Below are 57,671 nucleotides of genomic sequence, written 5' to 3'. Positions count from 1 at the left end.
AAATATTTTCTTTTGAGCAAGTATAAGTTGTGCTTCTTCGTCAGAAATTTGTTCTAGCTTTTGTAAAAGGTGGGCTATTTTCATCTCATTCATGAGTTTTTGATTAGGTGCTGGTAAATTCCGACGGTCAACTTTGCCATTAGGAGTCAAAGGAAAGGTATCTAAGATTATGAAATTGTTAGGTATTTTATAAGCTGGCAATTTCTGTTTTAAGAAATTTCGTAATGGGCTGGTGCTGGGTGCAATATCAGATGTTACAACATAAGCTACTAAATATTTCTTTCCTAATTCTTCTCTCGCTAAAACCACCGCATTTTTAACTTCTGGGTGTTGTTTTAATACTGTTTCAATCTCTTCTAATTCAATGCGATATCCATTGATTTTGACTTGATAATCGCGGCGACCAATAAATTCGATATTGCCGTCAGGAAGAAAACGCCCTAAATCTCCTGTCTTATACAACCTCTTACCTTCTGTCTTCTCATAGGGGTTAGGAATGAATTTTTGGGCGGTTAATTCAGGACGGTTTAAATATCCACTGACTACACCTTCTCCACCAATATATATTTCTCCGACAACTCCGACTGGTACAGGTTGTAAGTAAATATCTAGCAAATATATTTGGTTATTAGAAATGGGACGACCGATGGGAATAGTATGGCTTGATTCATAGTCTTGACAATTGCAGACACTACTCCAGACGGTTGCTTCGGTCGGCCCGTATTCATTGAAAAGTGATGCTTGGGGTAATAGTTGACGGTGATGTTTGACTAAGGCGGGTGAAACTTGTTCTCCCGCGACAATCACGGTACGCAGAGAAATTAATTCAGCAGGTTGGATATGGTTTAACAACAATGCGTACAAAGAAGGAACACTCAACCAATGGGAAATTTGATGTTGCGCGATCGCCTGTCCTAAATGCCAAATATCTCTTTGTCTACCTTCCCTAATTAATATTAAAGTTCCTCCTTGACACAAAGTCCAGAAAATCACCGCCACTGAACTATCAAAGGCAAATGAAGGAATTAATAAAAAACTGCGAACGGGTTGTGAGTAGTAAGCAATTCTGGCACTGGTAGAATGCACTAAATTTTTATGAGTAACTGGTACTCCCTTCGGTTTACCGGTAGAGCCAGAAGTATAAATAATATAGGCTAAATGGTTTGGTTCGGTGCAGTTAATGAGCTTATCTTGGCTACTTCTTGTTATTAATTCCCAGTCTGCATCCAGGCAAATAACCCTCATTTGACCTAAGCTATTAACTAATGACTTTTGACTAACGACTAATGACACCCCAGCATTTTGTAGTATCAAATTGATATGCTCTTGTGGATAGGCAGGATCTAGTGGTACGTATGCGCCACCAGCTTTGAGAATACCTAATATCCCTACGATCATTTCTATAGAACGTTCTAAATAAAGTCCTACAGGTACATCACAACTTACCCCTAAATTTTGCAAGTAATGAGCAAGTTTATCAGAACGTTCGTTGAGTTCTTGATAAGTTAACTGCTGATTCCCAAACACTAACGCTGTCGCATTCGGTGTCTGCAATGCCTGATTTACAAACCATTGATGAATGAGCAAGCTTTCGGGATATTCCCTACTTGTATGATTCCACTCTATCAATAACTTATGCTGTTCATTAACAGGAAGCAAACATTGAGACTCATAGCGATCGCTTGGTTGTTGAGACATGGCTGTTAGTGTCTCAAAATAGTAACCGCCAATGGCTTCTAGTTGAACTTGATTAATCTTGGTGAGGTCGCATTCTAAATCAAGTTGAATATTATCCGAAAATGGTTCTCGATTAAACTCGACTCTTAAAGCAAAATGGGTTTCACCAAAACCTTGCGCCCCGACAATTTCTAAACCTGTTAATGATTGGAGATTCTGAAATATATGAAAGTGCGTGTAATTAAAAACAGTTTCAAATAGCTGTCCTCCACGATTAAGCTTTTTCAATTCTGCGTAGGGATAGCGTCTATAAGGTAATAATTCACTTTCTGCTTGAAAAGTTTGTTGTATTAAGTCTATCCAAGTTCCTTTATGCAGTTGTAAACGTAATGGCACAGTGTTCAAATGAATACCTAGCGTCTGTTCTCCGTCTTCAGTCTCTAATCTACCGTTAGACTCCAAACCCGTTAATACATCCGTCTCACCACTTAATAAACTCATGACTCTGATATGTGCAGCTAATAAAACGTGCTTAACAGGAACCTGCGCTATCTTCGCCAGCTGTTTGAGTTTATCGGACAATTCAGAGGAGATAGGAACATTTAAAACACCAATTTCAGGATTTGTACTGCTAAGGCTGTTATGATCCCAACGCGGTAATTGCATTGTGATGCAATCTTGTAGCTTTTGCGTCCAATAGTTACGGCATTCTTCTGACTCTAGCGTTGAACGTTCTAGTGCAACAAAATCTCGGTATGTAATTGTCGGTGACAAATCAAGAGGATATGTCTGGTTATGAAGTAAAGCCCAATAACGATGTAGTAATTCAGTTAGTAATGAAGCAGTACTCCATCCATCTAAAATGCAGTCGTGGAAACTCAAGACGAGATAAAAAGACTCGTCAGTGAGGCGATGAACGAAGAAGCGAATCATTGGTGGACAAGTCCAATCAAAATTTCGCTGTTTCTCAGTTTCTATCCAAGTGTCAATTGCTTGTTTTTGCTGAGTTGGCGATAGAAAGCGTAAATCTTCTACCTGTAGCGGTACACTTACTTGCTCATGGACTAGTTGCAATGGTTCGCTAAAGTTGATTAAATCAAACGAAGTCCGTAAAATTGGGTGACGATTTACTAATTGCTGAATTGCTTGTTGTAAACATTCGACATCAAAACGAACTCGCAACTGGTAGAAGAATATATCATGATACATTGGCGAATCAGGGCTGTATTGAGAATGAAAAATAACTCCCGCCTGGATTCTCGCTAAAGGATAGGCATCTTCTATATCTAATGGTAATTTTTGGCGATCGCTTGCAGCAATCAAACTGAATCTTTCTGTTTTCTGCTTCCATAAATAACTCGGTTCTGCAATGTTGACTTCTTGCGCCAATTCATAAATCGTTTGATGTTGAAAAAGTTGTTGTAGCGAAAAATTCAAGCCTCTTTCCTGAGATTTAGCTAACACCTGAATACTGCGAATAGAATCTCCTCCTAACTCAAAAAAGTTATCGTGGATACCTACTCGTTCAATCCTCAATACCTGTGTCCAGATTTGAGCTAATGCTTTTTCTGCTGAGTTAGTCGGAGTAACGTAAGCTGTATCTAGTTCGGGTCTGATGCGATCAGGGTTCGGTAAGGCTCGTTTGTCTACTTTCCCATTCGGCGTTAAAGGTAGACTATCTAACATGACGAAAGCCGCAGGTATCATGTATTCAGGTAGCTGATTTTTTAGCCAACGGCGTAATTCAGTAATCGTTGGTGCAGGCTGTTGAGAAGGGACGCAATAAGCAATTAATTGGCGATCGCTAAGGTGTTCGGATCTAGGTTTACCTTTGAGGAATTGGCGCAGTTCGGTGACAGTAGCGGTATCTTCCGGCTGAATGTTCTCAACAAACTCAGTTTCTCGCATCAAAACCACAGCTTCCTCAATAGCTGGATGTTGGTGCAATATCGCCTCAATTTCTCCCAATTCAATCCGAAAGCCGCGAATTTTTACTTGTTCGTCAATCCGTCCTAAATACTCAAGTTCGCCATTCGGTAAATAACGTCCTAAGTCTCCGGTTTGATAAAGCCTGAGAGAGTAATTTCCCAAGGCATAATTGCTAAACCTTGCAGCAGTCAGTTCGGGACGATTCAAATAACCCCGTGTCACACCAGCACCACCAACGTACATTTCTCCAGGTACTCCAACGGGTACGAGTTGCTGATGTCGATCTAATATATACACTTGTAAGTCGGGAATTGGACGACCAATTATACTGTTTGTGCGATCGAGATCGACTTTGGTAAGGGGATGATAGGTAACGTGTACGGTGGTTTCTGTAATGCCGTACATATTAATTAATTGCGGTAAGCGATTCTCCTCCAAAGACGCTTCGTGATCGCCATGACGATCAAACCAAGGCTTTAAAGTTTTGATTTCTAAAGCTTCCCCACCAAAAATTACTAGACGCAAGGCAAGTTTTTGTGTGGTTTGACAACCTTGTTGTTCTATCCGCATCAACTGACGAAAAGCCGAAGGAGTTTGATTAAGAACTGTTACCTGCTCTTGACAAAGTAAATTATAAAAGGCTTCAGGAGAGCGACTAATCCAGTAGGGAACGATTACCATCCGTCCGCCGTAAAGCAGCGCCCCCCACATTTCCCACACAGAAAAGTCAAAAGCATAAGAATGAAACAGCGTCCACACATCGTCACTGCTGAATTTAAACCACTCGTCAGTTGAGCTAAACAACCGCACAACATGGGAGTGATTCACCAAAACCCCTTTCGGCTGACCAGTGGAGCCGGAAGTATAAATTACATAAGCTAAGTTATCGGCTGTAACTGTGCTGATGGGGTTGTGTTCTTTTTCTTGTTTAACTTGATCTAGGCAGACGATGGAGCCTGTAAAAGTAGGAAGCTTATCGAGAAGCTGCTTCTGCGTTACCAGTATCTTTAGGTTTGCGTCTTCTAAAATGAATGCCAAACGCTCTTGGGGATAACTCGGATCTAAGGGTACATAAGCACCCCCAGCTTTGAGAATACCAAGTATACCGACAATCATTTCTAAGGAACGCTCGACACACAAACCGACTTTAATTTCTGGCTCTACACCCAAGCTTTGGAGATAGTGCGCGAGTTGATTTGCCCGTGCGTTGAGTTGTTGATAAGTCAGCTGTTCATCAGCAAAGGTAATTGCTACAGCATCAGGTGTTAGTTCTACTTGGGTTGCAAACAATTCATGCAGACATCGCTCGATTCTGAATTGAGATTGGCTAAATTTGGATAGTATTTGATGCTGTTCTGCATCTGTCAAAAGTGGTAAATTAGCGATGGGTTGCAGTGGGTTAGCGATCGCACTTTCCAGTAAGGTCTGAAAATGACCTGCCATGCGGGTAATAGTATTACTATCAAACAGGTCAGAGTTATATTGCCAAGAAGCTGTTAGAACCCCATCAATTTCAGCCATCATTAGGGTTAACTCAAACTGCGCTATTTGCTGTTCGAGTCTCCAAGTTTCTAACTGTAAATCTCCTAGATCCATACATATTCCAGATTCATCTAGTGCTAAGGCTGCCAATCCTGCTTGCTGTGCGATTTGGGCTTTTTGTAAGACAAACATTACCTGAAATAAAGGCGATCGCCCCAAATCACGAACAGGTACTAGCTGTTCTACTATCAGGGAAAAGGGATAATCTTGATGAGCAAAAGCATCTAAAACTGTTTGCTGGACTCGTTGTAAAAATGTTTCAAAGCTAGGATTGTCGGCGAAACTGGCTCTCACAACTACGGGATTAACTAAGTAACCCACAACTCCCCCCCAAGCAGCTCGATTTCTACCACTGGTAGGAGAACCGACGAGTATATCTTCTTGTCCTGTGTAGCGGTAAAGCAGCGATTGAAAAGCTGCAAGCAATGTCATGTAGAGGGTGACTTGGCGATCGCAGCTGAAGTCTTTGAGTTTCTGTGTGAGTTCTACACTGAATTTACAGGTATAAGATGCCCCTCGGTAACTTTGCATAGATGGGCGCGGACGGTCGGTGGGTAGATTTAATATAGGTAATTCCCCTGCTAATTGCTTTTGCCAGTAAGCCCAAAGTCGCTTACCTTCTGGACTTGCCAGCATTTGTGCTTCAGCATTTACGTAGTCAGCATACTGTTTGCTCAAGGGAGGAAGGGTTAGAGGTATACCGTTTTTTTGTGCCTCATACAACCTGCCTAACTCATCCACTAATATAGTCAAACTCCAGAGGTCTGCCACAATATGATGAACTACTAGCAAAAGAATATATTCTTGAGGTGAGCGAATAAATAAACCTACCCTCATTAACGGCCCTTGTTGTAAATCAAAGGGAGAATGGGCTAGTTGAATCAGGCGATCGCTCAAATATAGCTCATCCCATGCTAATGCATCTTCCTGTTGCCAATCAACTTGTAACTGTTGATGGACTCGCTGTACAGTTTGCCCTTGATTGGTAATAAAAGTAGTACGTAGGCAAGGATGGCGATCAACTAAAATTTGAAATGCCTGATGTAACGCCCCAATATTTAACTCACACCGAATACGCACAGCCCTAGCAATGTTGTAGACAGGAGTTAGGAGTGCTAATTGCTGTAAAAAGTACAACGCCTGTTGTCCGTGAGACAGGGGATAATTGGTGATAGGATTAAGGGATGGTAGATTATTAACCGAGTTTGATGATAACTGGGCGATTATCTTGATTCCTAGTTGTTCAATAGTGGCATCTCCCAAAAAACAAGCCATTGGCAAAACCACACCTAAATTAGTTTCAATGGTGTGCTGAAGTTCAATCGCCATTAACGAATCAACACCTAGACTAGCTAAAGGTTGTCTTGGATTTACTTGCTTCTGGGATACTTTCATAACCTTGGCGACTTGTTCCTGAAGATAAGATTCTAGTTGTGATTGGCGCTGTGATGGCTCCAATACCAAAATGTCTTCACGACTCAAGCCGACTTTACTATCTGTTTGATAGTCATTTTCTAGGATGCTACTAGCAAAAGGCTCCAAGGTTTTTGTCAAAAACCCAGTTCGACAAGCATGGCGTTGAATCTTACCGCTAGAAGTTTTGGGAATACTACCTGGTTTGAGAAGTAACACCGCATAAACTTGCACTTCATGTTCTTCGACCACTACCTGACGGATAGCTCCCATTACTTCCTCAGTCTCTAAATTTCGTAGATAACTGCGCTGTACTTCTTGGGCGATAACTAGCTTCTCTTCGCCGCTCACATCAATAGAAAACGCTGCTCCATTGTCTGCTTGCAGTGCTGGATGGCTCTGGGCTACTGTCCATTCAATGTCTTGCGGATAATGATTACGCCCTCGGATCACGATTAAATCCTTCAGGCGACCTGTGATAAATAGTTCTCCATCCTGTAAACATCCGAGATCCCCTGTCCGTAGAAATGGGCCTTCGTCACTATCTTTGAGGTAGGCTTGAAATGTGGATTGTGTTTGTTCTGGCCGATGCCAGTACCCACCTGCTACACTAGCTCCTGCAATCCAAATTTCACCCACTTCATTCCCTAGGCAACGAATTAATGTTTCAGGATTAACAATCACAATCCTTAAATCAGGTAAGGGACGACCACAACCTACCAGCATCCGTACATCAGTTTCGTCTTTACTGGCTGCTACTATCTGGTTCTGTGCCAATGCTGCTGATTGTACTGGTTTTAGTAATGGTGCAGACGCTTTGGAACCACCAGAGACAATCAGAGTCGTTTCTGCCATCCCATAACAAGGATAAAAAGCCTCGCGGCGAAATCCGCACTCAGCAAAGGTGATAGCAAACTGCTCCAATGTTTCTTTCCGAATCGGTTCGGCTCCATTAAAAGCTATTTCCCAACTACTCAAATCTAGGCTGCTTCGTTGTTCGGGGGTAATTTTGCGAACACACAAATCATAGGCAAAATTCGGGCCGCCACTGGTTGTGGCTTTATATCGGGAAATCGCTTGTAGCCAGCGCCAGGGTTTTTGCAGAAATGCTACGGGAGACATGAGAATACACGGTATCCCCAAATACAAGGGCTGTAACATATTCCCAACCAACCCCATATCATGAAATAGGGGCAGCCAACCGACAAAAACCGTTTCTGTGGTATGCTCCATTGCTAGTTGGATCAGCTTTTGATTATGCAAAAGATTGCCATGACTGACCTTTACTCCCTTTGGTGCTGCTGTAGAACCTGAAGTATATTGCAGCAACGCTAAGGTATCACTGGTAAGAGTAGCTTCTTGTTGCCATTTATCTTCTCCCTGACTGCTAATCAGATCAGTTGCTAGCCATTGCATAGTTGCCAGTTCTGGAAACTGGATAAACTGACGCTTGATATCAGCCAAAAGGTTTGTAGTTGTTAAGACAATAGTTGCCTGTGCAGCTGCAATGATAGCTTGTAATCGGGGCATGGAACGGTTTGAGCGTGGCGGATAAGCAGGAACCGCTATTACTCCGGCATAAAGACATCCAAAAAATGCAGTGATAAATTCTAAACCTGGTGGGTAGAGCAATAATGCCCTGTCTCCTCTAGTTGCACAGCTTTGAAGTAAGGTAGCAATAAGTCGAGCTTGCCAATCTAATTCTCCATAGGTTAAATAAGAACCCTCCACTTCCCCATCCACAAGAAAAGTATATGCTCGCTGTTGGGGTTGCTTACTGGTTCTCCACTGAAGCAGTTCAACCAAAGTGAAAAATTCAACTGGTAACTCGAAAAAGTTTTTGCCCATGTGGAAACCTTCTTATTATGCGGTCAAGGTCATCAATTACTTCGGATTCACAGTTGTACTTTTAATCCACTAGAAAAGACATTTTTAATCATTCAAAAAGTTTATCTAATAGTTTGTATGATTAAACTTTTAAACCTTGTTGCATGTAATTATCATAATATTTATTTCCACTAGAAAATGTAAGTCATTGCTTGGGCTATATAACATTAGCTATTCTTGGAAAATTTTCGTATTCAATCATATAGAATGAGAAGTTATGACAACAGCAGGACTTACGCAAAAATTTCCCAAATCCTTAATTTATGGAACCGCCAAGAGGCCAAGAACGCCAAGAATTCGTAGAGTGTGCGTAAGTCCTAAACAGCATACATTGAGATTTTGCTTTACGGTTTGCAATAAATATCAATTATTTAGTTAACCTGAATAAACTTTTAAAGCAAAATCAAGAAGATTTTACAAGAGGGATTTGGTATTTTTTACCAAATAATCTTTGATCCTGCCTTATTTCAAGACAAGAAATAGTAAAAAAATTAGGTAAAAGCCAAACAATGGTATAATTGACTATCTTGATGACAAATAATTACTTGCCTTGCAATGATTTTTGGAGGATAAACTTCTCAAAATGAAATCGAAAATACTTCTCAGCAATAATCAATATCATTACATACTTTATTTTTTTAAGTTAACAATAATAATTTATTGTTATTGCTTGCTTAATTTTTATACCTATATCTTATATGTATTTATGTAAATCAGACGATTAATAAACATCAGCCTGAGTTAATTATTCTTATTCTTAAATTTCGTAAATATTTAATATATTTTTTCAATAAAATCAAAAATTTAAAAATTATTTTACTTTGAAGTATAGGCAAGTTTGACGGACAGTCTTTTGACATGGATCGCTGCTTCACGCATGATCCAAAGATTATAGATAAATGCACTTTTGCTCATTAGCTTATTATTTGAAGAACCGAGAAAATTAAATGAGCCTACGTCCTACTCTTATTGAACCCTGACATATGTAAATCGAGGAACTTGACTTTTTTTACCACCTTGGTATTGTAATAATGATTATCGTTATACTTCTTCGGCAGTACTTCAACAAATTTTTTTGGTGTAATAAACCTTAAGTAGTTTGACAAGCAAACTTTAGCTGGGTTTTTAAACTCAGCAAAGTTAGATTGGTTTACTGCTTTTCCATACTGCATCAGCAGAAATTGGAGTTATTTGTGTGGAAAACGCAAGTAATACCTTTTTGTTGTTGTAGTGTGTAATGTGGTGTGGAGGAAAATTTTGAAACAAAGAAAGTTGGTTTATTTAGGAATTTTAGGAGCTATTTGTCTGCTAGGAACTCAGCCTGTAAAAGCACAGGGAGAGGAAAAGTTGACTAAAGAGGGTATTTCCAGCACAAAGATTCTGCAACTCAGTGATATTCAGATCCCCTACACCAGTGTTAAAGACTGGCTAGCACAGGATCAACAACAGAGTGAAGTCATACAAGTAACAGGGGTGCGCCTTTCTTCAACAACTAATGGTTTAGAAATCATTTTAGAAACTCCTGCTTCTGACAAGCTGCAAACTACAACCAAAAGTGAGGGGAATAACTTTATCGCAGATATTTCTAACACTCAACTGCGGCTAGCAACAGGCGACTCCTTTCGCCAAGAAAAACCAGCTACCGGAATTACAGAAGTAACGATAACGAACCTAGATGCGAATACTATCCGAGTAACAGTCATAGGTGAAGCAAGCATACCAAAAGTTGAACTGTTTGACAGCAATGAAGGTTTGGTTTTCGGTATTATACCAGCTACATCCTCTACACTTCAACAGCAGCCACCACAAACACCAGACACGGTTAAGCCTGAGAGTGAAAATCCGCCAACACAGCAAGATAAGCCTAGTAGTGAAACACCACCAGAACAACCATCTGCTCAGGACGAACAACCCATTGAACTGGTGGTAACAGGTGAACAGGAAGGTGAATACAGTGTACAAAATGCTCCCAGTTCTACAAAGATTGATGCATCTTTACGCGACATTCCCCAATCCATTCAAGTTGTTCCCCAGCAGGTATTAGAGGATAGACAAGTCACACGTTTAGACGAATTCACAGATAACGTGAGCGGTATTCAAAGGGTATTCGGCTTTGGAACTGCATCAGGCTATAACATTCGCGGTTTGTTTTCTGGGTATGGAAGCCTACGCAACGGCTTTATAGAAGGAACCCAGCGTGATATAGCTAATATTGAACGGGTAGAGGTTCTAAAAGGCCCATCATCAGTACTTTACGGCGGTGGTAATTATACCTTAAGTGGAATAGTCAACACTGTGACAAAAAAGCCTCTTGATAGTCCTTTTTATCAGGCTAACTTCACTGCTGGAAGTTTCGATTTTTATCGCTCAAGTATTGACGCTACTGGGCCATTGTTAAGCGATCGCTCTGCTTTGTACCGTCTGAATGTTGCCTATGACAATGCAAATAGCTATCGTGATTTTGTAAATAGCGAAAACTTTTTCCTTGCACCCGCTTTGACTTTGCAGCTTAGCCCGCGAACAACACTGACTACCGAATATGAATATCTCGACTACAGTTATATTTTTGATAAAGGATTACCTTTAGATCCGGTATCTTTACAACTTCCAGTTAACAGGTTTATTGGCGAGCCCGGTCTCGATCCAACTACTGGCAGTATTCACTCGCTTACTAGTGTTTTTGAACACAAATTTAGCGATAACTGGCAATTTAGACAAGGGTTGAATGTAACTATTAATAATACGGAGGTTGGTAACGCCAGAATCTACTCTACATCATTACAAGAAGATGGTCGTACACTTGATCGTACATCTTCTGTAGGACCGCAGAAGAGTGAAAATTATACTTCACAAAGCGAACTATCTGGTAAATTTAACACAGGATCTTGGCGTCACAATTTTCTGGTAGGAGTGGAGTTAGCCAGATCTAAATATGGCTATGATGTTTTTGAAGCTCCTTTAGCTCCTATTAATATTTTTAACCCAGTTTATGGTGCTAGACCAGGAGAATTCACACTGAGTTTTGCTGGTGAACAAGGAGCAGATAATATAGGTATTTACTTACAGGATTTGGTGGAACTTGCGCCTAATCTAAAAATTATGGCTGGTGGTCGTTTTGATGTGGTTGATTCTTTCTTTAAAGACCGTCCAACTAATACAGTAGTTAATGAGCAAACCGACAGCCGATTCTCACCGCGCGTTGGTATAGTTTACCAACCGAGCAACTCCACATCCCTTTATTTCAATTGGACTAACTCTTTCGTTCCCCAAATATTTAGTAGAAGCCGGACGAATGAACAATTTAAACCAGTAATTGGCGAACAGTTTGAGTTTGGGTTGAAGCAAAATTTATTCGATGAACGTCTGTCAGCAACTTTGGCATTTTATCAGATTACCCGACAAAATGTGCTGACAGCAGATCCTGTTGATCCTAACTTCAGCGTCCAGACAGGAGAACAAAGAAGCCGTGGTATTGAACTAGACATTGCTGGAGAAATATTACCAGGTTGGAAAATTATTGCTACCTACGCTTATATAGACACTGTTATAACCAAAGATAACAACCCGGATATTATTGGCGACCATACAGCAGGTGTACCTGAACATAGTGCTAGTTTATGGACTACTTATGAATTTCAAAAGGGTAATTTGCAAGGTTTAGGTTTTGGTTTGGGATTAGTATATGCAGCAGAACGGGAGGTATCTTTACCCAATACATTCACAGTTCCCTCATACCTGAGAACTGATGCATCTATTTTTTATCGTCGGAGTAATTACAGATTTGGTCTTAACTTCAAGAATCTATTTGACGTAAAGTATTACGAAGTTGATGGTTATAGTCTTCTTCCCGCAGCACCTTTAACAGTGCTGGGGACAGTATCCGTGGAATTTTGATCTATGAACATAACAATTGTTGCATGGGGTTCTCATGGTGATGTTCGTCCTTACATCGCTTTGAGTTTGGGATTACAACGAACCAATCATACTGTGTGGTTAGCTACTCAACCCTGGTATAAGGAATTTGTTTGCAGCTATGGTATTAACTTCGTTCCTTTAGACTGTAATGCTTGGACAGCAAGAAAAAGTTCATCTTTTATAGGTATAAACCATATCCCTTTCAGCACTATCTACGGTCATAGTAGCCTGTTGGAGCCAATTGAGGACAGCTTTTTACCAGCATTCTGGCGTGTTTGTCAAGGTTCCGACGCGTGCAAGTATTGGATGAAGACCTCTGGGATTACGAATTACCAGACGAGGTGTTCACTATCAAAGAATCAATACCCCATGAATGGCTATTTCCACAAATGATAGCTGTTGTTCATCATGGTGGTGGTGGAACAACTATAAATAGCATTCGTGCTGGTGTGCCAGTAATTAGCATTCCCTACGGTCACGATCACTTTTTCTGGAGTCATCGGGTAGCAGACTTAGGTTTAGGATTGCGACCAATTCGGCAAAAGCAACTGTCAGATGGAGTGCTAGCAGATGCAATTCAAGCCGTTATTAATGATAAAGCTATGCAGGCTCGTGTAGCAGCTATGGGCAAAAAGATTCAAGCAGAAAATGGTGTGATACGAGCGATTGAAATTTTGGATCGCTATTTATCATCTAATATCACTTCTTTATAATAAGGCAACATATAACTACTTCAGAAGGCAAAAACTCAGGATATATAACTCCAATTATTTGGAGTATTAGTATTAAACAGGACTTACGCAAAAATTGCCAAAAATCTTAATTTATCGTAGACGCGAAGCGGCTTCCCGAAGGGTACCGCCAAGACGCCAAGAACGCCGAGAATGCGTAGAGTGTGCGTAAGTCCTATTAAATTCAAAATCATTGAAACTGAACTGAAAATAGTAGCAATTTAATTTTAATTATGGTAAAAATTGTATTTTGTATTTGGCATTTGCAGGGCGAATTTAATGGTAGCTTGAAACTAGCAAAAAACTTAAAATCTCTTGGTCACCAAGTGTGTTATTTAGGGATACCAGATTCTGAAAATAATTCAGTTATACACGGCTTTACATTTATACCAATTCTAGAAAAATGGTTTCCTAAGGGATTTCTTCGGCAGATAGAAATTAATCACATAAAGTTTACAGGAATAAGATTGTTAATAGAGCAATTAAAATACCTAAAATACTTTAAAACTTTTATTCACTCCTTTTTTAAAGGAGAAAATCAGGAAATATACACAATACTAAAAGAAGTTAATCCTGATTTACTAATTATAAGCACATGTGCGCCACTCTACTCTAGCTTATTGGGGTTAATAGCTCATCAATGTAAAATTCCAAGTATTTATTTGACAGATATGTTTATATTCTTACCACCACCAAATACAATTAAACAAGAAAAAACAGATATATATTTATCTCAAGATTTTAATTTTCAAGAAGTTAATTTTACTATTAAATATCATATCAAAGATTTTATAGAAAAAATAAAAAAACAAATTACTTATTTTATGGGTATCGATTTAAATGTTAAAAATATTATCAGAAAATTGGCTATTAACACTAAAGTACCTCTAGAATTATTGGATTTTTCTCAAAGTCTTCCATTTCAATTACCACATCTATTTTTGTGCCCAGAAGATTTAGATTTACCTAATTCCTCAAGAGAAAGATGCTATTATGCTGAAGCTTCAATAGATTTGCAAAGAAAAGAAGTTCCTTTTTCATGGTATAAGCTGGATCGGGACAAATCACTGATTTATTGTACTTTGGGAACCACTGCGGGAACTATTCAAGCTTTAGGTATAGAAAAAATAAAATATTTTTTTCAGGCTGTAATTGATGCTATGTCACTGACCAAGGAATACCAATTAGTATTATCAGTAGGTACTTATATTAGTGTTGAAAATTTTTATTTCGTTCCTGCTAACGTAATAATTGTTAACAATGCACCACAATTAGAACTTATTAAAAGAGCATCTTTAGCAATAATAGCAGGAGGAATACATACTGTTAAGGAATGTATATTTTATGAAGTGCCAATGATAATATTTCCTGTATGGGCTGACCAACCAGCAAATGCAGAAAGAGTTGAATATCATGGTCTAGGTGTGGTTGCTGATATTAAAAATGTATCTGCAAAGCTCATAAATGATTTAGTTGAAACAGTAGCAAATGATTTATTGTTGAAACAACGATTAGAAGCATGGGGCAATAAATTTAGGGAAATAGAAGGCTCTGGTAAGGCAATGAAATATATAACGAAAATATTAGAAGATGCTAAATTACTTAACTAACTATAAAAAAATTAGGTTGAACCAAAGATTTTGGTACTGGTTATGTGGAGTTGGCAGTCAAAACCTTTGATATTTTGGGTGCAAGTCTGTGTGCTTTGTTAGATCCTAAGACGAGTCAGAAATGATAGATGATACGGATCTAGAGACTAAATTCATACTCTTAATCGGCAACGCCAAAATTTGAGAGGGCATTTATTTATATGACTAGCTCAGGTGTATCCGTAATTATCCCTGCTTATAATGCAGCGAAAACAATTGCAGAAACTCTCGAATCCGTTTGTGAACAAACTTTTTCAAACTGGGAAGTCATTGTTATTAATGATGGCTCTAGCGACGAAACAGCTGCTATAGTCGCAAGTTTCGCAAAACAGGACTCTCGGATGCGTGTAGTGAGTCAACCACATATGGGAGTGAGCGCTGCTCGAAATACTGGTATTGATTTAGCACAATTCGACTGGTTACTATTTCTTGATGCTGACGATTGGATTTTGCCCCTACACCTAGAACAGTTGACAACCATCCTTAGCTCAGACCCCAAACAAGATGCTGTTCGCTGCTGCTGGATGCGAGTAACTTCTGAACGCAAACAATATGGTCCAGTAGTTTCAAGTTCATTCAAAGATGATCTGTTTCCTGCATTGGCTCAAAGTGGTCCAATGGCTATCCATACCTGTATTGTCCGGCGATCGCTTGTGCAAGCAGTCGGGAGTTTTAACCCGATGCTCCGTACCTGTGAAGATTGGGATTTGTGGCAACGAATTGCGCGGACTGGTACTCACTTTAGTGAAACTAGTGAAGTACTGGCACATTATCGCATCCGAACTGACTCCAGTTCGACTAATGCACTGCAATTGCTGATTGATGGTTTTCAGGTGATTACTCAAGGACATGGGCCCGATCCGAGAGTACAAAACCCCCATCCCGATTATGTCAATGGGCAACCAATAGATCGCCTTTCTAGTGCTAAACTCAACTGGCTCTGCTATTGTGCTGGACTAGCTCTAGGTTCTGGTGAAGACGCCCGTCCGCTACTTGATTGGATTCAAGATATTCGCAATCCGGAACTTTTGTCTGTAGGCAATGTTAGATCAATACTTTATGCTTTACCATTGCCCACATGCCCACCACTATCTGAGTATCACAAATTCTGGCAAAATCTAGAAGCACCGATCAACGACTTCTTAACAGCTCTGGAAAATCACTTAAGCGCGACTGGGCTGGTTCATCGTGCGCGTCCCCATATGGAACGCATCATCTTAGAGGATGCAGTAAAAGTACGACCTGTAACTGTTGGTAATACCCACGCTATTCGAGTAGAGGTGACAGAGCCGATTCAGGACTTGTTGACTCCTTCTTCAACCGAACGCCTACATTGCACAATTGAACTAGAGGGAGAATGGCTAGGAATCTTGGAATTACCAGTTTTTGATGGCATAGTTTTTGGTCGTGTTCTGGGCGATGCGATCGCAGCCAAGTTTGCTTGGCCAATTCTCGGTCGCTTTTTTGAGCACGTGATTTACCCCGACTTCAACATTAAAAAGGAGCTTGAAGGCTTGGCAATCCAGCGAGATAATCTGTGCCTTGCAGATGGATTACCCGAAGGAGAGCAATTTTGGACACAAGCTCATGAAAAAGTCGGCTGGACAGTATTTTTACAGGAAATTTGGGGATATTCAGACTGGTCTCAAAATGTTTTCTATCAGCAAAATACAGTACAAAAAGAAACTACAAAACGCCTAGTCGTAAATGACTGTCTAGTAGTTGAAGTTAGCGATGAGTTGTTTGATGTAGAGGTTTCTGGTAACTCTCTAAATATTGTTGTCACAGTAGGTGGGGCGGTAATTGGAGGCTTCATAATGCCTGTTCAATCGGGTATTGTCAGCGCTCAAAAATTGCGCTCTACAATACTTTTGGAGAGCGGGTTTGAACTATGTCGAGCCGCTGTTCGGGAAGGCTTGCTTGGCAGATCCCTTACAGAGAAAATACCGCTCCGAGACCGCTTAGTCGAAGTTACAGCCAAACGAAGAAATCAAGACAACTCTGAGATAGAAGCATTTGTACCTGGTCTGGTTTCAGGCACAGCTAAAGCTCTAAACCCAATTTTATCCTTAAGAAAAAAGGCAGTGGTAATTGGTTGTCGGACTATGGAGCCAATAGGTAGTAGTGCTTCTCGCTGGGCAATGCTTCCGACAAAAGCTATTGATGAGTTAACTGATGCTGCTCTAGTTTCCAATGAAACATTAGTTCAAATATCTCCCCAACTCAAACAAAAATTAGAATGGGTGCTTTATACACCAGATCTGATTCTACATTCGTCCATAACTCAGTGGCGGTCTGCAATGGTAACAACCACTTTGGATTCATTTAAAGTGAAGTGTACTAAAAATCATGACCGGGGAGTATTCGAGACAATCTATGCTATAAATCCAGACCCTTGGAATTACGAAAGCCCATATGAACAGACAAAGTATGAGCAAACTCTTTCTCTTTTGCCACCTGTTCAGATTGAACGAGCTCTTGAGCTTGCTTGTGCAGAAGGTCTGTTTACAAAGCAACTAGCTCCTTTAGTCGATAACTTAATTGCCGCAGATATTTCCCAGATTGCTTTAAATCGTGCTGCTGAACGCTGTACCGGACTGGAAAATATTAGTTTCATGCATCTCGATTTTATTAAAGACCCTCTTCCTGGTTGTTTTGATCTGATTGTCTGTAGTGAGGTTCTTTACTTTGTGGGTGACAAGAAAGACTTGCAAATAGTCGCTCATAGATTTGTCGATGCGCTTAAGCCTGGTGGTTACTTTCTCACCGCCCATGCCAATCTTGTTGTCGATGAGCCTGATCGCACTGGTTTTAACTGGGATCATCACTTTGGTGCAAAAGTGATTGGTGAAACATTCAATTCAATTCCAGCTCTTTACCTCGTTAAAGAAATCCACACTCCTTTGTACCGAGTTCAGCTCTTCCAAAGAGAGTTGCACAATGGTTCAGCTCAAGAAAGACCACTTTCAGAAATAATTGAGTTGCCACAGCCTGTACTGCCCATACCTAGTGTTGTGGAAGAAGTGCTATGGCAAGGTGGGCTACCCCAACGCACTACCCCCAAAGTGTCTGCTATCACTCATACTCTAGAGTTACCAATTTTGATGTACCATCGGGTAGCCCCCAGCAGTTCATCAAAAATACCTAGTTTAAGGGTAACTCTTGAAGCTTTTGAAGAGCAGTTGCGTTTTCTACAGGATGCTGAATTCTATAGCATTAGCCTAGAAGAATGGCGCGTAGCTATGGTAGCAGAAAAACCGCTTCCAGGAAGGGCAGTACTCATCACTTTTGATGATGGCTACTTAGATTTCTTTACCTATGCTTGGCCTCTATTGAAACGCTATGGCTTTTCAGCTATAGTTTTTTTGGTCGCGGATTTAGTTGGAAAGACTAATGTTTGGGACAGCGCTTATGGCGAGGATATACCCTTACTAAACTGGGAACAAATTAAGCAACTCCAAAAAGAGGGAGTTGAGTTTGGCTCTCATTCAGTTAGCCATCGCCATCTCACTTCCTTATCATCTGTAGAGATTGTACGCGAAGGTGTGCGATCGCAAACAATTTTGCAACGAGAGTTGGGAGTACCTATTAAAGCTTTTGCATATCCATATGGTGATGTCGCTTCGGTAATTGAACATTTAATTGGAGCTTGTGGCTACGTTTTTGGTTTGTCCTGTCAATCAGGTCGTAGCAGTTTTCAGGACTCTCTACTAGCACTACCTCGCATTGAAGTTGAAGGTTCAGATAGCTTAGATAATTTTGTGAAAAAGCTCAGTCCTTTGAAAGGTTAGCAATATGAATTCAGCTAGCTATTGGTAACAAGAATAAGCAGCTCCATATAGCTGCTATAAACAAACAGAATCAGGCACAAGATTAAGTTAACAATGTATAAGTTTGAACTTTAGGAGGTTTATCCTTGATCGTTGATGCGCTAGAAATCACAGAGAACACAGTTGTAGATTATGATATCTGTATTGTGGGAGCTGGAGCAGCGGGGATTACATTAGCAAAAGAATTTTTAGACAAATCATCATATCGCGTCTGCCTTCTCGAAAGTGGAGGACTAGAACCTGATGAAGATACACAATCTTTGTCTAAAGGTGAGGATGTTGGATTTCCCTATTTGAAGCATATGGCTTATTGCCGCTCTTTTGGTGGCAATACTAATCTTTGGTCTTCATGGTGCCGACCACTTGACGAGATTGACTTTGAATATCGTTCCTGGGTTCCTCACAGCGGCTGGCCCTTTAAAAAGCAGGAGCTAATTCCATACTATCATCGCGCTCAAAAAGTTTGTCAGCTCGGTCATTTTGATAATTACGTTCCTGCAAATTTAATCAAAGATATAGGAGATGCTAAATTACAGTTACTTCCATTTAATGAAAATCTATTAGTTACAACAGTTTGGCAAATTACTACACCACCACTATCATTTGGGAAAGCTTACCGAGAGGAAATTAAGTGTGCGAAGAATATATATGCTTATCTTCATGCAAACGTAGTAGATATTGAAACAAATGATACTGGTCAATCTGTTACCAGAGTTAGAGTTTTATGCATGAATGGAAAAAAGTTTTGGGTCAGTTCGCTGTTTTTTATTTTAGCAATGGGAGGAATTGAGAATCCACGCCTCTTATTAGCATCTAACAAAATCCAAAGTGCTGGTTTAGGCAATCAACATGATATTGTCGGGCGGTTTTTCATGGAGCATCCGCATCTTCATGGTTCTGGTAGCATCACCATCTCAAGACAAAATCATTATCCACTTTTGTACGCACAGGAAAGCGGAAAGTCTTATGGAGTGACAGTAGGCTTAGGTATTTCTCAAGAATTACAAAAGAAAGAAAAGTTACTTAACTACACTGCTACACTTTTGCCTTCTCCTCAACCTTTAACTTTCCCGGTTTTAACTATGTTAGAGCAAGCTCCCGATCCAAACAATCGCATTACTCTTAGTCGCGAGAAGGATAAGCTAGGCGTAAATAGAGCGAGACTAAATTTGCAACTAAGCTTAATTCATAAACGTACAATTCTCTGTTCGCAACAAGTTATCGACAAAGAGCTTCGTCGTGCTGGAATTGGTCAGATGAAAATTGATCTCTGCGAAGATGATCAATCTTGGCCTCCTCAAATATTGGGAAATGGGGGACCTTTAACAGGGGGGGATCATCAAATGGGGACTACACGTATGCATATAGATCCCAAACAGGGTGTTGTTGATGAAAACTGTCGAGTACATGGGATTAGTAACTTGTACGTAGCTGGATCTTCAGTATTTTCCACTGGCGGTTCAGCTAATCCCACACTGACTATTGTTGCTTTGGCAATTAGGCTAGCCGATCACATCAAACATATTGTTAAACCCCGCCCTTAAGGGCGAGGTCTCATTGATTGATTGATGTGTCTTTCAGCCTACCCAATAGCGCTCCAGTTTTAACTTAATGTTAAGTATTATCAAATAGACATTTTTATATCCTTACGGTAAAATCACAGTGATTTTGAATCTATCCAAGATTAAAACCTTTAGCATAAAACTGCGGTATTCATTATGGGGACTGCTACTAGTACAAGTATTAACTGCTTGTAGTCAAGTTTCCTCAAGTCCACCTGTGACAACAAAAGATGAGATTGTGCTGGCTCTTTCATGGGAAGATTTTGATGACAAGGGGTTCGACCCAACTATGGGCTGGAATTATTACGGACCTCCATTGTTTCAAAGTACACTACTGCGCCGTAACGAAAATCTAGAACTGGTAAATGACCTTGCTCAAAACTACACTATTAGTAGCGATCGCAAAATCTGGAGATTCAAAATCCGTGAAGATGTCCGCTTTTCGGATGGTCAACCCCTCACCGCCGAAGATATCGCCTACACATTCAACCATACTAAAGAGAGTGGCGGATTGGTAGATTTGTCATTATTAGACAAAGCGGTTGTCAAGGGAAATTACGAAGTTGAATTACACCTCAAGCAGCCTCGGATTACTTTTATCAATCAAATAGCAAACTTGGGAATTGTACCAAAACACGCCCATAACAAAAACTACTTCCGTAATCCCATTGGTTCTGGCCCCTATCGCTTAGTGCAATGGAATCCTGGCGAACAGATTATTGCTGAAGCCAACCCTTACTACTACGGAACGTCACCTAATATTAAACGGTTGGTGATTCTTTTAACTCTTGAAGATGCAACCTTGGCTGCGGCGAAGGCGGGTAGAGTTGATGTAGCGCGTATTCCCCCATCACTTGCAATTCAGCAGATTTCCGGGATGAAGTTGTACGCTCACAAAAGCGATGGTCATGCCGGATTGATGCTTCCTTATATCCCCAACACAGGCAAGAAAACTTCTCAAGGATACTCCATTGGCAATGACGTAACCGCAGATCCAGCAATTCGTCAAGCAGTTAACTATGCTATTAATCGACAGGTGTTAGTTGATGCTATTCTCGAAGGCTATGGTTCTCCTGCCTATACTCCAGTCAGTGGTATGCCTTGGGAAGAAGCCAAAGCTGCAATCCCCGATGCTGATGCTAACAAAGCTAAACAGATTCTCACCGCAGCAGGCTGGCAGGACAATAACGGCGATGGCATTTTAGAAAAAAAAGGATTAAAAGCCGAATTTAGCATTCTCTACCCTGCTAATGATAGCGTCCGCCAAGGACTAGCATTAGCTGTAGCACAAATGCTCAAACCAATCGGTATTCAAGTCAATGCGGAAGGCAGAAGTTGGAAAGAAATTGGACACCGATTGCACAGTGATGTAATTCTCTATGGATTAAACACCTATGATCCCTTAATAGTGTACAACCTCTACCACAGTTCGGCAGCGCGAGGTAACTGGCAAAATCCTGGTTACTATGCTAACCCTACCGTTGACCAAAATCTTGACAAAGGTATGACAGCAGCCTCAGAGACCGAAGCAAGATTATTTTGGCAAAAGGTACAGTGGGACGGTCAAACAGGAATCACTACCAAAGGCGATGCTGCGTCCGCTTGGCTGGTTAGTCCCGACCAAACTTACTTTGTGAATAGCTGTTTAGACCTTGGCAAACAAGACAGTACAAACAAAAACTATACAGGTTCAATACTTACCAACGTTACCTCTTGGAAGTGGAACTGCGATTGACCTATGAAGCATATCTGGCGATTCTTACTGCAAAAACTCCTACACTTGCTGCTGCTACTAGTAGCAATGTCAATAATTAGTTTTGTCTTAGTAAGCTTGTCTCCTGTTGATCCGGTAAGTGCTTATATTGGGGCCGATGTGATGCGTGTTGGTGCAGAACAACGGGAATTAATTGCCCAACGTTGGGGATTAGATCAACCCATGACTACACGTTTTGTTCTTTGGCTAGGACAATTACTCCAAGGTAATTTGGGAACTTCCATGACCTACAACCAAATGGTGTCCCAAGTGATAGCCGAACGTTTTGAGGCATCATTGGCACTGATGGGGTTGGCGTGGTTATTTTCTGGTGCATTCGGTTTATTGTTGGGTATTGTAGCAGGAGCCAAGGAAGGGTCTTTAGTAGATCGGGCAATTCGGCTGTATGCCTATACTTTGGCATCGGCTCCCGCTTTTTGGATAGCCCTACTATTGTTAATTATGTTCTCAGTCTCACTGCAAGTCACCCCGATATGCTGTGGAAGCCCGCCCGGTGTTTTAGCTGGTGATGTGACATTATGGCAAAAGCTGCACCATTTGCTATTGCCTGCCCTTACCCTGAGTGTGATTGGCATTGCTAGTATTGCTCTCCACACCCGCGAAAAGCTGATTGAAATTCTGCATAGCAACTATGCTTTATTTGCCTATGCCCAAGGTGAAACAACAACTGGGGTAGTTCTACATCACGGTTTGCGTAACGTTGCTTTACCGGCGATTACCTTGCAATTTGCCAGTTTGGGCGAACTGTTTGGTGGTTCTGTACTAATTGAAAAAGTATTTAACTATCCTGGTTTGGGTGATGCTACTGTACAGGCGGCATTGCGAAGCGATGTCCCTTTGTTACTTGGTATTGTTATCTTTAGCGCCATCTTTGTTTTTATAGGTAACACTTTAGCCGACCTCAGTTACCAGATTATCGATCCCCGTATTCGTTTTGGAAAATCTGCATGACAAAGCCTGCGATCGCCATCCCCACTCTACCAAATCACCCGCCAACTAAGCCCAAAGGCTTGGTATATTTGGGTAATCGCCGTCGCCGCACCCTGGCGATTGCCCTTTTATGTTTTGTAATTTTTAGCACTCTGTTACTAGGATCGCAGTTAGTTGGTACAGAAGGGTTAGAAATTGCCTTACAAAATCGCAACCAACCACCCTCACTGGTTCATCCTTTCGGTACTGATTGGTTAGGCAGAGATATGTTTGCTCGCACCCTCCACGGCTTAAGTTTAAGCTTGTGGGTGGGTTTGTTGACAGCTATCTGTAGTGCGGCGATCGGGTTAATCTTGGGAACTGTATCAGCAACGATGAATAGTAAAGTTGACGCAGCGATCGTATGGCTGATTGATGTGTTCTTAAGTTTACCTCATATTGTGCTAATTATCCTGATTGCCTTTGCAGTTGGTGGTGGGGTTCCAGGCTTGTTGATCTCCGTCAGTGTCACCCACTGGATGGGTTTGGCTCGACTTTTACGAGCTGAGGTACTGCAAATTAAAAACTCAGACTATGTACAGCTTTCCTATAAACTAGGACATTCTTCCCTGTGGATTGCTCGTCATCATTTGTTGCCTCATTTGATACCTCAGTTCATGGTGGGACTAGTATTACTATTTCCCCATGTAATTTTACACGAAGCCGGTCTAACCTTCTTGGGGCTGGGTTTACCGCCAGAAATGCCAGCAATTGGCGTGATTTTAAGTGAAGCTATGCGCTATCTGTCGGCTGGTTACTGGTGGCTAGGAGTTTTACCAGGAGTGGCTTTACTAATGGCTGTGAAGCTGTTTGATATTTTGGGTGCTAGTTTGCGCTCGCTACTTGACCCGAAAACAAGCCAAGAATAACACTACAAGGAGCGTTCAGAATGCTTTGTGTACAAAATCTGAGTGTCACCTTTACAATGTATGACCAGGGTTTAAGTCAAAAACAGACTACTGCGATCGCTGATTTGGATTTGCATATTAACGCTGGTGAAGTTGTGGCTGTTGTTGGTTCTAGTGGCTCTGGTAAAAGCCTTTTGGCACACGCAATTCTCGGTATTCTACCCAAAAATGCCTATGTAACAGGTAAGATAACTTACAACAATGAGTATCTTACTGATAAGCGTCAAGTCGAATTACGGGGAAAAGAAATAGTACTAATTCCGCAATCAGTTAGTTATCTCGATCCCTTAATGAGTGTAGGTAAGCAACTCAGTCGGATTGCACGTCTGAGGGGATTATCAACAAATGCATCTCAAAAGATAGTTGACAAAGTTTTAGCGCGTTACAAACTTGCGCCTTCAGTCAAACAGCTATTTCCGTTTCAACTTTCAGGTGGGATGGCTAGGCGAATTTTAGTAGCAATGGCTGTGATTGGGCAAGCTAATTTAGTCATTGCTGATGAACCAACTCCAGGGTTGCATCCAGAGGTGGTAGTGGAAACTCTCAATCACCTGCGCGAACTTGCTGACGAGGGTAAGGGTGTATTGTTAATTACCCACGAACTAGAAGCCGCATTACAAGTAGCAGATAAAGTCGCTGTTTTTTATGCAGGTACAACTGTGGAGATAGCTGCTAAAACTGATTTTACTCCTGGAGGTAAAGCATTACGTCATCCTTATACTCAAGCACTCTGGCGTTCTTTGCCGCAGAATGAATTTATTCCTGTATCGGGTACACAACCAAATCCTGATTCCCTTCCCCTTGGTTGCTTGTTTGCCGAACGATGTCCAATAGCTACTACAGATTGTTTAACTCATCGTCCACCCTTACGAGAAGTCTGCAATGGTTTAGTGAGGTGTATTCATGCTTAGAGGCGAAAATTTATCTTTCCGCTACAGGCAAAACCAACCTTGGATACTGCGGGATTTTAGCATAGAAATAAATCCTGGCGAAATCGTGGGTTTGAGTGGAACTAGCGGTTTGGGAAAAACAACCCTGGGTAAAATCCTCGCTGGGTATCTCCTAACGATGGAAGGCTCTGTCATTATAGATAATCAGCCTTTACCAATGCGGGGTTATTGTCCGGTGCAAATGATGTTCCAGAATCCTGAGTTGGCTATGAATCCTCGTTGGCGGATTAGCAAAATTTTAAAAGAAGGGCAAATGCCTTCTGGGGAATTACTCCAAGCTTTAAATATCAATCAAAACTGGCTGAATCGCTGGCCTCATGAGTTAAGCGGAGGCGAACTCCAGCGCATAGCTGTTGCTCGCTCGTTAGGAAGGCTTACTCGTTACTTAATCGCTGACGAGATGACGGCAATGCTAGATGCTAATACTCAAGCTTTGATTTGGAAAGGTGTTATCGATTACGTTCGTCAAGCTGAAATAGGTATTTTGGTTATTAGTCATGACTTTTGGCTGCTCAAGCGTTTATGCGATCGCATGATTAACTTGCATCAGCAAACAAATGGCATTTAGAATCGTATTTATACTTAAAAGCACTTAAGCTCGCCCAAATTCGTGACCCCGCGTTCCCTTTGACCAGATAATTAACTCGCCGTTGTTTCCCCCAGCTGCCAGTTGATGTCCTTGAGGATGCCACAGAAATTTTTGGACTAAAACAAGCACGCTCCAAAGAAGCAGAAATTGCCATAGAAGCAGCAGAAGCATGGATGCGTGATGATGATATGAATGCTTTTCCAGAAAACTTGAGAACACGGCGTTGCATCATTGCGGGATGATATATAATCGAGGATAAATTTTTCTATTAGCGATCGCCAAAAGGGAAAATGGAAATGAATACAGCTACACCCAATGCACTCCAAGAGAAAAACCAAGGAGCTAGTAATGCTAATGCATGAATAGTAGTGAAAAATATCACTGCTACCCAATCGAGACGCAAAGGCTGAGGATTCTCTGGCAGAGTTTGCAACGAATTAGATTTCACTAAATATTTCCTCAACAACCACAAAACAGTTATCTGTTAACTGTTATAAATTTCCTACTGTTCGCTGATGAATGTTCAAATAGCTTTAGAAAAACCACTGATGGTGTGACCGCGCAGATAGCGGTCAAATACAGCAGCGATATTACGGATGAGTAATCGTCCAATAGGTGTGACCTCGATATGATTGGGAGAAAGTCTAATCAAGCCATCTGCTTCTAATAGGCGCAGTTGCAGACGTTCGTTGGAAAAATACTCTGCAAAATCATAATCAAAGTTCAGATGATATTTTTCTTCTATTTCATCTGGTGAGAGTTGGAATTGACACATTAATTCCATGATCACTGTACGGCGAATAATGTCATCGCGATGAAGTTTGACTCCTTTTTCAATTGGCAGTTCATCACTGTCGATCGCTCGATAATAACTTTTCAAATGTTTGTGATTCTGCACATATACATCATGCAGCATACTAATGGAGGTCATACCAAACCCAAATAAATCTGATTCTGGTTTGGTGGTATATCCTTGAAAGTTGCGGTGCAGTTGCCCGTTACGTTGAGCGATCGCCAATTCATCATTTGGTTTGGCAAAATGATCCATGCCAATAAAAACATAGTCATTTGTACTTAATTCTTCAATCGTCATCCGCAAAATATCGAGTTTTTCAGAAGCAAGAGGTAATGCTTCCTGGGGAATTCGCCGTTGAACTGGTTTTAACCACGGCACATAAGCAAAGTTGAAAACGGCTATGCGATCAGGATCAAGTTGGATAGTTTTGCGGACAGTACTTCTGAAAGTCTCTAGAGTTTGATACGGCAACCCATAAATCAGATCAACATTAACACTGCTAAACCCAGCATCCCGCACCCAGTCCATTACTTGAAACAGCATTGCTTCTGGCTGAATGCGGTTGACAGCCTCCTGTACCTGGGAATTGAAATCTTGAATGCCAAAACTAATTCGGTTGAACCCCAAATCCTTCAAGAAAAACAGGTAGTCTCTATCAAGCGATCGCGGATTCACTTCAATGGAGATTTCTGCATTCTCATCGAACTGGAAATGATTACTAAGAGTGTTCCATAGAGTCTCAACTTGAGCGAGGGATAAATAGTTGGGAGTACCTCCACCCCAGTGTAATTGCTGAACGATGCGATCGCTATCAATTAAGGCTGCCACTTGCTGAATATTACGACACAAGTAGTCTAGATAACGTTCTGCTACTGCTTTTTGTTGTGTGATCACGGTATTGCAGCCACAGAAATAACAGGCGCTTTCACAAAAAGGAATATGACAATAAAGTGATAATGGCGTTTTTTTATAATTGCCAATGGCGATCGCGGCTCTAAAATCTACTTGTTCAAAATCTTCTGTTAACTCTGTAGCTGGTGGATAACTAGTATAACGTGGTACAGGCTGATCGTATTTTCGGAGCAAATCAGCATCGAATTTAACAGTTGTTGGCAAAAGGTTCATGTGTTAACTTATACTACTGTTTTTTGAAATTTTGAATTGTGAAAGGAGAAAGACAAGGTAGAAAAATAGCTTATTTATCTTCCTTGTCCTGCTTGTTGCCCTCGTCTTTCTTCTCATTTGAAGATCATGGCATTAGTGTTACAGGGCTAAATGTTGTATTCTGGTGCTATCTCAGGAGTACGCTCTGTGCTACCAATTTTGTCTTGGCGAGTAATCAAATCAAAGATATGCTCGCCTACTACTGCTTTGACATCTGCCTCTAATTCATGTACGACATCTCTATTTAGGCCAAAGGCATAGTTAGCTTCATCGACAATCTTGCACACCGTTTCTTCATCTATAGGCAGAGAATCTAAGGCTTGACGGTATTTTTCCTTAAATACTCGCTTGGCTTCAGGGGTAGAAAATTGTTCAAATTCATGCATGGCAGTGCCTTGGTCGGCTGGTAAATTCATTGCGGAACGGGCAATCTTTCTCAATGCTTGTCCACCAGATAAATCTCCCATGTAGCGGGTATAGGCATGAGCAATCAGCAACTCTGGTTGGGCGTTGGCAACTTCATGAATACGGGCAACATATACCTGACCTGCCGAAGAAGGCATAATTTGCTCTCGCCAGTTTTCACCAAAATAGAAGGCTAAATCTTTCTCCAAATTTGCCTGACGATTTAGTTCAGGGAAATAGATTAGACTAATGATGCAGTGATTTTGATGACGTTGTAGTTCTGCTTCCAAAGCACTATAAACGAAGTACAGATCTGCCAACAACTTGCGGAAAAAACTTTTTTCTACTATTCCCTTCAGAAAGCATTTCATAAATGCGGTGTTTTCCGCCATTGTGTGCGAATGTTTAGTACCTTCTCGCAAGCGAATATCTAAATGGCTACTCATGATAAATACCTGATTACTAAAAATGACTAAAAATTGCGAAAAATCTGGTTATTTTTGCTCAAAAGAGCCATTTGCCCAATCTTGAGGCTGAAGAAAAATTTTGGTTAATTGGGCTTCAGGGCTTCCTGGTTCTGGTTCGTAGCAGTATTCCCAACGTGCTAGAGGTGGTAGAGACATCAAAATTGATTCTGTCCGTCCCTGGGTTTGCAAACCGAAAACCGTTCCCCGGTCGTACACTAGGTTAAACTCGACGTAACGACCCCGACGGTAGAGTTGAAATTGGCGTTGGCGATCGCTATACTTTATTTGTTGTCGTCGTTCGGCAATAGGTAAATAAGCGGGTAGAAACGCTTGACCGCAGTCCTGCACAAAGGCAAAGATATCTTCCCAGTTACGAGATACCGTTCCTACTTGTTGGCTGTAGAGTGCTGCTGGACTATCCGTTTGCGTACCGACGTAAAGCTTACTGCTAGCATCTTGATAATCAAAGAATATACCACCAATACCTCGTTGTTCTTGACGATGTTTTAGGTAAAAGTATTGATCACACCAGCGTTTGAAGACTGGATAGTATTCCGGATGGTAGGTGTCGCAGACCCGCTTTAAGGTTCTGTGAAAATGCATAGCATCACCTGCAAAGGGATAGTACGGCGTTAAGTCAGCTCCTCCACCAAACCACCAAATTGGACCCGCCTCAAAGTAGCGGTAATTGAGATGTACAGTTGGTACATAAGGATTACGAGGATGAAGTACCATCGAAGTTCCAGTGGCAAAAAACTCATGTCCGGCGGCTTCTGGGCGTTGAGCGAGAATCGAGGGAGGGAGTGTATCTCCCCAAACTTCTGAAAAGTTGACACCACCTTGTTCAAACACTCGTCCCTCGCGGATCACACGAGTACGTCCTTCTCCACCTTCTGCTCGCTCCCAACGGTCTTCCCGAAAGCGTGCTGTTCCATCAAGTTGTTCCAGTGCAGTACAAATTTCATCCTGTAAATTCTGCATAAATTGTTTGACGCGCTGGCGTGAATCCCCAGGAATTGTATTGCTAACAGGTGTAAGTAACTGTGTTTGATTCTCTGAATAACAGCCCATGCCGGATACCTCTTAACCTCTTAGTAAGAGTGAATATATTTAATAACTTTATGGTTATTAAGTTTATAAATCTAAAATAATTTTCAAAACTTAATAAACATCTGATTTTGGCTTTTCCTTATTCTCTTTGTATTGCAACAGTTGTAGGTAATCATTGTGAACTTTGCTGAAGAAATATGGAAATTTTTATGATGGGTCTAGCCAAAGAACTACAACTATAATAACTTAATAACTATACAAAAAAATAGTTGGTTAATAGCGCAAACATGGTTAATACCCTACCTCAGTCCGCCCCAAAGCAACCAAAAGCCGGAATTAAACAGCCAAGCCAAGAAACTATACTTACTCCCCGGTTTTACACCACAGACTTTGAAACCGCTGCCAATCTGGATTTGTCTGCTCAGGAAACCGAGTTAAAGGCGATACTCGAAGAAATGCGGGCAGATTACAACCGTCATCATTTTGTACGGGATGAGACATTTGAACAGTCTTGGGAACATATTGACCCAGATTCACGCTGCGCCTTTATTGAGTATCTAGAACGTTCGTGCATTTCAGAATTTTCTGGATTTTTACTGTTCAAAGAACTCTCTCGTAAACTCAAAAATCGCAGTCCGCTTCTGGCTGAAATATTTCAGTTGATGGCTCGTGATGAAGCCCGTCACGCTGGATTTCTCAACAAGGCAATGGGTGACTTTAAATTATCGCTTGACCTTGCCAGTGTTACTAAAACTCGCACTTATACCTTTTTCCCGATTGAGTGGGTGATCTATACTGTCTACCTATCAGAAAAAATCGGCTACTGGCGGTACATTATTATCTATCGCCATCTAGAAAAGCATCCAGAAAACCAATTTTACCCAATTTTTCGCTTCTTTGAAAGTTGGTGTCAAGACGAAAATCGTCATGGAGATATATTCAAAGCATTATTACGTTCTCAACCCCAACTCTGGAAAACTTGGAAAGCCAGATTATGGAGTCGCTTCTTCCTGTTATCGGTATTTGCTACTCACACCTTGACGGTTCACGAACGGGCTAATTTTTATCACTCACTGGGACTCAATCCCACAGAATTTGATCGCCAAGTTGTATACGAAACTAACGAAACTGCTGGCCGTGCTTTTCCTGTGAAGCTCAATACCGAACATCCGAAGTTTTTCCCACGTCTGCATCGCTGCTCAGATTACAACATGAAATTGGTGGAAATTGACCGCAGTTCTCAGCCCAAAGTTATCAAGTTTATCCGTAAATTACCTTGGATTGCAGCAATTGTGTGGAATTTGTTGCTGCTTTACCTCATCAAACCTATTGATGCTGAAGCATTGCGGGGAACCGTGCGTTAAATTGGGTAGGCGATCGCTCAAAAAAATTATATTCAAGTGCGATCGCCCATCTTCAATCGTGAACTGTACCATCGGGCATAATTGCGCCTTCTAGATCAACATCAGTCAGAATTGCTCCTGTTAAGTCTGCTCCTTGCAAATTCGTCTTTCGCAAAATCGCACTGGTGAGATTGGCATAACTTAAGTCTGCTCCTTGCAAACTTGCTTCGGTTAAATCCGTTGCTAAATCTCCCCATTGTATTGTCCGACCAAGATTGGCGCGACACAATTTTGCCCCATCTAAGTTGGCGTGATGCAGCGATGCTGCTCTCAGGTCAGCGTAGCTCAAGTCTGCTCCACTTAAAACTGCATATCCCAAGTCTGTACGCTGGTTGGAACTAGGACGGAAGTCTGCTTGAATTAGCAGAGAACCAGAGAGCTTCACACCATTCAAATTAGCACCACATAAACTAGCTTTGATTAAATTGGCTTCATCCAAGCGAGTCTGAATTAGTTTTGCACCCGTCAAATCAGCTTCACGCAGAATAGCACGATATAAATCTGCCTGACTCAAATCTATTCCCCAAAGGATGGCTTCACTCAGGTTTGCTTCCCGCAGACAGGCTTGGCTGAAGTTGGTTTTACCCAATCGTGTCTGACGTAAATCTGCATAGCTTAAATCTGCGCCTTTGAGGTTGGCATTAGTTAATTCTGCTTCTTGCAGATTGACTCGCTGAAAGCTTCTTTCTCCAGCAGCATAAAGTTTAAGAATTTCATCTACACTCATAATCATTAATCTTTACGAACCTTTATTTACAACTGAAGCATGTTGTCTTCCGGAGGCTGGGTAAACTCTGCCATCAGTTCAGCGACAAACATGATGCGTTCAGTGTACCTAACATTTGCTCCAGAAAAAATTAGACCATGTTCTACGTCCCCACGCGCAGCTTTTGCAAGTGCTTGAAGAAGGCAATAAGTTTTTCCGGTGTCTCGACACAGACACTCTTGTAAACAATTAGCAATACATCGCCGTTCCAAGGTTGTTGATGAGTCAGTAATTGCCTGCTCTGCAAAGGAATTACGTAAAGCACGACTAGGTTTGCCAACAGGACTCGGTACAGTGACAATATCTTCTGGACAGGCTTGGAGATGGTAGTTTTTATAACATTGATCAGCATCACATTCTTTTGTGGTAATAAAGCGAGTACCAATTTGTACACCATCCGCTCCCATTGCTAATATGCGAGCAATATCAGTGCGATCGCCAATCCCTCCTGTGACAATCAACGGTATCATCACACCCATCTGTTGTTGCAAATACTCCCGTAGTTGGGAAATTACAGACTCAATCGAAAATCCTGGAAAATAGACCTGTTCGCACTGGGTAAAATGTCCTCCTACAAGCTGGCAATTTTCGATTATAAAAGCATCGGGTAGGCGGTTATATTGACTTTGCCAAGTTTGGCAGATTAACTGGGCTGCCTCTACGTTAGATACAATTGGCACCAGTGCAACATCAGGATAGTCTGCGGTATATTCTGGTAAAGTCAGAGGCAATCCTGCCCCCGCAATGATTAGATTGGCTCCTTGGGCAGCTGCTGTTTGAGCCAATATGGGATAATCTTTGGTGGCAACAAGAATATTAACTCCAATGACTCCATCCGGGCTGATAGTGCGTGCTTTGCTCAATTCGTCTATCAAAGCGAGTCGATTGGCTGTAAAAAAGCTCTGCGGTTTACGTTGGTTAAAATAAGGAGAATCTAAACCCAGTCCTAGTGATGCAATCACACCTACTCCACCGGCATTGGCAACTGCTCCAGCTAGCTTTGCACCTGATACCCGTACTGCCATTGCACCTTGAACAATGGGATGGCGGGCAATATGTTTGCCAATCCTTAGGGAATGGAAGATAGATGTCATTAAAAATGATTTCCTTGATTAACTAAATAACTGTTGAGTAATTTTAGCATCATAGTGTTACTTCTGATTTGAGATAATTCCTGATACTCTCTTGACAGCTTTATAACTAATTGGTTATAAATTAACTAAGATAAGTTATACCAATTGGCAAAATAATTACGACAGTCTGGATAGCTCAAAAGCTTATCCAGTAGATATTTCACAATCAAAAAAGGTATTACTTGTCGATTTAGATGCCAAAATTCCACTCGCACTCATAAAATAATGACAACGCTTCTAAAACAGCGCCATAGCGATAGTTTATGGGAAAGATTCTGTAATTGGATTACCAATACCGAAAATCGACTGTATATTGGTTGGTTTGGAGTATTACTGATTCCTACAGCATTGACTGCGGCGATCGCCTTTACCCTTGCGTTTATTGCTGCACCTCCCGTAGATATCGATGGCATCCGCGAAGCTGTATCTGGCTCGCTTCTCTATGGCAATAACATTATTACTGCAACTGTAGTTCCAACATCCAATGCGATTGGCTTGCATTTTTATCCAATTTGGGAAGCCGCTTCTCTGGATGAATGGCTCTACAATGGTGGCCCTTACCAACTGATTATTTTTCACTTTCTCATTGCTATCTATGCCTACATGGGTAGGCAATGGGAACTGAGTTATCGCTTAGGAATGCGTCCTTGGATTTCTGTTGCTTTTTCTGCTCCGGTTGCGGCTGCAACAGCTGTGTTGTTAATCTATCCGATTGGACAAGGCAGTTTCTCAGATGGAATGATGCTTGGTATCTCCGGGACTTTCAACTTCATGATTGTGTTTTCACCAGAACACAATGTCCTCATGCATCCGTTTCATATGCTTGGTGTAGCTGGAGTCTTTGGAGGGGCGTTGTTTTCTGCCATGCACGGCTCTCTGGTAACTTCTACACTAGTACGTGTAACCACAGAAGTAGAATCAGCCAATATTGGGTACAAGTTTGGTCAAGAAGAAGAAACATACAATATCGTAGCGGCACACGGTTACTTTGGACGGTTAATCTTCCAATATGCCAGCTTTAATAATTCCCGTGCTTTGCATTTCTTCCTTGCTGCTTGGCCTGTGATTGGTATTTGGTTTGCGGCTCTTGGTATTAGCACCATGTCGTTTAACTTGAATGGATTCAACTTCAACAACTCTGTTTTAGATAGCCAGGGACACACAATTAACACCTGGGCTGATCTCCTCAATCGAGCAAACCTGGGTATTGAAGTCATGCATGAGCGCAATGCTCACAATTTTCCTCTAGATTTGGCATCTGGTGAGCCTCAAGCGATCGCACTTACTGCTCCTGCGATCACCAGTTAATCCTCGCTTAGCAACCGCCTGATTTAGCACCCTCATTTTGGGGGTGCTTTTCTTGTTGAGGAAATTTAAAAAATTGCTGTTTTACCACGTAAAGCTTTTAGACTTTCAGCCTGCTGTTGCACGCGTTCACTAATGCGATCGCACGCTAACTCACAAAGCTCAAAAATCATTGGATCGACAATTTCGTAATAAGCACTGGTGCCTTTGGGCTGACGAGATAAAACCCCTGCCTGAGTTAATACTTTCAGATGTTTAGATAGATTTGCCTGCCCTAAACCAGTAGCCTCGGCAATTTCCATTACATTCATTGCCCCTGACTTGAGACAACTCAAAATCTGTAACCGACTTGCTTCTGATAAAACCTTGAAATAATCAGCAACCGCCACGAGAACAGCTGGATCGACCTTGGGTGGTTTAGTTTTTGGCATAGGATAGATTTAATAGCCAGCGCAACAGTTGCTTAATAACTAATTAGTATTATAACTAATTGTTACTAAAATTAAATAGTGGCGTAGTTAGTTATGAGTGCTGAAACTATGTGAGCTTCAAGATCATTTTCTCTATGAGTACCCAAAACTCAATGGTGAGTGTTTTCAACAGTTCTTAGACTGGCTATCTGTACAATTAGGCTCGGATTATGCCATTTTACAGATTGATCAAGCACCTGCTCATACAAGTTCCGCGATTAGCTGGCCGGAGAATATTATTCCATTGTTTCAACCACCATCTGCTCCTGAACTCAATCCGATTGAAAGGCTTTGGCAGCTCCTCAAAAAACCACTTCATCATCAACTTTTCTCTTCTTTACAAGCTTTACGCGTTAGCGAAGCTCCTCCCTTAGGAGGCTCGCATTCAAGAATTATTCGATCAACTTACACTTGAGCAGGTAATATCTATCTCGTCTTATAACTTTATCCTAGAAGCTCTTTTCTATGCAGCTTCATATTAAATTGGTATAAGGCACTACTAAACAATGAAATCGCAGTGGGGCAAATCCCAGACAAGCACGTATTCGCAGTATGGAAGTATTTAGGAGCTAGTAACCAACGCCAGTATGAACACTGCTGGATGAATCGTAGAGATGCAGCAGTGGCAGAGCAGCGAGGGCGAGAATGGGAATTTGACCCTGAACCAGAGCCAGAGTTAGCTGATTGGTAAGAAGACTGGCCGCCAGCCCACAGCCATAAGCGAGGGCATTAACCGGGGCAGGTATCCGACCAAAGATCATCACCCCGGTTGCCTTACGGCATTTTCATCATACAGCTTTTACAAAAAAGCGATCGCTAACTTTCCTCTAAGAATTGATCAGACTATGACACCAGATCAAATTAACCTTTGGCTTGAGATTCAACACCGCCAGATGACAGCACTAGAGCGGATTGCTGCGGCTTTGGATAGATTAGCCCCAAACACCGCGCCAAATTACCAGCGTAGCTTGGAAGAGTTTAAAACATTTGATTGGGAAAGTATCGGCGTAATCGTGGAGAAATCAGATCAATATGGAGCAGCTGTAGTTAATTGGAACGGATATCAATTTGTTCGCAGGTCGCCTTCTAATAAATTTGGTGAGGCTATCTGGTTCTCTCGCTGTGTTGGTAAAGGTGATGATGGAGAAAATAAGTATGAACGGCTTGTTACCTTCAAACCTTTATCTAAAAAGGAAGTCGAGCCAATACCGGCTCATGTAAGTAAGTTTTTGAGCAGATAAGCGATCGCACTCTTTACAGTGGGGGTAACTTCACCACCACTGCTGCAATGTGACAAAAAGACTAGAACAGCTAACTACTAACCACTAGCTTTTTTTAAGTAGCAAAAGGTGCGCGCGGGCGAACCGCAGGCACTACAGTATGAGTAGCCGCCGTGTTGCCACAGCAGTTTCTTTTTCTGTAGTTGTCTGTGGTTCGGGCAAGGGCTTAGGGCAGCGCGCGCCTTTTGCTGCCCCCCTACAAAAGTGAATCGCTGGTTATACCCTTGTGATTCCCGCGTATACTTTTGTTTGCGATGCGATCGCATCTACACCACAAGCGATCGCTGTTTTTTAGCTATTGCCACCCACGAGTGGACTGACTGCTGGATAAGTGCGATCGCCCCCACATTCCCCTTACTCCTGAACCGCCACCACCAATTCTTCCAGCAGTGCATTGTTCATCCGCAGCGCCTCATCACCCGTGGTTTCAGTATCATTAGATACTTTTTTATACTGTACTTAGACGTGCGAACACTGCTAATATTTCAGACCAAGCAGAAGTAGCAGCCGCAGGATCGTAGCGATAACCATCATCGCGCATAAAAGTATGTTCTGCTTCATACATCAGAATTTTGTGAGGTACATTAGCGTTTTCAAGAGCTTTAATTAGGGTTTGACGATCCAACTCTGGTATGTGGGGGTCGAGTGTACCGAAGACCATGAGCATCTCGCCTTTGATTTGGCTTACCCGCCCGATTGTATCAGCTACTTCCTTACCCAGCTTGCCACTGGGAATACCTGTAGGGTAACAGCAGGCAGAAACCTTAACCTCACTTTGAAAAGCTGCCCTAAAAGACAGGTGTCCACCTATACAAAAGCCGAGAGTGCCTATTTTATCTGGACAAACCCAACTCTCTTTTTGAAGAAAATCAATTACAGCACGGCAATCAGCATCATAATCAGCGATCGCAGTTCGACTAGCATTATCATTACCCCGCATTCTACCAATATCATCTGGTTCGATAACAAAGCCTACTGGCTCTGTGCGATGAAAGATTTCTGGGGCTGCAACTACATAGCCATGTCCTGCTAGGTAGTTAACTAAACGAATCATTGGTTCCCCTAGCTGATAAATATCACTGTAGAACAAAATACCAGGGTAAAGTCCTGCTGGTTTTGGGGTCGCCACATAAACGCGCATTAAGCTGTCATCAACTCGCAGTTCAACGTTGCGTTTGGTAATTTGCACTGTTTTGTCTCCATAAAACAAGCAAGTCTCATTAGCCTCTACATTTCCAAATTTACCAATCAGAGAATTTTTAAATTTATATTTTCGACACAGTGAAACACCCCTAAAATTTCCCTCACTGGTGCTTTTCGCTCTTGCGATCGCCCAAGCCTACATTTACCGAATAAAGGCAGAGGGCAGAGGGCAGAAGGCAGAAGGCAGAAGGGAAGAATTTATTATCCCTCTGCTAAAAGGGTCAAAAGCCCCTAAATTTATTTATGAAAAATATAAAAAGATGTATTTTGAGACGCGCAGCACGAGAAATACAGCGTCCTTATTAAATCCCCTAAATTTATTTATGGGGATTCCTTCTGCCCTCTGCCTCCAGCATAGCTGCCTTCTTAATCGCTTTGCTGCAACTAGGGTCAGTGTCCCCCCTTCAAACCCCACAATCAGTTCGTCTAATTGGTGAATTCCAGTTGGATAAATTGGGCTAATTTGTTCTAGGTCACTATACGCAGCAGCTGTGATTGTGCTGTTATGTTCAGTGTTGGTGGAAAACTGCTGTTGTGACAGTCGAAAAACTTTCTGTTCTGACTGGTCAAGTATAATTGGCAACTCAGTTTCTGTTTCATAGCCCAGCTGCACAATTTCTAACCCGGCTTTAATTAACTGTCTGCGTGTGTACTTGTCCATCACCAACGCTGCTAAAGCGTCGATGTTGATTGCTGAGACTGTACGGTCTACAAGGGATGCAAGTTTATTTCTGCCGCCAATGCGTGTGAGTAAATCGTAGTTAGCCAGCCAATTTGTCATCGAGAGCAAATCTGTAGGTTTACCAGACCAATGAAGGCGCTGGGCGGCTTGATAAATATCTTTATGGGAGTCGATATAAAAAGCTTCCGGAATTAGGCGATCGCTTATCCTACCCATCGCTTCTGGGTCGAGCATGATCCCGCCTAAAATCGCTTCTTCAACCTCGATATTTTGGGGAGGCAGTTTATCAATCACGTCGCACCTCCAGTATCAAGATTACGATTTTGGCGTTGCGACTCTTCCCAAGCTCTTTGGATTTGTTGCTGCCGTTCTTCGAGTTCTCGGCGAAATTCGTCTAAAGGATTTCTGGTTGCAGCTTTTTTGGCTTGCGTTTGTTTTGAGGCTAGATATTTTTCGTAATAAACCTCCCACCTGTTTTGTCCAGCTTTGTTTTCACTGGCTAACCACGCCTCAATATCGTTTACTTCCTGGCTGAGATTCTTTATCTTTTCCTGACAAAATTTCAAAAAATTCGCTCGCTCCTCTTCTGAGAGAGTCTTTATAAAGTCTGAATAAGTCTTAATAGTCTGAGAGGTGCTGGAATCGTTGTCTGAAGCGGGTTTTGAAGCTTGATTTTCTCTTTTTTGAGACTCTGAGTCGCATTTTTGAGACTCTGAGTCGCATTTTTGAGACTCTGAGTCGCATTTTTGAGACTCTGAGTCTCATTTTTGAGACTCTAGTCTCATTTTTGAGACTCCAGTTAAATTTCTGCAATCAACTCTTTGCTCTTGAAAGTCAAATAACTCAAGTTCTTGTAACCTAGCCCTAGCGCGGAAATATGAGGCTTTACTCATCTCAAGTTCTGTGGTGATTTCTAACGTTGAGGGCAGCTGCCAGTAGCGATCGCCAAAAGGATCTTTTTCAATTAGGTAAAGCCATAACGCCATTTCATGCTTTGTTAGTTTGGACTTTCTAAGTTTTTGAGACATTTCAGGAGTCAGGGGGTAAAATTTTCCCATCATGGCTGTACCTCCAGGGAGGTTACAGCAATTTCATCGCTCAAGAAACCAAGAGCAATAAGTTCTTTGATGGTGTGACTGACAGTTTCTTTTTTGAGGTTGCGTCTTGGCTTTGCTAACAAGGCAGGTGTGCATGAAAGTACCTTGAGTAAATTTCTTGATGGAAAAAGTGACCTCAAAGCTGGTAACTACTTCAAAATCCTGAGTGTACTTCCCTCGCCACAAAGGCAAGTAGTCCAGGAAAGTCTGGGTATCGTAGTTGATGCCCTATCAAACAAAGACAATAAAGGCAAGGGATCGCTGGTTCAAATGATTGAAATTGCCACCGATGATGAAATAGGAGCCGCGATGATGGCCATTGGGCGAAAGTGGAAGCGTTTGCGTCTGGGCCGCATCCACACTGAGGATGTTGAAAATCCGATTGCAGTATGATGTTATGAACATCACATTGTATCAGGATTTACATGGCAGAGTTATCTTTTGTTTCCTCAGACGATGTTCGCCGCTATTTGAATAGTTTACCTCTTCAACAAAAGGAAGCCTTGTTGGCAGAGGAATTGCGCTCTCTTTCGGCAGAGTCTAGGGCAAAGGTTCTCGGTCTTTCAAACTCAGGATTAACACTGCTAACAGGCTCAGTTACCTGTCTCAATTCGGACGTTGCAATTATCCAAAATACTTCAGCATTTGACCCCGAAACTGTGTTTAAATCCCTCGCAGACTTTTGGCAGTCCGAGACGAATAAAAACTCAAGTATTTAGTTGAGAAAATGTAGATTTAGCAGTAACCCTTGAAGCAGCACTGCGGCACAGGCGTGATCGCGCTTGTTTGCTTGCATGAGTATTATTTCTGCTGTACTTGAGGCGAAAGCGACGGCGGCTCCTATAGAGCATCACTGTTTGAAAATCGCCTCAGAAAAATTTGAGTATCTGCTTTTTTCTTGCACAAGGGCGATCGCTCCACATTTAGTACAATTGTACTGTAAATGGTGAAGTCGCCTTAGTCAAAACACTGATGTTGGATGCTTCCTTGTTTTTTGCTGGAAGCATCTTTTTGTTTAGCCATTAAAGTGGGCAGCCTACCCACGACTAAAGTTATTTATTTTACTGTTAAGAGTTAAGAGTTCCCTATCCTGAAGGGATTTGTAAGCATGATATGATGTTAACGCATTGAAGATACGCTGACCCTGGTTAAAACATAATAGAAAAGGGGATAAATTGAGATGAAAAAAATTTTTTGGGCCATCACTTGTGTTTTCTTAATGGCAGTAGCTTTTTCAGGACTCTTCCTCAACCAAGCCCAAGCATCACCAGTAGGAGTATGTCCTGAGGATGCAGCAGATCTTGCCATTGTTGTACTTCTTCCTGATGATAAAGACTGTACTTCTTACCATAGATGTAGTAAATCAGGTCCTATCAAGATGCCTTGCGCGCCCGGTACTTACTTCAATGCGGTTTTGGAAGTTTGTGATTCGCCTGAGAACTCTGGTTGTATACAGAGTGAGATTAACTCAGATCTTGCACCTTCTCAATAAGGGGTAGATGAGCAGCAGTGTCCAAACAAAGAGACAATGAGCTTTTTGGGCTTTGATTTTCGCCTAAATAGGCGCTCCCTCTGGATACATCAGTTTCACTCTTTTCTCCCGTAGTTTAGCTTCTTCGATACAAATTTCTTCAATTTGTTCAACCACATCTTGAGAAACACCTAGTTTAGCTGCCATTTTAGTTACAGTTGCCCTTTCCTGGTGACTATATTCTCCATCACTACTGCAAGCTTTAATCGCATCATAAACAAGATAACGTCGTGAACCAGTTGCCTCTGGAGCATCACCAATCGCCTTCTCGATATCTTCGTCGGCTTTATAAGATTTGATTTCCTCCACTAATGAGTTTGGTGCGCCAAAAGCACAAGCAAGCCCAATCACCCAGTCTCTTTCTTCTGCGGCTAATCTACCATCTCCATTGGCACAAATCAGAAGCGCCTTCAAATAACCGTTATAAGCTTCAACACTTGGAAGTTTGCTAAAGGTATATTTTTCTCTGAATAACCACAACAAACCCTCATTTTCAGTAGTCATGCTTGCCCTTGATAAATAGATTAAGGAAGTTTTTCAATGTCATTATCACATACAAAGATTTTTCCAAATTTCAATAACCGTGTATTTCCCACACCTGAAACTGTAGACCCAACCGCAGATACTCAACTTTGATGCAAGCATCCATAACCACATTTAGTCCCGCATCCAGGGCTTTTTGTGCTGATTGTTGGTCTGCAACACCCAGTTGCGCCCATACAGTTTTGGCATTGATGGCTATTGCTTCATCAACAATTTCACTCAAATACTCAGAACGGCGAAAGATATTAACAATATCCACCGATCCCGGAATTTCTTGCAGTGAAGAATAACTCGGTTGACCATCGATTTCCTTGACAGTAGGGTTCACAGGGTAGACGGTATAGCCCACACTCCGTAAAAATTGGGCGATTTGATAACTGGTGCGCTCAGGTTTATCAGAATGACCAACAACGGCGATGGTTTTGGCATGAGTCAACGCATCACGCATGGCGCTGTCATTTTCTTTGAGGAGAGGCATATTCTCAATCTCCCTATCAGTTGGGTGCTACTGCAAATGGTAGGTCACAAATTGCTATTGAGTGCGATCGCTTTCGGCGGGCGCTCCGCGCCATCGCTCCTTGGTTCTGGGGATTAGGGGCGATCGCACTTCGGTTGTGGAAAACGTTTAATTTAAGTGTCTCCCAGTAAAGGCAAAAATTTTTCTGTACTTGTCCGGATTAATATCAAGCCAAGATGTAGCTAAAATGCAGCAAACTATATATCATTCGCTACATCATGCGCTATGGGTTTAAAAGCCAAATAACCTCTAGGAAACTCTTGGTAATCAATCAACCAGAAGTTGGCAAGCTCATTCGTGAACTTCGGCTTTTGACTGGGCTGACACAAGAACAGTTTGCAGCTACTTTGGGTGTGACTTATCCCACTATTAATCGCTGGGAGAATGGGCGTGCTAAACCGTCGCCCTTGGCAATGCAAAAGATTGAGGTGCAGCTGCAAGAGATAGGAAAACAAGGTAAGGATTTGTTGGAGAAGTATTTGATGAATTAGGCGGTGTTACGAAGATTTTTAAACGCACTTGATAAGTAATTGTAAAGAGGTAATTATTGATGACTCTAAGTTTCACCAATGTAATAGCCAAAATAGCATCTGTTGATTTATTTAAAAGAAATAGTAGTACAGGCAGTATAGAGACTGGTATTTTTATTGGGCGTCCTTTTCATCTTGATTATGAAAAAGCATATATTTTAATTGCTGATGCTTGGAAGTTAAAAGCTAAAGGTATTCCTCAAGGGTCTTTTTTACTTGCTTATTATGAGAATGAAGATACCGTTCATGAGGTTTTACTGATGCGGGTTTTAAAGCCTGCCAAACTGCCTACTGACAATAATGTTATCAGTTCGATGATTGAGTATTATAAGGATAATCTCAAAACAAGCGGTAAAGATAGTCAGCTAGATAGCTACACACGGTATGAGTTTAGTTTTTCTGGTCTTGAGTGCAGAGTACTAGGAACTTTTTACAAAGATGATAAGGGCAATACGCGCTTTGGTGCTGACGTTGAAAATTTCTATAGCGCTCATAACTACAAAGTTGTAAAACCTAATCCTAACGTACTAGAATTACTTGTAAATTTCCGAGAAGAAGGTATCACGGGTAAACCAACTGACATCAAAATTGGTAAAGTGCGTTATAGCTCAAGTCTTCGTTTTCAAGCACAAGAAGATGACGTACCCGTATACGTAAGTCCAAAAGATTTTCTTGGTAAGCGTACTGCCCTTTTTGGAATGACCCGAACTGGTAAATCAAATACTGTTAAAAAGGTTATTCAAGCTACCGTTTCTATGAGCGAAAAGGCTGCTTATAAGCTCAGTGATAAGTTAAGTGGTAGTGATGCAGAAAATTTAGAGCCATTGACTGATGGTGGACTACCAAAATACCCAGTTGGTCAAATCATATTTGACATCAATGGTGAGTATGCAAACGCTAATATGCAGGATGAAGGTACAGCCATTTTTGAGATATATAAAAATAAAACAACTAGATATAGCACTCTTAACAAAGATGATTTCAAGGTAATGAAGGTTAATTTTTACCAAGATGTAATATCTGGTTTTGAATTAGTTCGATCACATTTATCTCAAAGTACAGGTAACTATATTGATAATTTTCGCGCAGTAGATTTCACTAAACCTCTGGACTATGACACTAATCGTTCTGTAAGTACCCGCTATGACCGAAAGGTTGCAGCTTATCTATGCTGTCTCTACAAAGCAGGATTTAGTGTGCCTAAAGGGTTTAATAATATAAAGTTTTCAGGTAACAAAGACCTAAATTTATTAGTTAAGGAAGATGGAAGTCTAGACCCAAGTAAAGGTATTTCAATCGAACAAGCAAGTGACTGGTTTACAACTATTTGGGACAATTATAATTTGGAGTTTTTTTCGGAATATAAGCGCAAAAACGGTCATGAATGGGCTGATGAAGACTTGAAAGCCATGTTAGTCTTTCTTTCCCGGAAGCGTACTCCTGGTGGTAGTGTCAACGTAGACGGTTTTATTAAACTTCGTAGTATTGCTGAGTTACATACTGATACTGTTAGTAATTCTTTCGAGATAGAAATTATTGAGGAGCTTCGCAATGGGCGGATTATTATTGTAGATTTATCCCAAGGCGACCCTGATATTCAACGTTTGTATTCTGAGCGAATTTGCCGACAGATATTTGCAGATGCAATGAATCGCTTTATTCAAAATACACCCAATAACTTCATTCAATTCTACTTTGAAGAAGCTCACAATCTTTTTCCAAAAAAAGATGATAAAAATTTAATTCAAGTTTATAACCGAATTGCCAAAGAAGGTGCAAAACTTAATCTTGGTATGGTTTATGCAACCCAAGAAGTTAGTTCAATTAGTTCTAATATTTTGAAGAATACTCAAAACTGGTTTATTGCTCATCTCAATAACGAAGACGAGACAAAAGAAATTAAAAAGTATTACGACTTTGGAGACTTTACTGACTCCCTAGTCAGATTTAGCGCGGATAGCGATAAAGGTTTTGTACGCATGAAAACCTATTCCAATGCTTTCGTAGTACCGACTCAAATTGACCGTTTCTCTAAAATTTAGGAAAGCAAGTAGTTTATGGGATATACAAGCAAGCATGGGCGGCGTCCGTCGGAGTATGCCAGCAAGTCTGCACATAGTCATATAATCAACGACTCGTCTCTACAGGAATTTCTTAACCAGTGCAATCTTCCTAAGTTAGCTTCAGAGGTTACGCTTGACGGGTGCGATCGCTTCATTTATCAGCCTGTAGCAAAAAATCCAATACGCAACGTTGTTGCTATTGATGGGGGTTATACAGAGGTAGCTGTACAAACAGGGTTCCCCTCATCAACTGTTTGCTTCTTCCAAATAGGTGCGCTCATCTTCAGCATTGATGACCTTGATGGAATTGACAAGCAGCCTTTCATTGACCCAGAGGATATGGCGAAGTTAAAGCAGATTCAGCGCCTAAAATTTACTTTACCTGTTCGCAATGTCCAGGTTAAAAGTGAGGGAACACTTATAAATTCGGTGCGCCGAACTATCTATGACTTTTTCTGCCAAAAGATTGATAATGATGAACTGATTGCTACATTACGTTGGTTTATTTTCCAGGAATATGAAGCAGATGTTCCAGTGTGGAATCTTGCAAGCTGTCCAATTTGCGGAAGCTCAAATATTCCCCTGCATCGGGAACAAATGAGTAATAAATATACTTTTACCTGCAATCATTGTAATGGTGAAATTTTTCTAACAGATGCATTTCGCTTGCATGAAGCCATAGATGAAGAATTAGGTGCTGGAGGTATTTTAGGCTATTTAATTAGTACTTTAGAACAGATTATTTTTGTTCATCTAATTCGGATCATCCTTAAAATTAAGCCAGATTTGTTGAATGAAATGCTGTTTATCAAGGATGGGCCACTTGCTTTTTTTGGGCAGACAGCAAATATGTACAAGCCCATGCGATCGCTTGCTAATTATCTCTTTAAAAACTACAACTTATACTTGGCTGGGCTAGAGAAAAGTGGTGCTTTTGTAGAACACGCAGACTGTATCTCTGGGAGCATCCCAATTTTGCAAAAATAGAGAGAGAAAAATAATTCGCGATGATATCTCGCGAATTATTTTTCTCTCTCTATTTTTGCAAAATTGGGATGCTCCCGGTGGTTTCTGTGTCACGTGATTTATGAACTCTGCCTATTTCCATCAAAAAATATGTTAGTTTTATAGCAGGAAATAGGTTAACCATTCCCACCGATTTCAAATGTTGTAAAAATAAGTGAATAAGGATTTGTAGTTTTTGTTTATGACGAAAATACATCCACCACTGCACTTGATGTATGGCAATACTTGTTTGATAACCTAATGTAGTTTCTACTGCAATTAATTTATCTTTAGCTTGATGATAAAACTGCATTTCCTTGTCAAAATCACCTGCTTGTTGGGCATTAGCAGCATCATCAGCTAATTGATAAGCTTCACTAATTAAATTACCTGCCGTTTCTGCTTGTTGTTGAGTATAACCAAGTTTCATATATATGGTAGCTGCTGCTGATGCCAATTCTGCAAACTTTTCAGCATCATGTAACCAATATATTTGTGCTTGTAGTTCCCCTAATGTAGCTGCCAAACTCTCATTCATGTTCAATCTAACTTTTCCTCTAGTGATTAGACATCTCCGAAAAAGAATATACAAGCCTTGTATAATCAGGGTCGATATCTCATTTCTGGAGAGGTCTATTGACCACAGCAGTATTTTAGATGTTAAGCGATCGCATTAGAGAAAACCCCAGACAGGCGATCGCTTCTCCCAATTTACCAGCCGTTTGGAAACAGCAGCAAGTAAAGTAGCAGCGAAAGTAAATTGATTGTGTTCGCTCTTCATTCTTAGAGGAAAACAGGAAAGCGATCGCTTACATATCCGCTGTACATGCGATCGCCAGTAGTAATACAAGTTTTGGAAATCGGGCGCTCGCACCAATTAGACCAGCAAATAATATTTCAGTGATTGCATAATAACCAGATGCGATCGCACACTTCTATTTATGTGGAAAAAGCCCAATTTTAACTTGAGCTTAACTCGGACAGTAGAGTCAAGAATTAATTAAAAATGCAGTAGCGCCTGCTTGTATCGAGGTTGGCGCTATTATTATTTTTATAAACACAAAAACAATGATTAAGGGTGTTATCGATTTGTTTACCTTTTTCAATGAGTTTCAGTCCGCGAATATAGGTCTCACTCAAAATCCAGGTAGGACTGTAGCAATCGCTGAGATTAAATTGAGCAAGGCTGCGCCTAATAAAGGCTAACATAGAGTGGGCAGAAGAACTACCAAAATCAAGCAGTACTTGAAACTCTGCATTAAATGCATCGGAGCATTTCTTATTGCTGGTCGCTACACCTAACGTAGAGGCACTAAGCGTTAGCCTTTAAAAAGGATGTCGTAAAGCGACAGCAGAATCTCTACCACAATCAGAATCACCACATACCACTCTACTCGCTGGCTACTACTATGCTGCATAAACTCCAGTACCGTTTGTGCGGTTCGGGAAATTAGCTCTAGTTTGCGTTCCAGGGCATTGTGACGCTCACGGATTTCGTATTCATCCTCTAAACGCAGATATAAGTTTTCTAGTTGTGGGGACTCCCACAGCAACTCCGGCTTATCGATAATCTCTACTCGACCCACTATCTTATGTTGAACTAACAGGGTAGTCCCAAGTTGACGCAATAATTCCCGACTCTTGCGTTGACTCCTGTTGTTACTTTGGAGACTAGCTGCAAACGGTTCAATTTGATCAAATACAGTTGCTAGGCTCATTTCATAATGAGAAAGAACAACACTTTTAGCAAGAATATCAGCCACTATCTGTAAACGTTCTACACTAAATTCATGCAGGAAAATTTTTCCTTCCTTAACTCGCTCACTTTCCGCAACATTGAGATGAACTTCCACTTCTTCTGTTTCGGGGTCGGTATAAGAGTCACTAACTTGAGAGGATAGTTGGGTTAAAAAGGCTACTTTCTCCACAGGCTCAAGGTTAAACAGAACAACTGCACCATAGTCCAGTAGCACGGCACAGCCGTGTTCACCTACTGTAACCATTAATGGCATAGTCGCTAAGCAAACGTAATTCTCCAATTTTTGTAAGTTAATCTTCTTACCAAGGAATAAGCCCTGCGCTCTAAAACTATCTCTGTCATGAAAAAGGAGTTTTTGCATTGTCGCCCAATACTATATTTTGTCTCTGACGGGAACACCAGGAAATAAATTATCCCAGATTGTGATGCAGGCAAGATGGACCCTACTCACCACTGACCAACATCGGTCAATCTGGGATTTACCGATACCGAGTATGCAAGAGCTAGCAGCGCAAGGGAAGTCATTTCACTATATTTTCTCCCTGAATTTAAATAAAACAGTAGCGCCTGCCTGTATTGAGGTTGGCGCTATTATTATTTTTATATACAAAAAACTGGGTGCGTTCGCGTAGCGTCTCCTTTGGAGAATCGCTCAATTGAAGGGATGATACACAGGAGTTCGCGCATTAATTAATAGCGGGTGAAATAAATCATCATGGGGGTAGAAGTGTAAAAACAAGAAACTAAGTAAATTAAGAACGACGGCAATTTTATAGATATACAATGACACGAGAAGTTACGGATGCTGACGGAATCACTTGGACATGCACACAGGCATATTCAGGTCTTGGGGATGAAAAGGAAAACAACACAGCTGCTCAAGTAAATGAGGAGCGCGATACATATTGGGTTGTCTGCACACCCAGCGGCGGTGCTAAATCGGTGCGGCTCGAACTACCTGGTGAATGGGAAAATTCCTCAAGGGATGAGGATTTGTTGAAGCAAATTAAGACGGGCTTGGAGAAATAAGGCAAATTCACGAGCTTTGGGTGCGATCGCTACTCCTCAATAAAGCCTTTTTGGGTGTGATCGTGTTATGCCGTAATACTAGGCTTTGCTTTTTGCGATCGCACTATTTAATGAGCAGATTCAATCATCTGGAAACTGCCAAGCTGAGATACTTTCTATGTCTTTGCTGTTACATCTAGTACATACAGCATCAAATGTTGAATCCATCCACTCATAGCCGCAGGCACGACAGTGGCAGAAAATATTATTGCGGTTGGCGTTGTCTATACCCTGATGCCATTGGTGCTGTTGCTCAGGATTGGAGAAGGGAAAATTGTCGGACATTTCAGTAAGCCTTATATTTCAGCATCAAAAGTTTAGCCAAACGGTTGCCCCCATCTCTCCCACATTTCCTTGTTAAATGGGGACTTCCACTTTTGAATTAATGCCTGCTCCAACTGTTGCCTAGCTTTTCTGTCATTAGGCGCGTTCCACCAAAACGCAATATTAACCGCAGTCTTTAAGCCATACTGATAATGCAAGTCTTGATAGCTGGCGATGTAATCTTTGCAATCGTGTATGCCCTTCCAGCGCTTGTTAGAGCGGCAGGTTTCACCCACATACAGCACTAAGGAAGCAGCATTATCAACTACAAAGTACAGACAACTGTCCCCAGGGCTGTCCGTCGGCATCCTCCAAAACGAGAGCGATGTCTGACGACAAGCCGCTTCGCGTCTACGCACCTGTAACTGCAACGGATCAATCTGGTCTGGGTCGCAGTGGTTTGGGGCAATGTCAAATAATGTCACCTGCTGAGGTGGCTTGCTCTGCCTCACTCGCTGCTGATAGTCCAAAATTTGAGATTTCCACTGCACCAAAGCATTGTGGCTCATCACCAGTGTTTCTGCTCTGTGCGCTGGTGTAAGTATCACGTCAGAAAATAGGTTTAGCTGGTTGTTTTCCAAGGTCGTCACGGGCAATGTAGCAACAAGTTGATTATTATCCCCTAGAACTGGAAATAATCAAGGGTGGGATTAATTGAAGGGAGCGATCGCCCTCTAGTTCCGATAAGATACCGAATATGAACGTCTGTAAACTTCTACTATAAAAGATTTCTGCAATTTTTAATTTTCAACAAACATCTAATTAAGCTTATTAGTTTTAAGCATAAGTACTAAGGCAATAAAAGCAGCTAACAATCCCAAAGAAGCACCAAGAATACTGACAATATTTAGAGAACTATAAAAATTAATAGCAATAGTGAAAAGTCCCACGAGCAATAAACTAAAAGCTGCTATTTTGATATTTAGGTAGTAAAGCTGTCTAAATATTCTATCGAGAGCTTTTATTAATTCATTATTATCCATAAATATTTCTCTAATTGGTTAATTAATTTTGCACTAAATAATTTAATCTAGTATTAGTTATTTGCTAATATTATACCAATGGGCGATCGCTTGATGACTAATCATTAACCAAAAATGTGTTATCAGTCTTAGAAAAAACTAGTTCACAACCAAACTCGACCACATAAACTTTTGTTAACTCGTACTCTTCGGCTCGTTCATCAAACAGACAATTAACTGTCTTTTCCTCCTGTTTACCTGAATTACAGTATTTAAATGTTGCAGTTATCTTTCGCGCTTTCATATACAAGCGAGGAAATTAGTAATAGTTAGGATGCGATCGCTACACGATTACTTCAAAATCTGGGCAATTCCCGTCATTTAGCCAGCCATAGGGATGTATCCCACAGACTAAGTGAATATCTTTATAAAATTCGCCATGATAATTACTGCATCCCTTACAGGCTAAGGGAATATCTTCATCTTCTTCCAAATCTTCATAGTCATACTCCACTAAATTACACCCACAGTTAGGACATACATCTATATCCCTGCCATAATCATCTTTCAAGCAAGTTAGAGGTTGCCAGTATTCACGTAAATTATCTGTTTTGAGTGAATAAAAGTATGGATAACTACAATTGTGAATCTCTATCTCACCATCTATATTTAAATCATTACTAACTTTTTTATAATAATCGTGAATCTCCCAGAATTGCTGCTCAGAAATTTTGGATGGTATTCCAGTTAGAACACTTGGAACCCAGAGTTTACCGTCATAATAAACCGTTGTTGCAAAAGAACAATAATCATTTGCAAGATTTTCTAAATTACATTGTTGTTCCGCTTCTTGGTAATCGTAGCTACGGTAAATTACCCTAATTGTTTTACCAATGGGGTATGTTTGTATTACTAAGTATTCTCTTTGCCCAAATTTGGGATTGTGCTTTATAGCAACACTTTCCTCTAAGAATTGAAAATCCTCTTTTGTGTCCATAGCTAGCTCCTTACTAATCTAGGTTTAGGATTCCCAATTTGTGAGGGCGATCGCTAAAAATAAAGGTGAGCAACTATGCCCACCTCAAAATTTAGTAGTTGGAATTCGAGCTTTATTTATTAAGTAAAATTGCCTCCACTTGATCTACTTCAAAGAAAATTTTCCAGATTTCACTGATTGGGACACCCTCTGCTTCGTTACTTATTTGTTGAAATAATTCCAAATTGTTTTCATTGTTGTCAATTATTTCAAAGCAACGAGCTACATACCTTGCGTTGGTGTCTTCGTCAAAGAAAGAGTATTTGTTAATGTACTCTTCTGGTGAGCCTTCACGCTTATCACAGCGTATATTCAAGTATTTATCAAATCGCTGTGAATTGTGATAGTGCAATATCGCCACTGAGTTTTCCCAGTCTTTTACCCAGTCTGAGCAAGTATCTAATGATTGCATTCTTTAACTCCTTAATTAAATACACACACCCAAGAAATTACCCCACCTTTGTCTTTTTTGACTGTACCTAATAATTCTCTCCCTAAACTTTTCGCGATTTGAGAACATTCTTGAGGAGAATTAGCTTGAGTTGCATCTTTCCCCTGATATCTGGGGTCGTTGTCATCTATGAAATCTTCGTACTTTTTCAGTACTGAATTTCCGGATTTGTCAGCAAGAATTCTCTTATTGTTAGAGCGATGCTGCCATACATAGTATGTAATGACACCAGTTACAGTAACAGTCAACAAAACTACACAACCAGCGCCAGTAGCACATATAGCTGGGGCTAAGGGTGCTAACGCTGGGTTTGCTTTGGCTGAGTCTCCTACAGAAATGGAGATGGGGACTTTATTGACGGTGGAGAATTCGTCACGACCTATGAAGTGAAAATTAACACAAGAAAAGGCGATCGCTACGCCGACACTGATGAGACGTGCAATTCTTCCGCTAGCTCTGTAATTTTTTGAACTAGTTAATTTAATAACAATATTTGACATAATTTAATAGCCCTCCTACAGGCAACATCTGTGGGTTGGGAAGTCCTCCGGTGTGTCAGCACCGGGGGCGCGATCAAGGGAGATCGCGCTTCTTTCCTTTGTTACAGCAACAACACTGCAACTGTCTTATATCGTAGCTCATTCAGCATACAATTAGAATCTATAAAGCATCTTTAAAGATGTTTTTGGGAGACTGGCGAATCTAAAGGCGTACTATAGGATGCGAAAGCGATGATAAATGGTGACGTGAGCAAACGATTTACTGTAACTCTTCCGGACTCAGTATTTGATGATTTAGAGGCGTTGGCAGATGCACAAGGCAGGCCAACAGCCAACCTAGCAGCTTTTTTGATTGAAATTGGTATTAGACAGGCTAAAGAAGGTGGCGAATTTCCAGAAAAACAAAAAACCTCCTCCAAAGCTAAGAAGGCTAAAGAGGACGGATGAATCAAACGACTATCAACCTATTAAGTACGCCACACCATGAGAAAAAGCGATCGCCTTCAAGCGTGATTACCTTGGTATGGACACAAAAATAGAATAATTTTTAGAAGATAAAAAATTGTGTGTTGAACTTGCTATGAATAAAAATACTCCCTTTTCTGAAAATTTGCTTCAGCCAATTCAAACCCCCAAGATAAGCGAAAATTTGCTTCAGCCAATTCAAGCCCCCAAGGTAAGTGAGGACTTGAAGGATAAGTTTGCTTCTTTGTTACAACCTCCTGCTCAAAAGAAATAGGTAAATTCAGGCGATCGCACGAGTTGGTCGCCTTTTTAATAAGTTGGGTGTTGTCATTATCTGTTGGAGTGCGATATGCCATCCGGCACGCTATGCGATCGCCACTCTAAAAATTGAATTTAACCAGAGCGATCGCACTCCAATTGCGTGTTCTAACAGTGAAGCAGAACAGCTAGAGGCGTGTTGTTGTGGAATTTAAAGTGAAAATTCAGGAAAATTTCGTCCTGTTCCTGTATAAGAAGATTAAGTCCATATTCTGCTTCAAATTATGCCTCTAGACTTCTGTGGACAAAATCTCCGTGTAGAGGTCAAAACCTTGAAAGTGTAAATTTTTACTATACTTGTGAACGTGTAAGTCTGCCTACAATCCATAATTTTGTCAAAATTATTTTTTATAAACGAGAAAAACTATGGACAACCAAAAAAATCAGCAACCTCAAGACCAATCAAAGTCAAAAATTTATGATTTTTTAACTGACTTTAACAATGTGCTTGAAAAGCATGGAATAGATGAGCCTATTCTGAATAAGGAGTTAGACAAGCTGAAGATGTCAAATAGTATTGAAATGTCATTATCTAATCCAGACCTTCCACTTCGTTTAATATGTAATTTTAAATGGGAGAATGGACGTTTAGAAGTTAAATGTACTGAAGATAATTGAATATGATTGAAGATTTCTCTCATCAAAATCTTAGAGGTCAATCTTTTAAAGATAAAAATCTTCAAGGTTCAAACTTCAGCCACGCTGATATTAGAAGTGCAAATTTTACTAACGCTAACCTTAAAAATGCAAACTTTAGTCATGTAAAAGCTGGACTGAAGCCAGATATTGCAGTGCTTCTACTAAATATTGCTTTTGTTTGTTTAGCACTGTCAGGTTTTGCATTGGAATTAGGAGTTAGAGCAGTATTAGCAAATCTAGACTCGAAACCTATTACTAGTGTGACTGTTTTCTTTTTGTTAGTAACTTTTTGTATTGTTACTATCCTACGTGGGCTAGCAGGAGCAGCGTTAGTAACTGTAACCATAGCTATCATAGTCACTGTAGTAGGGGCTGGAGTTGGAATAGGATCTGGCCCTGAAGCTGATGCTATTATTGGAGCCATAATTGGAGTTGTAACTATTGCTTTGGTTGGGCTTGAAGTGGTAGCTGTCTCTATAGCTGGGACTGTAGCTATGGCTATAGCTGGAATTACAACTATTACTGGAGTTGTTGCTTCTACTCTCGTTGGAACTTCCGTTGCAGTTATTACTGGTATCGTAGATCAAGCTACGGTCGTAGTTGTAACTATTACTGGAATTGCAACCATACTAGGTGTATACACTGCTATAAGAGCATTGGCTGGAGAGCAAAAATTTGCTTTTATTAAATCAATAGCTATTGGCTTTGCTTCTATTGGTGGAACCATTTTTCGAGGTGCGGATTTAACAGATGCCAATTTCTCAAAAGCAATGCTCAAGAACACAGATTTAAGAAAAGCAAATATAAATTGTACCTGCTGGTTCCAAGCTACAAAACTTGACCTTGCCCGTGTTGGAGCGAGTTATCTTGAAAAACCACAAGTGCAGCAGTTGTTAACAACTGGAATTGGAATTGGCAAAAACTTTGATAGTTTCAATCTGCGAGGTGTGAACTTACAAAGAGCTAACCTAACAGATGCTAGTTTTATTGGTGCAGATTTAAGTGAAGCCAATTTGCAGGACGCTAATTTATCAAGAGCAAAGCTGAAGCAAACTCAGCTAGACGCAACTGACTTTACAGGTGCTACTCTCACCGGAGCCTACATTCAAGATTGGGGTATCACCAGTGACACCAAGTTTGATGGTGTGAGGTGTGAGTATGTGTATATGCGACTTCCTACCAAAGAAAACCCTGATCCCTGGCGCAAACCAGATAATCGAGAAGAAGTATTTGCAGATGGGGAATTCGGTGATTTCATCAAACCAATTGTTGACACACTTGACCTTTACCATAACCAAGGCGTTGACCCCCGTGCGATCGCGATCGCATTCAAACAACTAGCTGAAAATAACCCAGATGCCGAATTAGAAATTGTGGCAATGGAAAAACGGGGTCAGGATAAGTTTTTACTTAGAGCCAAGACAACACAAACAGCTGATAAGTCTCAACTAAGTGCTGAATATTTTGAAACTTATAATCAGCTTAAAGGCTTACCAGAGGGAGAATTAAGAGCATTAATAGCAGAAAAAAATATACAAATTCGTAGACTAACAAATATGGTAATGACAGCGTTAGAGCGTCCTAGTTTTTACACCGAAAATCGCACCATAAATATGGATAGCGGTAATTACAACGAGGATATTCAAGGTAATTATCTTGAGGGAGATTATTTAGAAGGAGAGCAATCAACTGAATAAAAAAATACTTTGATGACTTAAATTTTCTAAATTACATGTTTATCAAAAGTATGAAAAAAATTTTAATATTATCAGCTAATCCCAAAGATACAAATAAACTGCGTTTAGATGAGGAAGTGCGGGAAATCCAAGCTGCATTGGAACGTTCTAGAGCAAGAGAAGAATTTGAATTAATTACCAGATGGGCAGTTCGCATTGATGATTTGCGCCGTGCTTTATTAGATAATGAACCACAAATTGTACATTTTTCTGGTCACGCTACGAAAAATAATGGTGTAGATTCAAATAATAATTATGAGCAGCATCAGCGCAATGCTATCCGTTTAAATTCTCAATCAGGTGGCATAGCTTTAGAAAATAACTCCGGTCAAATGCAACTAGTTAGTACAAACTCACTAGCAACCCTATTTGAGTTATGTAAAGACTCAATTGAATGTGTACTACTTAATGCTTGCTACTCTGAAGCTCAAGCAGAGGCAATCTACCAGCATATTGACTGTGTTATTGGCATGGAACGCGCTATTACAGATAAAGCTGCTATTAATTTCTCGGTAGCATTTTATGATGCTCTTGGTGCTGGGAGAAACTATGCAGATGCTTTTCAATTTGGCTGTAATAACCTTGATTTAAATGGCATACCAGAGTCTTTAACTCCAAAGATAAAAATTAGAAATAATTCTAAAACTTTATTCATACCTAATTCCAAGGAGAAAAAAGCAAAAATGGCTGATAGACGAATTATTAATGTGGGTAGTGGTAATTATAACGAGCGTATTGAAGGTAACTATATCCAAGGTAACTACTACGAGAAAGGACAGCCCCAAAGTCTTGCTGAAGCTGCTGCCGAGATTAAGCTATTACTAAAACAATTAGAGCAAACTTACCCAACCACTACTACATCACAACAAATGATAGTAGCAGCAGAAGCCATAAATCGAATTGAAAGCAACCCAACCTTGAAAAAACGAGTAGTAAATGCGGTCAAGGAAGGTGGTTTAGCTGCTTTTGAAAAAGCTATTGATAACCCAGCAGGTGCTTTTATTGTTGGCGCTATCAAAGGCTGGCAGGAAGTAGAAGCACAAGATTAAGGAAACTGAATTAACATACTTCTAAGTTCGTAGTTTGCCAATTTGCAGCCTATAGATTAAAAAATTAGCTCGTGCGAAAATATGGAAGAGCAGAACCCGCCTGAAAACCGCGATGTCAATACTGGAGGGGGTAGTTATAATGAACGGATTGAAGGCGACTATATTCAAGGTAGTGTTTCCTATATCTATAACTACTATGGATATAGCTACCGTAAAGAGATTAATGATGCTCCTGTTCAAGGTGGAAATACTCCCAATTATGATAATCTTCGATGCCCTTATCGCGGCTTATTTCACTTTATACCAATTCTCTATGAAGATGCATAGAATAAAGCTTCATGAAAGAGAGCTTCGAGGATGAAATCATAACTTGTCAAAGAGGAGATTAACTCAGAAGATATTTGAGCTAATTCGTGTTGAATTCGTTGGCGCAGTTGTTGTAAATTAGAAAAGTTTTCCCCCTTGAACTGGCGTTTAATAAACTGCCATAATCGCTCAATTGGGTTGAGTTGAGGGCTATGAGCAGGTTGAAAGATAGGGATGAGATTTTCTGGCCAAGACAGTGCCAAGGCTTGATGTGCWGATGGTTGATCCATTTGCATCAGTGCCATATCATCACCCAGTTCTTGGGATAGGATATCCAAGAATTTCTGAAAATTCTCACTGTCCAGATGAGGATATTCCTGACAAAAATGCCATCCTGTTAATGGTTCAACGACTCCATACAGCCAGAATGCCTCTCTTGGCCACTGTACGCTAGCTWTGGGTTTGGTACCACGAGCAGTGATCACTCGCCCAGTTTCCGTTTTCAACCCTAGCCTGGTCTCATCCTGACACAGATAACGCAGTCGCTTTCCTTGACCTAAAAGCTTTTGCAAGGTGACAAAGGCGTGGGGAATGTTTTTTTAAACAGGCTCACAGCCTGTTCATCCTGTTGTTTACTCACAGGCCGAGGTATTTTCAGTTTCGCCTGGAGTTGATAGCGTACCAGACGATAGACTGTCTTATATTTGACTTCTACATGAAATTCCTGCTTTAACCACTCTACGATTTCCCCATAGCTGCCGAACCCCTCAGGACATTTCAGTTTCTCCTCCAGCCGCGATCGCATTTCTGGTGTGATCTTGGGAGTTGCCCCAGGTGATGTTTTCACCTCTAATAATTTCCCTAGCCCCCCTTGCCGATACTTTTGTAACCATCGTGTTACTGTTGAGCCATCTCTACCTAGTCTCTGGCTCAATTGTTGATGCTGTGTCACTTGTCCTGTTTTGATCCACCACAGAAGAAGCAATCGTTCTTTTTCCACAGATGTCCGAGCCTTGCTGAGACTTTTGGACAAATACTCAGCACTCTCTGATATTTCTAGATTGAAACCGCGTGCCATTGTTTACTTCTGGTCTTGAATCTTTGGCACTCTCTATTCTACTATTCTATGCAGCCTCACATAGAATTGGTATTACGCGCTCTCATATCCAGAATTTGCAGATCAGTTGAAAGCTGACATAAAAATCAGGTCAATGAATCGCTCTGAACTATTAGAGGTAATTGTCAAGCCTGCCCAAAAGTTGGAAGTCACATTTCAAGATGGACTGATAGAACGCATTTTAGATGATGTAGAGTCCGAACCAGGGAACTTACCTTTATTGGAGTTTGCTTTAACTAAGTTGTGGGAGAAACGCACCGATAAGCAATTAACTCATGCAGCTTATGAGGTAATTGGTGAAGTGCAAGGTGCTTTAGCTAGTCACGCAGATACAATTTACAAGAATTTAAATGCTGCTAAACAGCAACAAGTAAGTCGAATTTTTATGCAATTAGTCCGCCCTGGTGAAGGTACTGAGGATACGCGGCGGGTGGCAACGAAAGCCGAAATAGGTGAAGAGAATTGGTCATTGGTGCAACATTTAGCCGATGCACGATTGGTGGTCACAAGTCGTAGTGCTGACAGGCAAGAAACTGTAGAAGTTGCCCATGAAGCTTTAATTCAGCATTGGCAGTTATTACAAAGTTGGATTGATGAAAATCGCAGCCAAATTATACAAAAGAATAGAATTGAACGATTGACTTGTGAATGGCAAGAAAATAAAAAGTCGCCGGATTATTTACTGCAAGGGAAACAATTAAACGAGGCTCAGGCATCCCAAAAGAAAGAATCGGCAAGCTTAAAATTATCGAGTTTAGCTACTGAATTTATTCAACAAAGCATCAAGTACAGGCGAAACCATCGCTTCAGGCTAATTGGCTTTGGTTTTATTCCTTTAGTTGCTTTAGCTGTATTTTTAGGATTTACTATAACCAGAGAATTCAAAATTAGTCAGTTGCGGAGTACTGTTGAGCAGGCTAAGGGACAGAAAGATAGCCCTGCACGAATCCTCGCACTTCAAGAATTGATCAAGCTTGGTGTCCCCCTTAATAATATTCCCCTCAATGGTGCCTACCTCAATGGTGCCTACCTCAATGGTGCCTACCTCAATGGTGCCAATCTCACTGGTGCCTACCTCAATGGTGCCAATCTCTCTAGTGCCAACCTCACTGGTGCTTTCCTCTCTAGTGCCTTCCTCTTTCGTGCCATCCTCTCTCGTGCCAGCCTCTCTAGTGCCAATCTCACTGGTGCCAGCCTCTCTAGTGC

Annotated in this window: 56 protein-coding genes and 2 pseudogenes (1 of these 58 cut by a window edge); 33 read left to right on the top strand and 25 right to left on the bottom strand. The window is 41.0% G+C overall.

The window, feature by feature from the left end:
- A protein-coding gene (locus B4U84_RS28295; RefSeq protein WP_131121414.1) for a non-ribosomal peptide synthetase crosses the window boundary here: on the bottom strand, positions 1–8,409 show its 5' portion. The gene continues 18 nt to the left of window position 1, outside the view; only the first 8,409 of its 8,427 coding nucleotides appear in the window; it begins with the start codon at positions 8,407–8,409; the stop codon falls past the left edge of the window.
- Positions 8,410–9,702: 1,293 nt separating this feature from the next.
- Between B4U84_RS28295 and B4U84_RS28290 the strand changes: the two genes are divergently transcribed.
- The 11 genes from B4U84_RS28290 to B4U84_RS28240 all read left to right on the top strand — a co-directional run bounded on the left by B4U84_RS28290 (position 9,703) and on the right by B4U84_RS28240 (position 25,304).
- Entirely contained in the window at positions 9,703–12,342 is a 2,640-nt protein-coding gene (locus B4U84_RS28290; RefSeq protein WP_476426407.1) for a TonB-dependent siderophore receptor, read from the top strand.
- Between the two features lie 3 nt (positions 12,343–12,345).
- Positions 12,346–12,756 (top strand): glycosyltransferase, encoded by a 411-nt coding sequence (locus tag B4U84_RS28285; RefSeq protein WP_131121413.1) that lies wholly within the window; start codon positions 12,346–12,348, stop codon positions 12,754–12,756.
- Positions 12,657–13,076: a glycosyltransferase gene (locus B4U84_RS28280; protein ID WP_510650820.1), complete on the top strand. Its 420-nt coding sequence runs from the start codon at positions 12,657–12,659 to the stop codon at positions 13,074–13,076. The genes B4U84_RS28285 and B4U84_RS28280 overlap by 100 nt, the downstream gene beginning before the upstream one ends.
- Positions 13,077–13,327: 251 nt before the next feature.
- Complete coding sequence (locus B4U84_RS28275) at positions 13,328–14,704, top strand: glycosyltransferase (RefSeq protein WP_131121411.1); 1,377 nt, start codon at positions 13,328–13,330, stop codon at positions 14,702–14,704.
- 200 nt (positions 14,705–14,904) lie between these two features.
- Positions 14,905–18,534: a trifunctional glycosyltransferase/class I SAM-dependent methyltransferase/polysaccharide deacetylase gene (locus B4U84_RS28270; protein WP_131121410.1), complete on the top strand. Its 3,630-nt coding sequence runs from the start codon at positions 14,905–14,907 to the stop codon at positions 18,532–18,534.
- Positions 18,535–18,659: 125 nt separating this feature from the next.
- Positions 18,660–20,117: a GMC oxidoreductase gene (locus B4U84_RS28265; protein ID WP_131121409.1), complete on the top strand. Its 1,458-nt coding sequence runs from the start codon at positions 18,660–18,662 to the stop codon at positions 20,115–20,117.
- Between the two features lie 118 nt (positions 20,118–20,235).
- Positions 20,236–21,870 (top strand): ABC transporter substrate-binding protein, encoded by a 1,635-nt coding sequence (locus tag B4U84_RS28260; protein ID WP_131121408.1) that lies wholly within the window; start codon positions 20,236–20,238, stop codon positions 21,868–21,870.
- 3 nt (positions 21,871–21,873) lie between these two features.
- Positions 21,874–22,860 carry an ABC transporter permease gene (locus B4U84_RS28255; protein WP_017308466.1) on the top strand — a complete coding sequence of 329 codons (987 nt, stop codon included), beginning with the start codon at positions 21,874–21,876 and terminating at the stop codon, positions 22,858–22,860.
- Positions 22,857–23,747, top strand: coding sequence for an ABC transporter permease (locus B4U84_RS28250; protein ID WP_017308465.1), 891 nt, complete (start codon positions 22,857–22,859; stop codon positions 23,745–23,747). Before B4U84_RS28255 ends, B4U84_RS28250 begins: the two co-directional genes overlap by 4 nt.
- Before the next feature lie 20 nt (positions 23,748–23,767).
- Entirely contained in the window at positions 23,768–24,697 is a 930-nt protein-coding gene (locus B4U84_RS28245; protein WP_131121407.1) for an ABC transporter ATP-binding protein, read from the top strand.
- Complete coding sequence (locus B4U84_RS28240) at positions 24,690–25,304, top strand: ABC transporter ATP-binding protein (protein ID WP_131121406.1); 615 nt, start codon at positions 24,690–24,692, stop codon at positions 25,302–25,304. The genes B4U84_RS28245 and B4U84_RS28240 overlap by 8 nt, the downstream gene beginning before the upstream one ends.
- A 316-nt stretch (positions 25,305–25,620) precedes the next feature.
- Here the strand turns inward: B4U84_RS28240 and B4U84_RS28235 are convergent.
- From B4U84_RS28235 to hemF, 4 genes and pseudogenes are all read right to left on the bottom strand, one after another.
- Positions 25,621–25,773: pseudogene (locus B4U84_RS28235) on the bottom strand (acyl-CoA desaturase); the annotation flags it as partial.
- 75 nt (positions 25,774–25,848) lie between these two features.
- Positions 25,849–27,246 carry an oxygen-independent coproporphyrinogen III oxidase gene (gene hemN, locus B4U84_RS28230; RefSeq protein WP_131121405.1) on the bottom strand — a complete coding sequence of 466 codons (1,398 nt, stop codon included), beginning with the start codon at positions 27,244–27,246 and terminating at the stop codon, positions 25,849–25,851.
- 146 nt (positions 27,247–27,392) lie between these two features.
- Complete coding sequence (locus tag B4U84_RS28225) at positions 27,393–28,136, bottom strand: biliverdin-producing heme oxygenase (protein ID WP_131121404.1); 744 nt, start codon at positions 28,134–28,136, stop codon at positions 27,393–27,395.
- Positions 28,137–28,184: 48 nt separating this feature from the next.
- A complete protein-coding gene (hemF, locus tag B4U84_RS28220) occupies positions 28,185–29,228 on the bottom strand; it encodes an oxygen-dependent coproporphyrinogen oxidase (protein ID WP_131121403.1) in 1,044 nt (347 codons plus the stop codon).
- Positions 29,229–29,494: 266 nt separating this feature from the next.
- Here hemF and acsF point away from each other — a divergent pair, with 266 nt between their 5' ends.
- Positions 29,495–30,571 (top strand): magnesium-protoporphyrin IX monomethyl ester (oxidative) cyclase, encoded by a 1,077-nt coding sequence (gene acsF / locus B4U84_RS28215; RefSeq protein WP_131121402.1) that lies wholly within the window; start codon positions 29,495–29,497, stop codon positions 30,569–30,571.
- Positions 30,572–30,623: 52 nt separating this feature from the next.
- On the opposite strand, the gene hetL is transcribed toward acsF, so the two are convergent.
- Both hetL and B4U84_RS28205 read right to left on the bottom strand, forming a co-directional pair.
- On the bottom strand, positions 30,624–31,337 hold the full coding sequence (gene hetL / locus B4U84_RS28210) for a heterocyst differentiation pentapeptide repeat protein HetL (protein ID WP_165490385.1): 714 nt from the start codon (positions 31,335–31,337) through the stop codon (positions 30,624–30,626).
- 26 nt (positions 31,338–31,363) lie between these two features.
- Positions 31,364–32,470 (bottom strand): NAD(P)H-dependent flavin oxidoreductase, encoded by a 1,107-nt coding sequence (locus tag B4U84_RS28205; RefSeq protein WP_131121400.1) that lies wholly within the window; start codon positions 32,468–32,470, stop codon positions 31,364–31,366.
- A gap of 264 nt (positions 32,471–32,734) precedes the next feature.
- Here B4U84_RS28205 and psbA point away from each other — a divergent pair, with 264 nt between their 5' ends.
- Positions 32,735–33,817: a photosystem II reaction center subunit D1 gene (psbA, locus tag B4U84_RS28200; protein ID WP_131121399.1), complete on the top strand. Its 1,083-nt coding sequence runs from the start codon at positions 32,735–32,737 to the stop codon at positions 33,815–33,817.
- Between the two features lie 65 nt (positions 33,818–33,882).
- Here psbA and B4U84_RS28195 read toward each other — a convergent pair whose 3' ends face one another.
- Positions 33,883–34,245 carry an ArsR/SmtB family transcription factor gene (locus tag B4U84_RS28195; protein WP_017308385.1) on the bottom strand — a complete coding sequence of 121 codons (363 nt, stop codon included), beginning with the start codon at positions 34,243–34,245 and terminating at the stop codon, positions 33,883–33,885.
- A 97-nt stretch (positions 34,246–34,342) separates the two neighbouring features.
- On the opposite strand from B4U84_RS28195, the gene B4U84_RS28190 reads away from it, so the two are divergent.
- From B4U84_RS28190 to B4U84_RS28185, 3 genes are all read left to right on the top strand, one after another.
- Entirely contained in the window at positions 34,343–34,699 is a 357-nt protein-coding gene (locus tag B4U84_RS28190; protein WP_131121398.1) for a transposase, read from the top strand.
- A 102-nt stretch (positions 34,700–34,801) separates the two neighbouring features.
- Entirely contained in the window at positions 34,802–34,975 is a 174-nt protein-coding gene (locus tag B4U84_RS30930; protein ID WP_165490384.1) for a hypothetical protein, read from the top strand.
- Positions 34,976–35,129: 154 nt separating this feature from the next.
- Complete coding sequence (locus B4U84_RS28185) at positions 35,130–35,525, top strand: single-stranded DNA-binding protein (RefSeq protein ID WP_131121397.1); 396 nt, start codon at positions 35,130–35,132, stop codon at positions 35,523–35,525.
- Positions 35,526–36,012: 487 nt separating this feature from the next.
- Here B4U84_RS28185 and B4U84_RS28180 read toward each other — a convergent pair whose 3' ends face one another.
- The 4 genes and pseudogenes from B4U84_RS28180 to B4U84_RS28165 all read right to left on the bottom strand — a co-directional run bounded on the left by B4U84_RS28180 (position 36,013) and on the right by B4U84_RS28165 (position 38,510).
- The gene (locus B4U84_RS28180) at positions 36,013–36,753 is read right to left on the bottom strand and encodes a dienelactone hydrolase family protein (protein ID WP_131121396.1); all 741 of its coding nucleotides are present in this window, start codon (positions 36,751–36,753) and stop codon (positions 36,013–36,015) included.
- Positions 36,754–37,140: 387 nt separating this feature from the next.
- Positions 37,141–37,743: pseudogene (locus tag B4U84_RS28175) on the bottom strand (DnaB-like helicase N-terminal domain-containing protein); the annotation flags it as partial.
- On the bottom strand, positions 37,740–38,015 hold the full coding sequence (locus B4U84_RS28170) for a hypothetical protein (protein WP_207391029.1): 276 nt from the start codon (positions 38,013–38,015) through the stop codon (positions 37,740–37,742). The gene B4U84_RS28170 and the pseudogene B4U84_RS28175, both read right to left, overlap by 4 nt.
- A gap of 195 nt (positions 38,016–38,210) precedes the next feature.
- Positions 38,211–38,510 (bottom strand): hypothetical protein, encoded by a 300-nt coding sequence (locus tag B4U84_RS28165; protein ID WP_131121394.1) that lies wholly within the window; start codon positions 38,508–38,510, stop codon positions 38,211–38,213.
- Between the two features lie 90 nt (positions 38,511–38,600).
- On the opposite strand from B4U84_RS28165, the gene B4U84_RS28160 reads away from it, so the two are divergent.
- The 4 genes from B4U84_RS28160 (at position 38,601) to B4U84_RS28150 (ending at position 40,038) form a co-directional block, all read left to right on the top strand.
- Complete coding sequence (locus tag B4U84_RS28160) at positions 38,601–38,939, top strand: hypothetical protein (RefSeq protein WP_131121393.1); 339 nt, start codon at positions 38,601–38,603, stop codon at positions 38,937–38,939.
- Positions 38,940–38,971: 32 nt separating this feature from the next.
- Entirely contained in the window at positions 38,972–39,265 is a 294-nt protein-coding gene (locus B4U84_RS28155) for a hypothetical protein (RefSeq protein ID WP_131121392.1), read from the top strand.
- A 75-nt stretch (positions 39,266–39,340) separates the two neighbouring features.
- On the top strand, positions 39,341–39,496 hold the full coding sequence (locus B4U84_RS30925; protein ID WP_165490382.1) for a hypothetical protein: 156 nt from the start codon (positions 39,341–39,343) through the stop codon (positions 39,494–39,496).
- Positions 39,497–39,726: 230 nt separating this feature from the next.
- Positions 39,727–40,038: a chitin binding peritrophin-A domain-containing protein gene (locus tag B4U84_RS28150; RefSeq protein WP_044447891.1), complete on the top strand. Its 312-nt coding sequence runs from the start codon at positions 39,727–39,729 to the stop codon at positions 40,036–40,038.
- Between the two features lie 63 nt (positions 40,039–40,101).
- Here the strand turns inward: B4U84_RS28150 and B4U84_RS28145 are convergent, their stop codons facing one another.
- Positions 40,102–40,581, bottom strand: a complete 480-nt coding sequence (locus B4U84_RS28145; protein WP_044447889.1) for a tellurite resistance TerB family protein — start codon at positions 40,579–40,581, stop codon at positions 40,102–40,104.
- A 70-nt stretch (positions 40,582–40,651) separates the two neighbouring features.
- A complete protein-coding gene (locus B4U84_RS28140) occupies positions 40,652–41,098 on the bottom strand; it encodes a CoA-binding protein (RefSeq protein WP_131121391.1) in 447 nt (148 codons plus the stop codon).
- Between the two features lie 20 nt (positions 41,099–41,118).
- Between B4U84_RS28140 and B4U84_RS30920 the strand changes: the two genes are divergently transcribed.
- The 4 genes from B4U84_RS30920 (at position 41,119) to B4U84_RS28125 (ending at position 44,717) form a co-directional block, all read left to right on the top strand.
- Positions 41,119–41,268, top strand: a complete 150-nt coding sequence (locus tag B4U84_RS30920) for a hypothetical protein (protein WP_165490381.1) — start codon at positions 41,119–41,121, stop codon at positions 41,266–41,268.
- Positions 41,269–41,355: 87 nt separating this feature from the next.
- Positions 41,356–41,628, top strand: a complete 273-nt coding sequence (locus tag B4U84_RS28135) for a helix-turn-helix domain-containing protein (protein WP_131121390.1) — start codon at positions 41,356–41,358, stop codon at positions 41,626–41,628.
- Positions 41,629–41,687: 59 nt separating this feature from the next.
- On the top strand, positions 41,688–43,709 hold the full coding sequence (locus B4U84_RS28130; protein WP_131121389.1) for an ATP-binding protein: 2,022 nt from the start codon (positions 41,688–41,690) through the stop codon (positions 43,707–43,709).
- 15 nt (positions 43,710–43,724) lie between these two features.
- Positions 43,725–44,717 carry a DNA double-strand break repair nuclease NurA gene (locus tag B4U84_RS28125; RefSeq protein WP_131121388.1) on the top strand — a complete coding sequence of 331 codons (993 nt, stop codon included), beginning with the start codon at positions 43,725–43,727 and terminating at the stop codon, positions 44,715–44,717.
- A 49-nt stretch (positions 44,718–44,766) separates the two neighbouring features.
- Here B4U84_RS28125 and B4U84_RS28120 read toward each other — a convergent pair whose 3' ends face one another.
- The 3 genes from B4U84_RS28120 to B4U84_RS28110 all read right to left on the bottom strand — a co-directional run bounded on the left by B4U84_RS28120 (position 44,767) and on the right by B4U84_RS28110 (position 46,855).
- Complete coding sequence (locus B4U84_RS28120; protein ID WP_131121387.1) at positions 44,767–45,273, bottom strand: hypothetical protein; 507 nt, start codon at positions 45,271–45,273, stop codon at positions 44,767–44,769.
- Positions 45,274–45,408: 135 nt separating this feature from the next.
- Complete coding sequence (locus B4U84_RS28115; protein ID WP_131121386.1) at positions 45,409–45,609, bottom strand: hypothetical protein; 201 nt, start codon at positions 45,607–45,609, stop codon at positions 45,409–45,411.
- A 445-nt stretch (positions 45,610–46,054) separates the two neighbouring features.
- Positions 46,055–46,855: an RMD1 family protein gene (locus tag B4U84_RS28110; protein WP_131121385.1), complete on the bottom strand. Its 801-nt coding sequence runs from the start codon at positions 46,853–46,855 to the stop codon at positions 46,055–46,057.
- A 422-nt stretch (positions 46,856–47,277) separates the two neighbouring features.
- On the opposite strand from B4U84_RS28110, the gene B4U84_RS28105 reads away from it, so the two are divergent.
- On the top strand, positions 47,278–47,523 hold the full coding sequence (locus B4U84_RS28105; RefSeq protein ID WP_131121384.1) for a hypothetical protein: 246 nt from the start codon (positions 47,278–47,280) through the stop codon (positions 47,521–47,523).
- Between the two features lie 120 nt (positions 47,524–47,643).
- Here the strand turns inward: B4U84_RS28105 and B4U84_RS28100 are convergent, their stop codons facing one another.
- The 6 genes from B4U84_RS28100 to B4U84_RS28070 all read right to left on the bottom strand — a co-directional run bounded on the left by B4U84_RS28100 (position 47,644) and on the right by B4U84_RS28070 (position 50,835).
- Positions 47,644–47,847, bottom strand: coding sequence for a hypothetical protein (locus tag B4U84_RS28100; protein ID WP_131121383.1), 204 nt, complete (start codon positions 47,845–47,847; stop codon positions 47,644–47,646).
- A gap of 32 nt (positions 47,848–47,879) precedes the next feature.
- On the bottom strand, positions 47,880–48,476 hold the full coding sequence (locus B4U84_RS28095) for a GIY-YIG nuclease family protein (RefSeq protein WP_510650819.1): 597 nt from the start codon (positions 48,474–48,476) through the stop codon (positions 47,880–47,882).
- A gap of 168 nt (positions 48,477–48,644) precedes the next feature.
- On the bottom strand, positions 48,645–48,869 hold the full coding sequence (locus B4U84_RS28090; RefSeq protein WP_096679711.1) for a hypothetical protein: 225 nt from the start codon (positions 48,867–48,869) through the stop codon (positions 48,645–48,647).
- A 322-nt stretch (positions 48,870–49,191) separates the two neighbouring features.
- Positions 49,192–49,845, bottom strand: a complete 654-nt coding sequence (locus tag B4U84_RS28080) for a hypothetical protein (RefSeq protein ID WP_131121381.1) — start codon at positions 49,843–49,845, stop codon at positions 49,192–49,194.
- Positions 49,846–49,957: 112 nt separating this feature from the next.
- Positions 49,958–50,296, bottom strand: coding sequence for a hypothetical protein (locus tag B4U84_RS28075; protein ID WP_131121380.1), 339 nt, complete (start codon positions 50,294–50,296; stop codon positions 49,958–49,960).
- Positions 50,297–50,307: 11 nt separating this feature from the next.
- Positions 50,308–50,835, bottom strand: coding sequence for a hypothetical protein (locus tag B4U84_RS28070; protein ID WP_131121379.1), 528 nt, complete (start codon positions 50,833–50,835; stop codon positions 50,308–50,310).
- Between the two features lie 231 nt (positions 50,836–51,066).
- Here B4U84_RS28070 and B4U84_RS28065 point away from each other — a divergent pair, with 231 nt between their 5' ends.
- The 7 genes from B4U84_RS28065 to B4U84_RS28045 all read left to right on the top strand — a co-directional run bounded on the left by B4U84_RS28065 (position 51,067) and on the right by B4U84_RS28045 (position 55,369).
- A complete protein-coding gene (locus B4U84_RS28065) occupies positions 51,067–51,282 on the top strand; it encodes a ribbon-helix-helix domain-containing protein (RefSeq protein ID WP_131121378.1) in 216 nt (71 codons plus the stop codon).
- Between the two features lie 133 nt (positions 51,283–51,415).
- Entirely contained in the window at positions 51,416–51,574 is a 159-nt protein-coding gene (locus tag B4U84_RS30915; RefSeq protein ID WP_165490380.1) for a hypothetical protein, read from the top strand.
- A 43-nt stretch (positions 51,575–51,617) separates the two neighbouring features.
- Positions 51,618–51,773, top strand: coding sequence for a hypothetical protein (locus tag B4U84_RS30910; RefSeq protein WP_165490379.1), 156 nt, complete (start codon positions 51,618–51,620; stop codon positions 51,771–51,773).
- Positions 51,774–51,984: 211 nt separating this feature from the next.
- The gene (locus B4U84_RS28060) at positions 51,985–52,236 is read left to right on the top strand and encodes a hypothetical protein (RefSeq protein WP_131121377.1); all 252 of its coding nucleotides are present in this window, start codon (positions 51,985–51,987) and stop codon (positions 52,234–52,236) included.
- 2 nt (positions 52,237–52,238) lie between these two features.
- Entirely contained in the window at positions 52,239–53,954 is a 1,716-nt protein-coding gene (locus B4U84_RS28055; RefSeq protein WP_131121376.1) for a pentapeptide repeat-containing protein, read from the top strand.
- A gap of 50 nt (positions 53,955–54,004) precedes the next feature.
- Entirely contained in the window at positions 54,005–55,042 is a 1,038-nt protein-coding gene (locus tag B4U84_RS28050) for a CHAT domain-containing protein (protein ID WP_131121375.1), read from the top strand.
- An 81-nt stretch (positions 55,043–55,123) separates the two neighbouring features.
- Positions 55,124–55,369, top strand: coding sequence for a hypothetical protein (locus B4U84_RS28045; protein WP_131121374.1), 246 nt, complete (start codon positions 55,124–55,126; stop codon positions 55,367–55,369).
- Here B4U84_RS28045 and B4U84_RS28040 read toward each other — a convergent pair.
- Both B4U84_RS28040 and B4U84_RS28035 read right to left on the bottom strand, forming a co-directional pair.
- The gene (locus tag B4U84_RS28040) at positions 55,354–55,920 is read right to left on the bottom strand and encodes an IS630 family transposase (protein WP_165490378.1); all 567 of its coding nucleotides are present in this window, start codon (positions 55,918–55,920) and stop codon (positions 55,354–55,356) included. The two genes, B4U84_RS28045 and B4U84_RS28040, sit on opposite strands and share 16 nt — an antisense overlap.
- Positions 55,905–56,426, bottom strand: coding sequence for a helix-turn-helix domain-containing protein (locus tag B4U84_RS28035; RefSeq protein ID WP_131115777.1), 522 nt, complete (start codon positions 56,424–56,426; stop codon positions 55,905–55,907). Before B4U84_RS28035 ends, B4U84_RS28040 begins: the two co-directional genes overlap by 16 nt.
- A gap of 133 nt (positions 56,427–56,559) precedes the next feature.
- Here B4U84_RS28035 and B4U84_RS32015 point away from each other — a divergent pair.
- A partial coding sequence (locus B4U84_RS32015) for a pentapeptide repeat-containing protein (RefSeq protein WP_278248366.1) occupies positions 56,560–57,671 on the top strand: 1,112 nt, incomplete at its 3' end.

It is taken from the genome of Westiellopsis prolifica IICB1 (assembly GCF_004323185.1).
GTDB lineage: Bacteria > Cyanobacteriota > Cyanobacteriia > Cyanobacteriales > Nostocaceae > Pelatocladus > Pelatocladus prolificus_A.
The sequence above is the reverse complement of the archived record's forward strand: the minus strand, read 5'-3'. Positions and strand labels throughout refer to the sequence as shown.

What these genes read in the sequence shown, in the direction of transcription:
- B4U84_RS28075 (WP_131121380.1), bottom strand. Translation starts at nt 50,296, where the DNA reads ATGCAATCATTAGATACTTGCTCAGACTGGGTAAAAGACTGGGAAAAC.
- B4U84_RS28165 (WP_131121394.1), bottom strand. Translation starts at nt 38,510, where the DNA reads ATGATGGGAAAATTTTACCCCCTGACTCCTGAAATGTCTCAAAAACTT.
- B4U84_RS28060 (WP_131121377.1), top strand. Translation starts at nt 51,985, where the DNA reads ATGGACAACCAAAAAAATCAGCAACCTCAAGACCAATCAAAGTCAAAA.
- B4U84_RS28055 (WP_131121376.1), top strand. Translation starts at nt 52,239, where the DNA reads ATGATTGAAGATTTCTCTCATCAAAATCTTAGAGGTCAATCTTTTAAA.
- B4U84_RS28270 (WP_131121410.1), top strand. Translation starts at nt 14,905, where the DNA reads ATGACTAGCTCAGGTGTATCCGTAATTATCCCTGCTTATAATGCAGCG.
- B4U84_RS28185 (WP_131121397.1), top strand. Translation starts at nt 35,130, where the DNA reads ATGACACCAGATCAAATTAACCTTTGGCTTGAGATTCAACACCGCCAG.
- B4U84_RS28145 (WP_044447889.1), bottom strand. Translation starts at nt 40,581, where the DNA reads ATGACTACTGAAAATGAGGGTTTGTTGTGGTTATTCAGAGAAAAATAT.
- B4U84_RS28070 (WP_131121379.1), bottom strand. Translation starts at nt 50,835, where the DNA reads ATGTCAAATATTGTTATTAAATTAACTAGTTCAAAAAATTACAGAGCT.
- B4U84_RS28150 (WP_044447891.1), top strand. Translation starts at nt 39,727, where the DNA reads ATGAAAAAAATTTTTTGGGCCATCACTTGTGTTTTCTTAATGGCAGTA.
- B4U84_RS30925 (WP_165490382.1), top strand. Translation starts at nt 39,341, where the DNA reads ATGAGTATTATTTCTGCTGTACTTGAGGCGAAAGCGACGGCGGCTCCT.
- B4U84_RS28130 (WP_131121389.1), top strand. Translation starts at nt 41,688, where the DNA reads ATGACTCTAAGTTTCACCAATGTAATAGCCAAAATAGCATCTGTTGAT.
- B4U84_RS28080 (WP_131121381.1), bottom strand. Translation starts at nt 49,845, where the DNA reads ATGGACACAAAAGAGGATTTTCAATTCTTAGAGGAAAGTGTTGCTATA.
- B4U84_RS28225 (WP_131121404.1), bottom strand. Translation starts at nt 28,136, where the DNA reads ATGAGTAGCCATTTAGATATTCGCTTGCGAGAAGGTACTAAACATTCG.
- B4U84_RS28205 (WP_131121400.1), bottom strand. Translation starts at nt 32,470, where the DNA reads ATGACATCTATCTTCCATTCCCTAAGGATTGGCAAACATATTGCCCGC.
- acsF (WP_131121402.1), top strand. Translation starts at nt 29,495, where the DNA reads ATGGTTAATACCCTACCTCAGTCCGCCCCAAAGCAACCAAAAGCCGGA.
- B4U84_RS28255 (WP_017308466.1), top strand. Translation starts at nt 21,874, where the DNA reads ATGAAGCATATCTGGCGATTCTTACTGCAAAAACTCCTACACTTGCTG.
- B4U84_RS28065 (WP_131121378.1), top strand. Translation starts at nt 51,067, where the DNA reads ATGATAAATGGTGACGTGAGCAAACGATTTACTGTAACTCTTCCGGAC.
- B4U84_RS28110 (WP_131121385.1), bottom strand. Translation starts at nt 46,855, where the DNA reads ATGCAAAAACTCCTTTTTCATGACAGAGATAGTTTTAGAGCGCAGGGC.
- B4U84_RS28125 (WP_131121388.1), top strand. Translation starts at nt 43,725, where the DNA reads ATGGGATATACAAGCAAGCATGGGCGGCGTCCGTCGGAGTATGCCAGC.
- hemN (WP_131121405.1), bottom strand. Translation starts at nt 27,246, where the DNA reads ATGAACCTTTTGCCAACAACTGTTAAATTCGATGCTGATTTGCTCCGA.
- B4U84_RS28155 (WP_131121392.1), top strand. Translation starts at nt 38,972, where the DNA reads ATGGCAGAGTTATCTTTTGTTTCCTCAGACGATGTTCGCCGCTATTTG.
- B4U84_RS28140 (WP_131121391.1), bottom strand. Translation starts at nt 41,098, where the DNA reads ATGCCTCTCCTCAAAGAAAATGACAGCGCCATGCGTGATGCGTTGACT.
- B4U84_RS28135 (WP_131121390.1), top strand. Translation starts at nt 41,356, where the DNA reads ATGCGCTATGGGTTTAAAAGCCAAATAACCTCTAGGAAACTCTTGGTA.
- psbA (WP_131121399.1), top strand. Translation starts at nt 32,735, where the DNA reads ATGACAACGCTTCTAAAACAGCGCCATAGCGATAGTTTATGGGAAAGA.
- B4U84_RS28090 (WP_096679711.1), bottom strand. Translation starts at nt 48,869, where the DNA reads ATGGATAATAATGAATTAATAAAAGCTCTCGATAGAATATTTAGACAG.
- B4U84_RS28240 (WP_131121406.1), top strand. Translation starts at nt 24,690, where the DNA reads ATGCTTAGAGGCGAAAATTTATCTTTCCGCTACAGGCAAAACCAACCT.
- B4U84_RS28195 (WP_017308385.1), bottom strand. Translation starts at nt 34,245, where the DNA reads ATGCCAAAAACTAAACCACCCAAGGTCGATCCAGCTGTTCTCGTGGCG.
- hetL (WP_165490385.1), bottom strand. Translation starts at nt 31,337, where the DNA reads ATGAGTGTAGATGAAATTCTTAAACTTTATGCTGCTGGAGAAAGAAGC.
- B4U84_RS28275 (WP_131121411.1), top strand. Translation starts at nt 13,328, where the DNA reads ATGGTAAAAATTGTATTTTGTATTTGGCATTTGCAGGGCGAATTTAAT.
- hemF (WP_131121403.1), bottom strand. Translation starts at nt 29,228, where the DNA reads ATGGGCTGTTATTCAGAGAATCAAACACAGTTACTTACACCTGTTAGC.
- B4U84_RS28245 (WP_131121407.1), top strand. Translation starts at nt 23,768, where the DNA reads ATGCTTTGTGTACAAAATCTGAGTGTCACCTTTACAATGTATGACCAG.
- B4U84_RS28045 (WP_131121374.1), top strand. Translation starts at nt 55,124, where the DNA reads ATGGAAGAGCAGAACCCGCCTGAAAACCGCGATGTCAATACTGGAGGG.
- B4U84_RS28120 (WP_131121387.1), bottom strand. Translation starts at nt 45,273, where the DNA reads ATGAATGAGAGTTTGGCAGCTACATTAGGGGAACTACAAGCACAAATA.
- B4U84_RS28105 (WP_131121384.1), top strand. Translation starts at nt 47,278, where the DNA reads ATGACACGAGAAGTTACGGATGCTGACGGAATCACTTGGACATGCACA.
- B4U84_RS28050 (WP_131121375.1), top strand. Translation starts at nt 54,005, where the DNA reads ATGAAAAAAATTTTAATATTATCAGCTAATCCCAAAGATACAAATAAA.
- B4U84_RS28250 (WP_017308465.1), top strand. Translation starts at nt 22,857, where the DNA reads ATGACAAAGCCTGCGATCGCCATCCCCACTCTACCAAATCACCCGCCA.
- B4U84_RS30915 (WP_165490380.1), top strand. Translation starts at nt 51,416, where the DNA reads ATGAATAAAAATACTCCCTTTTCTGAAAATTTGCTTCAGCCAATTCAA.
- B4U84_RS28285 (WP_131121413.1), top strand. Translation starts at nt 12,346, where the DNA reads ATGAACATAACAATTGTTGCATGGGGTTCTCATGGTGATGTTCGTCCT.
- B4U84_RS28100 (WP_131121383.1), bottom strand. Translation starts at nt 47,847, where the DNA reads ATGTCCGACAATTTTCCCTTCTCCAATCCTGAGCAACAGCACCAATGG.
- B4U84_RS28035 (WP_131115777.1), bottom strand. Translation starts at nt 56,426, where the DNA reads ATGGCACGCGGTTTCAATCTAGAAATATCAGAGAGTGCTGAGTATTTG.